The organism is Microcoleus sp. bin48.metabat.b7b8b9.023, assembly GCF_013299185.1.
In the GTDB taxonomy this organism is placed as follows: Bacteria; Cyanobacteriota; Cyanobacteriia; order Cyanobacteriales; family Microcoleaceae; genus Microcoleus.
The window spans coordinates 1-57,671 of record NZ_JAAFKG010000040.1; the positions used below are offsets into that span (position 1 = coordinate 1).

Sequence of the window (57,671 nt, forward strand, 5' to 3'; positions counted from 1 at the left end):
GGATTTGAGGTTTCTAGGATACTGACTCTCACCTACATGGTCATTCAGTTGTCAAGGTTCTACCTTGCGGCTAATCCCCCTAACCCTTTTTAGTATTGGTTTCTAGCCAACGATTCGCACACCGGGATTCATGTCGATACCAATGCAGCCGTGCATCCTCTCTTGAGAGACCGACGGCACGGGATTCGGAGCAAACTGCACAGCAGCAATCCATCTTCCATTTTTGCGATAAAAGTGCCAATTTTTAGCACCGCATGGGGGCAGTCTGTCAATGTTGCGATTAAAATCACCAATCTCAGAAGATACATTTTTGCCGAATCGTGACTCTAGGCATTTTGGGACTCGAAAAGTTATTTTCTTCCCATCCCACTGGCAGACTTGATTGCCAAAGGATTCATCCTTGGAACCGACGACCAAAATATCGCCTCCAGGAATAGAAACCTTAATTCGCTTAAACCTTAAGTGTTCGACGCTATTGATTAGCAATGTCAATTTACGCTTTTTTTGGTGAATTTGAAAGCGCAAATTCTGCCAGTTTGTGGATTTATACTGAAGCGAGCAGGCTATGGGAAAGTTGCAACCTGTTTTTGAATTATGCCATTTCCTTTTTGCGTAAAACTTTCGGGCTAATACTAACTTGCGTTCGGCTTTTTTGAGCCACATACCAATAGATTTAATCTTGCCTTCAAGAGTTTTTAAATGTAAAATTCTGTGTGATTTTGCACTGTCTACACGACCCTTGGTAGAGCTAATTACGCCGTTGGCATGGCGCTTATTGATGCCGTAGGTTTGTTGCAAGTGCGTGTTCCAATCAGATTTTTTAAACTCTGTGCCTGAAAGCAAGTGGTCAACTGTTTCAATACTTGCAGCCCAAAAAATTGGGGCGTAAGTATTGAGAAACATCTCGAAAGTTGTAAATCCTAGCTCGTTGAGTTCGTCAACTGGTGTGGGCAAGCCTTTGCAATAAGTCAGGGTAGCCATTGATTCTCGCTGTCAATATGGTTATACCTTTGTATGTTAACTGCTTTGCACAGAATCCGCAAGCTTTTGAATGAGCTTTTTGTTTTTGCTCGACCTCGCCCCGTACAGTCGAGCTGAAAATACGGTGATAATTTCTAAAACATCGCTCGCGAGGTCTTCCTCAAAGGTTGCATCTTCTTTTTTGTTGAGAATGACCACTTCTACTTCGTGGTACTCACAGAGTGAAAAAATCAGCTCTGAGCCGAATCTCAGCAACCTGTCCTTGTGGGTAATCACAAGTCGAGCCATTTCGCCATCTAAAATGGCAGAAATTAGCTTCATCAGCCCTTTTTTGCGGTAATTCATGCCACTACCTAAATCTCTGATCACTTCATATTCCCAGCCGAAAGATTGACAATAGCCTGATAAAACGGCATCCTGCCTGTCAAGATCGGCTTTTTGGTCGTGACTCGAAACCCTGGCGTAAGCTATTGTTTTTCCGGTTTTTTGCTCAACAAAGTCCGAAAGACGGTATCGTCTGTGTCCGCCATCTGTGCGGACTGATTCGAGCTTGCCTTCTTTTTCCCACCGCCGTATTGTGTCAACGCTTACGGCTTTAAGCTCTGCTAACTCGCCAATGCTAATCAGTCTATCCATTGATTTACCTAGAATCTAACTACTAAATCCTACGTAAATCTAGGTAAATCGTCAACAGTCGTCAACCCCGTTTAGCTTGGTTTTCGCGTAGGGGGATAATGGTCAAGTTTATGCAATTATACCAAAGAATTTGCTGGTTTCCTCATCCACCCCGACGCTGTTCCACGTTCCGAAGAGGAATTTGACTCGCAAGAGTGGAATCGTCAACTCGCACGCATTCATCCCGACGCGAGGCTACGCTCCTGGCGCGGGGATGAATGCTGCTGAAAGCTAAATATCAACTGCCTTTTCCCTTGCTGTGCGACTCAAACGCCGAAGTGGCAACCGCCTACGGTTGTTACGGACTCAAAAAATTTATGGGCAAAGAATTTATGGGCATTACTCGATCGACCTTCGCGATCGACCCTGATGGTAGGATTGAAACTGTTTGGCGCAAAGTCAAACCAGAATCTCACGCAGTGGAGATTTTAGGAGAATTGTCGGATATTTTGCCTGAAAGAAGAATATAATAATTCTGACCCCAAATCTGCGAGATAGCAGGTCTAAAATTACTTTCCCCTAAACAAACTTTTGAGTGTATGCGTAGATTGTGGCAATTTGTACAGACTGTGCTGGGTCTGATTTTTCGACATCCCGTGACTGGTACCGCCGTGATTCCTGTGTTACCTGACGGGAGAATAGTGTTAATTCGACGCCGCGACAACGGTCGCTGGGCCCTGCCGGGAGGTATGGTGGATTGGGGAGAGGATATTCCGACAACAGTGCGCCGAGAATTGGCGGAGGAAACAGGACTCGATTTAGTCAAAATTCGTCGCTTGGTGGGCGTTTATTCGGCTGCCGATAGAGACCCTCGCTTGCACTCGATTTGTATAGTGGTGGAAGCAGAGGTGCAGGGCAAGATGCAAGTTCAGGATTCGCTTGAAATCAGCGAGGTGGAAGCTTTTTTGCCGACAGCGCTGCCGGAAGACCAGCTTAGCCATGATAATGGCGAGCACTTGCATAACTATTTTCAAGGCCTGACAACTTTAGCGTAAATTCTCAGGGCATCTACATTTGAGCAACGTTGGGAATTACCTCACCTTAACAAGCTACCTTTTATTAGTAGGGAATTAATTTTTAATGTTTCCATGCTTTAATTTATGATATCTGAACATTAATTTAATAATCTTTTTATTGCTGAATATTAAACCGGATGTACTCACCGTTACGCAATTCTCGGGTCAAACTCTCTTTAGGACACATTTTCTGGCGCGAAGTCGGCAGAGGCCCAAATTTAGTATTTTTGCATGGTTCTTGGGGCGACGGCAGTCAGTGGCTGCGGACGATCGAGCTTTTGAGCCCGGACTTCCAATGCTTCGCACCAGATTTGCTGGGCTTTGGCGACTCGGAACACCCAAATGTTAATTATTCGATCGATCTGGAAGTAGAATGTCTCGCCCAATACCTCGATGCTTTGAACCTGCAACAGGTTTATTTAATTGGTGACTCTTTGGGCGGCTGGGTGGCTGCTAGCTACGCCATCAAATATCCCGATCGAGTTCAGGGTTTAGTGTTATTAGCCCCAGAAGGCGTCAAGGCTGGCAACCAGGGGGGGCGGTGGCAGACGGCTAGCTGGCTGATCGCTCAACCTCCGTTGGCATACTGGTTGTTGCGATCGATCTATCCAATTGCTAAGTTGCTGGGGGGTCAAAAGCAGATTGACAGACTGCTAAACTTGAGACAGCAGTTGATGCAGTCCCCAGTTGCCGTGCAGTTGCTGTTCGGGCGGCGGCGGCCTGAAATTATAGCAGATTTAGTTGATGAGAATTTGGCCTTGCTGAAAGCGCCTGTTTTGGTTTTGCAAGGTTCTGAAGATACCCCCGCAGCTTTGTCTCTGTGTCAATCCTATGCTGCTCTGGCTCCTAATGCCGAACTGCAATCTGTCAGTCCGGGAGACATCAATTTGCCGCAGGAAGTCCCGGATATTGTTGCTCGCTATATTCGCCAGTTTGCCAAATGAATTGATAATTGGTCATTAGTCATTAGTCATTGGTACACCTTTAAAAAAGGTATGTTGTTGCGCTTGAGCGCTCTTTATATGCAAGAGCGCTTAAGCGCAACAACGTGCCTAATATGCAAGAGCGCTTAAGCGCAACAACGTGCCTAATATGCAAGAGCGCTTAAGCGCAACAACGTGCCTAATAAACATTAACCTGCATAATAGAGCCAGTTGCTGCGTTCAAGACTGTGTTGATTGAGGCGGATTTTTTCTGTTCTTATTATTCCTATTCCGATTGATTGCAGAGAATTGGTCGCCGTCAACATTTAACAAACTCATATAAATTCAAAAAAAATACAACTGTATGCCCCTGTTTGAAACCTTTACGGAATCAATCATTACCAATTCTTCAACATCAAATCTCAATCAATTGGTCAATCCCCCAATCCCTCAATCTAAAATCTAAAATGCTATGATTCCCCAAAAAATAGCCTCTGGTGCGTCAATTACCGAGGAAGCCGTATTGGGAAATAGTGCGGTGAGGTATTTCAATAACAAAATGCGATCGCCCCCCGTGAGTGCAATTTTGCTATTCGGAAACAACCTCCGCCAATCTTCAATAAAATCCCTAACTCCTGCCACCGCCGCATATACAACCCCGCTTTGAATTGCCCCAGCAGTATCTGTAGCCCAGCGATGCGGAATGTTTTCTGGTAAGCGTACTGAGGGCAATGCAGCGGTCTTTTTTCCCAACGAGGATAACTGCAAACCCAAACCCGGTAAGATGGCACCCCCGACTAAATACCTATTGACATTAGCCCCAGTAAATGTTAAAGCTGTACCAGCATCTATAAGTAAAATTGGCCAACCAAATTGGTTGCCAGCACCCAGTAAAGCTAAAGCTCTGTCAATTCCCAGGGTAGGATAGAGTCCCCCGATCGGTAACTGGTCTAAAGTAATAATTCGGACTTCAGGATAACTCTGCCAAATTGCTGTTTGCTGGGGAACTACTGAGGCCAAAACTAAAGGTAGCGGCACTACAGAAAGCGTGTGAGGACTAGACACAGCAGGAGTAGCAGGAAGACCGAGCAGATTTTGAGCCGATATTTGCTCGATCGACCTCATCACCGTTTCCACCAAATATTCCGCTTTTTCTGCCTCACAGAGCCGGGAAACAGCATCAGCTTTGAGATGCTCAGTATCCCATGTTCTCTCCAAAGTTCTGCCCGTAAATAATCCCCAGTGCAATCGCGAATTGCCGATCGCCAAAGCTATTTTAACCAGGCTTTTACCTGCCAATCCAGCGATCGGGTTGTCGGTGCCACTTCCCGGGCAAAAATTGTCGGCAATTGAATTTTCCATGTTCATCGATCGATCGCGCGCAAACATTATCACTATAGATAGATTTTAGATTAATTTTATTCGCTTAGGGGGACGGTTAACTCTAATTGACATCTGACGAAAAAGATGGCGCGTGCCTCATTAGTATTGTCGGCTGCTGAGCCATAATTATTATTGATAAATATTTGTAAAGCAAATAATTGCAATGCTCGGGATATATCATTTATAATGTTTTAATATCGTTCTAAATTTGTGGTAGCGACGATCGGCTGGTGGCGGGGTAAGCAAATGTGTAAAAAACCAGAGTCTATCAAAATACTGTACAAGTGCTGAGTAAATATGTCTTTAAAAATACAACAACCAGAAACCCCCTGGCAGAGACTGACTGCGCGGTTGCCTGAATCAGGTAACTGGAATCAAGAAGAAGGTCTTTTGCTGCCGGAAGTAGACCAACAAAAAGCCATCATCGTCCAGATGCAGCAGCAAGTTCAGCTATCAAACTTGCTCAACGAAATTAATAACGAAATTCGCAGCACCCTTGATATAGAACAGATTTTAACATCAGCCTGCCGATTGCTGGGGCAAGCGCTACAGTGCAGCCGCGCGAGTATTTTAGTCAAAGAATCCAATACAGAAAAAACGTTAGTCACGCGGGGAGAGTACAACGCGGGAGACTATCCCATACAACTGGGGATGAAAGTACCGATTACTAATAACCCGCACTTGGCCGCAGTCGTATCTGGGCAAGAGTCGCTAGCATTGACGAAGTTTCTGGATTTTCCGGGGTTGAACGCACAAACCCGAAAAATTGCCGAGGCTTTGGAAATTAAGTCAATGCTGGCAGTTGCTACTCGCTATCAAGGTGAAGTGAATGGCATAATTGGTTTGCATCAGTGCGATCGCGAACGGGAATGGACTGATTGGGAACGGCAACTGTTAGAAGGGGTAGCATCGCAATTGGCGATCGCGATCAATCAAGCCAAACTCTACAGCAAAACCCGCCGTCAAGCCGAACGAGAATCTCTGCTGCGACTGATTGGCAACCAAATTCGCAGTACCCTAGATCTGGGAACTATCCTGCAAACAGCGGTGAGAGAAGTCCGCCAATTGTTGCAGTGCGATCGGGTAATTATCTATCAGTTTCAAGACAACTGGCAGGGAACAGTTGTCGTTGAAGATATGACAGTTCCTTGGCCTTCAATTTTAGGAGATATGGGGGCAGATAAGTGTTTTAGGGGAAATTACGCCGATCTTTACCAGCAAGGGCGAGTCAAAGCAATTAATGATATTTTTCAGGCTGGTTTAGAGCCTTGTCACGTTGATTTTTTAGACAGCTTGCAGGTAAAAGCTAATCTGATCGTACCGATTGTTACATCCCAAAACGAAGACCATTCACTTTCTACAGACATAAATTCTCCTGTAAAATTTCCCGGTAAACTGTGGGGTTTGTTGATTGCTCACGAGTGTCACGATACCCGAAATTGGCAGCGCCAAGAAATGGAGTTGCTGTCGCAGCTAGCCGATCAAATGGCGATCGCGATTCAGCAAGCAGAACTTTACAGCCAAGTCCGAGAAGCGGCAGTCAAATCTCAAGCTCAAACCCAGCAATTGCAAGCAGCCCTCCAAGAATTGCGATCGACACAGCAGCAATTGATTCAAAGCGAAAAAATGTCTGGTTTGGGGCAAATGGTAGCGGGAATTGCTCACGAAATCAACAACGCTAACAATTTCATCCACGCTAACTTGTTTCACGCTCAAGAATATTTTAAAGTCTTAAACGAAGCTCTAGAATTGTGCGGGAATGCCTGCCCAGAAGCAGCGGAGGCACTTGTCAAAATCAATGAAGAACTAGAACTCGATTACGTTCGAGATGACTTTGGCAAAATGCTCAATTCGATGCGGGAAGGCAGTGGCAGGATTCGATCGATCGTGATGACGCTGCGAAATTTTTCTCGCTTAGATCACGCAGAATTTAAAGCTGTGGATTTGCATGAAGGTTTGGAAAGCAGTTTATTGATGCTGCAACATAAACTCAAATCAAATATCAAAATTGAAAAACAATACGGAAATCTGCCGCCAGTCAAATGTCATGCCGGTCAAATCAACCAAGTATTTTATAATTTGATGGACAATGCCTTAGATGCGATCGACTCAGCCGACAAACCCGGAGAATTAACAATCCGCAGTTGGCTAAGCGAGCCGGACTGGGTAACAATCTCTGTGCGCGATACGGGAAGTGGCATTCCGGCGCAGATTCAAGACAAGATTTTCGATCCGTTTTTTACGACTAAACCTGTGGGGAAAGGTACGGGCTTAGGACTTTCGGTGTGCTATCAGGTAATTGTACAAGCTCACGGCGGCCGGATTCGGTGCGTCAGTCAGGTGGGCGAAGGAACTGAGTTGATAGTGGAGTTACCGCTGACAAATCGGAAGAATTGAATAGCAAGAAATATAGGAAGAAACCGGGTTTCTGAGTTCTGGGTGCGTCCAATTTATTTTAGGGCTTGCTGAATATAAAGTATAAAGCTTGCCAGAGCAGGCGTTCAAGATTTCTTGGCTCTATCTAAGTGCAAGTTATAGGATTATAGAGGCTCAAAACCCTTCCAATGAAAGTTGTTAGTTTCTGGATAAATTTGGGATTTTAGCAATAAACCTATTATTTTTTAACCTGAGTTCGGGTTAATTTTTGGACGCTTGGCGGTTAGAAACCGCAGCTATACAGACAAAGTGTGCCTCCACACACTCTTCTGCAGGCCTCAAAATCTAGTCTGCTCCCGTCAGATCGAGTCTGTGTAGCCACGAATTCCATTCGCCAAGGCACATTCAATGATTTCTTATCCCGAACTCAGGTTTTTTAAGGTGTGTAGCCTCGTTTTTCCACTACGCATACTTTTTCAGCAATCCCTAAAATAAATCAGATTTGGTGAAATGGGGATTTTGTCAAGACCTAATTTGTGGATTTTTCTCAAAATGGTCGTGAAGCGAAGCTATCGGGAGCCTCAATCGCCCTACTCACACATTAATAACTTTGAAGTTACTTAACAGCGTCATAAGAAATTTTATGAAGATTTACAAAAGAAACGTGTCAGAATGGAAACAATAAGGTAATGGATAACAGACAAGGAGGCAGAGTATGGTAGCCCTGACTGAACGAGTCCAACGCAGATTGACGGTGGAAAAGGTCGAAATTGCCTCTGATACAACGGCAATTCGATGCCTGGACTGGGATAGAGACCGTTTTGACATCGAATTCGGGCTCAAAAACGGTACAACTTACAACTCTTTCATCATTCGTGGCGAAAAAACTGCCCTCGTGGATACCTCGCACGAGAAGTTTCGCCAGCAATATATGGAAACTCTGACGGGGGAAATTGACCCGAAAGAGATTGATTATCTAATTATCAGCCACACTGAACCAGACCACAGCGGTTTGGTGAAAGATGTGCTGGCTTTGGCGCCCCAGGCGATTGTGGTAGGGGCGAAAGTAGCAATTCAATTTTTAGAAAACCTGATACATCAGCCTTTTGAGCGACTTGTCGTGAAAAATGGGGACAAACTAGATTTAGGAAATGGCCACGTTATCGAATTTGTGTCGGCGCCGAATTTGCACTGGCCCGATACTATTTTCAGCTATGACAGCAAAACTCAGGTGATGTTCACCTGCGATGCTTTCGGGATGCACTACTGTTCTGATAGTACCTATGATGACGATTTAGCGGCGGTTGAGGAGGATTATCACTTTTATTATGAGTGTTTGATGGCTCCAAATGCTCGATCGGTACTCAGTGCAATGAAGCGGATGGCCGAGTTGGGAGAAATCGGTACGGTGGCAACCGGTCACGGGCCGCTGCTCAGGTACAATGTGGTGGAACTTACCGGACGTTACAAAAAGTGGAGCCAAGAACAAGCTAAGGCAGAAACCACTGTAGCGGTATTTTACACTTCCGATTACGGATTTAGCGATCGCCTGGCCCAGGCGATCGCCCACGGGATTACCAAAACCGGTGTCGCCGTAGAAATGATGGACTTGAGAATCGCCGACTTGCAAGAAGTTCGGGAACTTGTCGGTACAGCCGCCGGGATCGTAATTTGTTCGCCACCGAGTAATGGCGCTGCTGCGGAAAATGCCGAAGCTGCTATTAACACAATTTTAGTTGCAGCTAACAACAAACAATCCTTCGGTTTGTGCGAATCCGGCGGTGGCGATGACGCATCGATTTATCCGCTGCGAAACAAGTTCAAAGAGTTGGGTTTGAAAGAAGCATTTCCCAACATTTTGATTAAAGAAGCGCCGACGGAAGCGATTTATCAAGTTTGCGACGAAGCCGGTACCGACTTGGGACAGTGGCTGTCGCGGGACAAGGCTGTCAAACAGATGAAATCCCTGGATAGCGATGTTGATAAAGCTTTGGGACGTATCAGCGGCGGATTGTACATTATTACGGCTCAAAAAGGCGAGGTTAGCAGTGCGATGTTGGCTTCTTGGGTGACGCAGGCCAGCTTTAAACCGTTGGGTTTAACTATAGCAGTTGCCAAGGATCGGGCGATCGAATCGATGATGCACGCGGGTGATAAATTTGTACTCAACGTGCTGGAAGAAGGCAATTATCAAAGCTTGATGAAGCACTTTTTGAAGCGTTTTGCCCCAGGTGCCGATCGATTTGCCGGAGTTAAAACTCAACCAGCTACCAACGGTTCTCCGATTTTGACCGATGCTTTGGCCTACATGGAATGCGAAGTGGTTAGCCGGATGGAACTTTCGGATCATCATATCGTATATGCGACGGTAGATAGCGGTCGCGTATCCAATCCCGAAGCACTGCCGGCAGTTCACCACCGCAAAGTTGGAAATCACTATTAGTCAGTTGACTGTTGACTGTTGACTGTTGTCAGTTGTCAGTTGTCAGTTGTCAGTTGATAGTTAACAAGTTGTAGGGGCGGTGGATGGTGCGGGCCCGCCCTCTTATACCAATTTAATGGGTCGTTGCATATATCCCGATCCCCCTAAATCCCCCTTAAGAAGGGGGACTTTGAGCGGAATCTTGTTCCCCCCTTATTAAGGGGGGTTAGGGGGGATCGGATTTCGGAATTCGGGAGCAGCCTCATAAATTAGTAAGGTGCGTCAGCCGAAGTTTTATTCGAGTTAATCATCAACTATCTGCTGACGCACCCTACATTTAAACACAGGACGATGCTACTGTATTTCTTCCTTTCTCCCTCTGCGTCCTCTGCGTCCTCTGCGGTTAATAAAAAAAATCTCATTCACAAAATCAACAGTTTCCCCCTAGCAAACTTAATATAGATAGGTGCAATTAATGACTAACACTTTGACTCCCAGACTCGGATCTAATACCAAACCCCGCGACGTGCAGTTTGTCCCAATTGCCACCGATACCGCAGCAGTGCGATCGCGCACTTGGGACAGACTAAAATTTGAAGTAGAATATTCCCTGCAAAGGGGGACAACAGCCAACAGCTATCTCATTCAAGCTGACCAAACTGCTTTGTTCGACCCGCCAGGAGAATCTTTCACCCAAAATTATCTGGAATCTTTGCAGAAACGGGTGGACTTGAAAACGCTGGATTACATAATTTTGGGGCATTTCAATGCTAACAGATCCGTCACGATCAAAGCTTTGTTAGAATTGGCTCCGCAAGTAGCTTTTGTTTGCACGAATCCGGCGGCTATTGGTTTGCGATCGGCTTTTCCCGAACAAGAGTTAAATATTATGATCGTTCGGGGAGAAGAAACTCTCGATTTAGGTAAAGGTCACAAATTAAAATTCCTGGCGACTCCGACTCCGCGCTGGCCTGATGAACTTTGCACCTACGATCCGCAAACTCGAATCGTGTTCACTGACAAATTTTTTGGTTCTCACGTTTGCAGCGATCAAGTATTTGATGAAGGCTGGAGCGTTTACAGCGAAGATCGGCGCTATTATTACGATTCCCTGCACGCATCTCAGGCGAAACAAGTGCTGACAGCAATGGATAAATTAGCCGATTTGCCAACAGCATTTTATGCTCCCGGTCACGGCCCGATCGTCCGTTACGGCCTCCACGAATTGAGCAATTTGTATCGGGAATGGAGCCAACAACAAAATTCAAAGGACTTGACAGTTGCTTTGATTTATGCTTCGGCTTATGGCAATACTGCTACTTTGGCGCAGGCGATCGCCAAAGGGATTACGAAGGCCGGTGTTGCTGTAGAAAGCATCAATTGCGAATTTGCCGAACCGGGAGAAATTCAAGAGGCGATCGAGAAATGCGCCGGATTTATCATCGGTACTCCGACGCTAGCCGGACACGCGCCGACGCAAATTCAAACGGCTTTGGGCATTGTGTTGTCTACAGCAACTAAGAGCAAATTAGCGGGGGTTTTCGGTTCTTTTGGCTGGAGCGGCGAGGCGATCGACTTAGTGGAAGGAAAATTAAAAGATGCTGGCTATCGGATTGGATTTGAGCCGATTCGAGCCAAGTTTAAGCCGACGGCGGCGACGATTCACGAGTGCAAAGAAGCGGGAACGGATTTTGCTCAAGCTTTGATTAAGTCGCAAAAATTGCGGGCGCCGAAACCGCAGTTGACTGGTGGGAGCGATCGCACGGAACAAGCTGTAGGAAGATTGGTAGGTTCCCTGTGCGTACTGTCGGCGCGGCGCGGGGATGTCACGAGTGCGATGTTGGCTTCGTGGGTGTCGCAAGCCACGTTTAGCCCTCCGGGTTTGACGATTGCGGTGGCTAAAGATCGATCGATCGAAGCTTTGATGTACGCCGGAGATAAATTTGTGCTCAATATCTTAGCAGAAGGGCGACAGTTGCGGAAGTATTTCATGAAAAACTTTGCTCCGGGAGAAGACAGATTTGCCGGAGTTGAAACAACAGAAGCTAGCAACGGCTGTCCGGTTTTGACTGATGCTTTAGCTTATCTCGAATGCGAAGTGATCGGTCGGATGGAATGTGGCGATCACTGGGTGGTTTATGCGGCGGTTGAAAGCGGTCATTTGTTGAAAAATGACGGGGTGACAGCCGTACACTACCGGAAATCTGGGAGTCATTATTAAGTTGCATTAGGTACGTTGTTGGGCTTTAGCCCTCTTTCATAAGACTAGCAAAGAGGGCTAAAGCCCAACAACGTACCTTGGCCAGCCTTTTGGTAGTTTTATATATGCTATCCTGACAATTAAACCGCACCTTACAGCTTTTTACTTCTTTCTTCTACTAAGCCATTTTATTTAGTTCTGCTGCGGTTTGGTTGAGCAGTTCCGTACTGACTTTAACTTGAGCAAGGCTAGTAGCAGTTTCTGTTGCTCCTAAGTTAACATGGTTCATTGCTGCGAGCACTTGTTCAATTGCGATCGCCTGTTGGTTAGCATTCAGAGCAATTTGTTGATTGTTCAAAAATACCTTGTCTATCGCCTCTGCTACACCGGCAAAAATTTCTGTTGTCCCCCTAGCTTGTGTAATTCCTTGTGCTGCGGTTTTTGAACCTTCATCCGTTACCATCACCGTGTAGCCGATCGCAACTTGAATTTCTTTAGCTAGAGCATTAATTTTATCCGCTGATTGTTTGCTTTCATCAGCTAGCCGCCTAATTTCTGTCGCGACTACAGCAAAACCCTTGCCATTTTCCCCAGCACGCACTGCTTCCACAGCGGCATTAAGAGCTAGCATATTTGTTTGGTTAGCGAGATCGGCTACCAGGTCAGAAATCCCACTAATTTTAACAGTATTTTCGTTCAAGTATGTAATCTGTTTGGCGATCGCGTCTACTTTTTCTTGCAGAGTTACTATTCCCTTCATCGTCTTTTCTACAGATTGATTTCCAGACTCAGCTAGGGTTAGTGCTTGATGGGACGAGACTGCTGATGCTTCTGCTTGCTTGGCTGACATGGACGATGCAACACTTAACTCGTTCATCGTCGCAGTCGTTTGATTCACAGCATTGGCTTGCTGAGATATCGTGTATTCTTGTCGCTCGACTGCGGCAGTAATTTGCATGGAAGAAGAAACAATCTTTTTGACAGATTGCACTATCGGGTTAACAATATCGCGGCTGACGATCGCAGTCAAGATTGCTGCGGACAACAAAGCAAAACTCAGAGTACAGACTAGCAAAACTGTCAAACCCTGAATATTGGCTTCAATTTCCTGATGTTTTGTTTCGCCAACTTTTCGCTGGAGTTGGATTAGTTCTGAAAAAGCCTCAACTGTTTCGGCACCAAAAGGAGTTGTCGTAGCTGCGCGATACTCTGCTGCTTCCTTAAGTTTACCTGTTTGCTGCAACTCAAACCACTTAGGTCTGGCCGCAATATACCTGTGATAAGCATCTTGCAGCTTATGGAAAGCAACTTGCTCTTCTGCGGTGAGTTCCCCTTTGGCATATTCTCGCAGGTTATCGTCAATTATTTTGTATAATTGTGGCTCTTCGGTCAAAATGTCCGATCGCTTGGATGGTAAAACGATAAACTGTGGGAAGCCGTAACGCAGCTTCCATAAAGCTGACTCTGAGTTGGCTAGAGCCACCGTCCCCTTAACTTGATATGCGTACAATTTCTCCGCATCTTGTGCTAATTCAACAGTATTCCGCCAACCCACAAATCCGACAACTGCGAGTAAAGCAGTCAAAGCTCCAAAGCTAGCCAACAATTTAGCCCGAATTCCTAAGTTCATTGTTTTTGCTAATTTGCAATAGAGTGTTTCCTAGCAGGGCTATTAATAGCAGTTATGGACGCACCAACATTCAATAGACTTGCATGGCATTCATTAGCTCGCTTTTCTTTGAATTATCTGCGTTCATCTGCGTCGATCTGCCTTACATCTGCGGTTGACTGATATGTTAACCGCAGATACAATTCCAGTCTAGTCAACTACTGTTTCAATTGTGGCGATCGCAATCCAGGATATTTTTGGGTCAATTATGGACGCAAGAACGCCACAGATTGGCTCTTCCCACATTGGGCGCCCTCGGTTTTTACTTGTTTTTATAGAGCTATTAAGCTATAAATTATACTTTTATACCGCGTGTTAAGTAATGAAAATTTTTTTAAAAGGCATAATTTATTACTGTAAGGATGGATTATTCTCAGTAATTATACTCTGTGAGCCTATTCCTAAGCGGGTGCGGAATGTGCGATCTCAAGCATGGCAATTTGCCATACCACAAAGTGCTTGTATAGCAGATTAGTGCATCCAGAATTCTTCGTCAAAAACGTTTTTGTGTACATTCCAGCAAAGTTCGATCGCCCGTTGCGACCTTAGCTAGCTAGAATGTCCAATTTGGATTCAAACAAATAACTGGCTTATCCTTACTTTTCCTCAGCAGTCTGGGACGGCCAGAGATAGATAGCGCCAGAAATTAAAGTTAAACCCACAGAAACCCAAAACGCAATTAATGCCGGAACGTTCCAGTCTTCGGAGAGGGGAGCGATTAAAAGTGCGATCGCCACAATCTGACTCACCGTCTTCAACTTGCCCCAAATATTAGCTCCCGAAATCGTAGTTTTATTAACACGCCACCCCGCAATTGTCAACTCCCGCCCCAAAATTAAAAACACTGCCCAAGCCGGGACTTTACCCAACTCAATCAATACTAAAAGCGGCGCGAGTACCAACAATTTATCCACCAAAGGGTCGAGAAATTTGCCCAAATCGGTAATTTGGTTCAGCTTTCTAGCCAAATACCCGTCCAGCCAATCAGTAGCTGCGGCTACCACAAAAATCGCGGTACAAATCCAACGGCTTTGCGCGCTTGGGTCGTACAAACCGTAGAGCAGAAACGGCACTCCCAGCAAGCGAGAAAAAGTAATCAAATTAGGCAAATTCATAAGACAGTTAATAGTTGACAGCGTTAATCAGTTGACAGTTGACAGTTGACAGTTGACAGCGTTAATCAGTTGACAGTTGACAGTTGAGCGCAGTCGAAGGGTTGACAGCTTGCCCCCCGATCGCACTTGAAGAGTTAACAGTTGACAGTTGACCAAAAGAAGAAAGATAAAGGAATAGAAAACAATTAAGGGCAAGCTTGTAAAAAGCTTGCCCTTAATTTAGCATTTTTTGGTAGCTGTTTAACTTTGAGCAAAACAGCTTTTAACTTAATATTCATCTAATCGAAGCTCACAAAAAACAACCCAAAACAACCGATCGACTAAATCGATTAACACGCACCCTGTTTATTCAATACAACCCAAATAGTTTTGCAAATCAGGCTGATGTCGTAGACAACAGACCACTTGCGCTGATAGTCTAGATCCATGCGTACAATATCGTCAAAGTCTTTAACTCCAGAGCGTCCGTTGACTTGCCACTCCCCAGTCAGACCGGGTTTGACATTTAAACGCTGCCAGTGAAAATCGCCGTAGCCTGCGACCTCATCGGGAGTTGGTGGTCGAGTTCCCACCAAACTCATGTCCCCGACTAGCACGTTCCAGAATTGAGGCAACTCGTCCAAACTTGTGCACCGCAAAAAGCTGCCGATGGGGGTAATTCGCGGGTCATTGTCATTCTTGAAAATGTGACCCTTGGCTTGGTTGGTAACTAGGTGTTTGAGATTTTCTGCACCTACAACCATCGATCGAAATTTCCAGATTCTGAAATGCCGTCCTTTGAAGCCACAGCGAACCTGACTGTAGAGGAGCGGGCCCCGACTGTTCAAAAGCATCACTACCGCTACCGGCACGGCCACCGCCACAGCAATTGCCAATCCTAGCAACGAGCCCAAAATATCGATCGACCGCTTGACCTTACTTGTTACGGATCGGTGAAGTGGCTGTTTTGATACACAAACTCTGTAAGTAGGTTTCGGAATAAATAACGAAAGCATTTCTGATAACACTGATAATTTAGAAGCACCCATCACAAATTTCATCTGATTAGTCTCAAGATTTAACACGATCTCACGTCTATCTTATGAAACTCTCCCGATCGCGAGAAGAGGAACTCCAGGGCTTTGCACAATCTTTAAAAAGCTGCTACTCTTTTATAAAGTTTCTGTATATTTATTTTAAAAATGTATAAATTTTAGGTAAAATTAACTAGATTCAACAAAAAAAGTGAGTTTTTGAGCGCCACAAACCCGGTTTTTATAAGCAATATTCGGGAAGAAAAGGAGAATTCGCCTCAGAAAACCGGTTTTTTGCAGTTTACCAGAAAGAATCGGTTGAAAGCCCCAAGCAAGCCTTCGAGGGAGAAAATAAAATCAGACTATTCATTACTCCAATCCTCGGACTTCTAGGTAGAGGTCGCTCTCCTTCGGTCAAGCTGTCAACTGTCAACTGTCAACTGTCAACTGTCAACTGTTTACCGATCGATATCCGTGGGAATATCCCAAGCAATTGTTAGTGGCTCCAACAATTTTTGCTGGCTGCTAGAGGCAAGTTTGCCTAAATATTCGCGAACAACAGAGGCGTGTTCCACATTCAAACGATAACCCCGCGAAACATCTTCAAAGAAAAGCGGCTCCGCCAAAATTGCTTGCCAATCCGGATTTTGCCTCGACTCCTCGGCTAGCAGCATAAAATCTTCCTCCTCTGGCAAAAGCCCCGCCGGCAATCTTCCTTCCAAAATCCCCAGAATTCGGGGCTCGCAGGTGCGGGTGTTCACGCCCTGGCGTTCGAGCAACTGCAAAATTTCCTCAAAGCTCAGAGTTTTTGGGCCCAAAATCTGCATTAATTCCCACAGCAGAAAAAAGTCGCTGTACTGTTGCTGTCGCACATCCAAAATTTGAGGATAGAGAGCTAAACTTGCCAACCCGCAGGCAACTTGACCGCTTTTTTTTGAAGAGTTTGTGCTTTGAAATACGGAATTTGAGGCGAAATTGTAAATTTCCGAAATATCTCGATCGCTCTCCAATTCGCGATCTTGAACCACGATCGCATTCGGCAGCTTTTGCCGCAACCAGCGGGCGATCGCAGGCCAACCACCCATGCCCCCAGTACAAATCGCCTGATTGATTCCCGCCGGCGACATTCCCGCACGGCTGAGTAAAGCATTCAATTCACGATTCAACTGCTGTACAAAAGGCACTAAAACCAAACTTTCTAAATCTCGACGCTTCACTTCCCAATGCTGCTGGTCAATATCAAAAGCAAAAGTTTCTTGATGTTGCAAAATAACTTTCAAATGCCTTGCCACCTCTAACAATTGCAGGCCAAAATCTGAAGCTTGCAACCGCTGCTGCAATTGATAGCGACTCGGTAAATCTGGATGACCAGGACGCGGCAAATCGATCGACATTCCCCAAGTTTCATTCTTAGCCAACAACTGACAAATAATATCCTGATCGAAAGCATTGCCAGCCGCATCAAAACTTTGGCAAGTAAAATCAGCACGAGTTAAATTTTGAAGATTTTCCGGCAACTCAACTACAGCTAATTCCACCGTGGCAGCCCCCGCATTCACAATCAAAGTTCCCCCACTAAAAGAGGAAGCATTGACAGTTAGCGGTGCAGCTTCTGCAAGGGAGCTTTCAATAGTATCCACCGCCGCAGATTGCTCTCCTGTGGCATTTTTCATAGGAGTTACAGCAGCAACCAAAGTGGCGATCGCATCGGGAACCACAAAAATTTGCGCCCCCGAAGCCACCAGATCCGCGCCCAAAACAGCCTCCCGCAGGTTAAACCCATAGGCCTGAGACCAGCTCGCTGGAGTCCCCAAAATCACACCCTGCAAGTCTTGCAGCGCCGCATCCAGAGTTTCTGGCGTCAGTCCCGAAGCTTTACAGATTAAATGGGAAATTGGCAATAGAGCAGAATTCGCCTCCGGGCTGGCAAAATCCACAACTTCCGGCGATGTGCGAAATTTTTGCCCCTGGTGCTTTCGATTCAAAGTAGCCAGCAGCGCCCGCACAGCGTGCAGCGGTAGGGCGATCGACACAGCCAGATCGGATGACCACTGCAACAGCGGTTCGTACATCCCACCAGCTTCCCGCTGATAAGGAATGCCCACCTTTAAAGGCAATTTAAAATTTTGCAATAAAAATTCTCCCGCACGCAAATCCAACTGCGGGGATCCCACCGACTTGACTGTCACCTGCGGGCCACTGGTGGCGGTTGGGGCTGTTTCCTCGATCGCCGCGACTGAGGGAATCCGAAAGCTGGCGCTGGCTGCGGAAACCTCAGCCTGGGCTGTTTCCCAGTAAATTGGGTGCAACTGGCCGCTGGCGCGATCGAGCAAAGCCGCCGACAGCCCGCTGGAACCAAAATCAAGGCCCAAATACCAGCGAGAATTCGGGCGTTTTTGGGATGGAGAGGATGAAGGGGCGATCGCACCTGGAACAGAATGCAGCGCTGACTCTTGCTGCTGCCCAACACCAAATTCCCTAGATTCGGTTATCTCCTCAACAACCCCGGCTTTACTCTGTCTGGAAATTAGGTTTTTTTTTTGACTTTTTGGAGGATTTGACGGCAGTTCCTCGGTTTCCGGAGTTTGGGCCACTTCTGGATCGGTATCCTTCAAACTCGCCAAAATCTCGTCTAGCGTCAAATTCGATTCATCTTCACCAGCAAACAAATCATCCTCAAGTTCATCCTCCAAAACAAAGGGTTCATCTTCAGATGAAAGTTCCAACTCATCGGAGAACAAATCCTCCAGCGATCCGAGTTCTTCCTCCGCCACTTCCGCAAAGGGATTGTCTGCACCGTCGTCGGGGGAACTCGCCAATAAATCCAAGTTGTTAGAAGCACTTGAAGTCGATCGCCTTGGAGCATTACGATCCGAACCCTCGAGATTGTAGAGGTCTGCCTCCAACAGTTCCATCGTACTCACATCCAACTTGAGAGCTCGATCGAGGTCATCTTCTAATGCCTCAACCGGCAGCAAATCCTCCTCCGGCGAAGCTTGGATGTAAACATCGTTGAGCCCTTGGGACGAGCTTCCAAAATCTCCAGTTTGAACATCACGGGCACTGGGTACGCGGGGGTTCCTGGGTTGGTTCGAGCTAATTCGATCGCCCGCGCTCGCAGTCGGGGGATGAGGCTCAGGATGTGGCCCCGGCACAGCAGCAGTGTCGAAATGCTCGCCTAGGTTTTGAGCCATTTCTAGATTTTCTCGATCGTCCAAATCAAGTTGCGGCTCGATCGAACTTAAGGCTGACGGTGCTGAAACTTCAGCTACTGTTGTAACTTGCGGTTCAAATAAATCTTCAGTATCTAAAGTTAGAGTCTCTACAGAATTACCGATTGCAAATTCTGAATCTTCATCTGCTAGAACATCTTCCAGCGATTCGCCTTCATCCAGTAGATTTGCAAACAAATCTTCCGCAGAATTTAGGGGTTCTGTAGTTTCACGCTCTGCCACTGGTGGAGATGGTACCGCTTCTGTGGCGGCAGAACTTTCCGTATTTTCGATCGTAAAATCTTCCAGTTCTAATTCTAGTTCTGCGACTGTTTCTCCCGCGAACAAACTAGCGTACAAATCCTCAATATTTTCGTCATTTTCTGCTAATAAATTTTCCGAATCAGCACCCGAAAAGCGAGTTACCTGTGGAGGGATTTCCGGTGAAGAACCGAACAAATTATCTTCCAAATCCGGGAGCGAGAGAGGGGTTTCAATGCGATCGCGATCGCGCCTCAACTTTCCGAATTGCGAAGAAATTTCTGTCCCGGCGTAGGGCAATCTGTCTTGTTCTCCGAGTTCGCCACTGTGCTCTTCACTTTCGGCATCGGCTGATGAGTGAATCTTGGTATTTGAGAAGCCACCAGTAGCAACAGAGCGATCGGATGCGGTTGGGGATCCTGTTTCGACATTTGCCAGGGCGATCGGCTGCTGCACGTAGGAAGAGGCTTCTCGTCCCAACTGTGCGACCAAGTGATTGACAAAAGTCGCGAACATTGCCTCGCTCTGCTGGCTCAAACCATGCATATTTTCAAGTCCTTGGGACAAGGAAGCTTGATAGCTTTGCAGATTTGCTTCCAAAGCCTCGAACACAATACCCATCGTAGAATCGAGCCTCATCAGCAGACTGTCAGCACTAGCTTGGAACCGTTGCATTTGCTCCAATCTCTGAGCCGGTGTTAGCAGCGGGAGTTCTTCTGAGGTTTGTGCGGTTAAAGCCGATTGCTGCGATTGTGCGCCAGTGCTTGGTAATAATTGATTTTCTAGGCCGCCCAAAATTTGGGATAAATCGCGATCCAAAGTTTCTTCCAAGCGCCCCGTCAGTACCTGCAAGAATTCAGAAATGATTTGCTGTTGGTTTGCTTGTTGCTGAGCTAGGGATTGTTGTTGCTGCCGTTTTGCTTCTAGCTGTTTGATTTCTTGAATGAGGGCTTGTTGCTCTTGTCGCAGAGCTACTATTTCTTCTTGGAGCGGCCCCGTCAAACCCGATCGCAGGTTGGTGATTTCCTCGGTGACGGCAAGCATAATTTGCTCTGTTGCTGAGGGGCGATCGATCCTCGGGGGCATTTTGGGTACTGGAACTGGTTCCGGGCGGACAGTTGGGCTGGCGGGCCCCTTGCGGGCAGTTACCTTTGACTCCGAGGAAACCAGATAAGTGCGAACTCGCTCTAAAAGCTGGCGCTGGTGGACAGTATCGATCGAACCCGTCCAAGGCAAGCGGGGTGCGGGCTTGCTGAGTACCTCATCAATCTCAGCAATCAGTGCTTGAATTTTGTACTTCTGAGAATTCAAGGGCGGAACCTCTGGGAATGCGGCTAGAGAGAAATTTTAATTGAAAAAAGATTGAAATCAGGCGGCAGCTATGCCAATAGATAGAATCATCTGAATGCGAGTCGGTCAATAATTGACTAATATTTGCTGACAACTTTGAATTAACCGATACTTTTTTGCTAATATTTACTAACAAACACACAAGCTAAACAGCCAAAAAGCTGTGTAACCAAGGCGTATCAACCAATGCCCGAAGGAAGATCCCACGAGCACCATTTAGATCCCGGTTCATCTGATTCCCATCAGAATCTTTAATCGTTCTGCTACCACCAATCTTTTTGACCTCTCCAGTCCATGAAACAGTCTTTGAAGTGTAGGCTTCATTAATAGAAGTTAAAGCAACTTTGCCCTGCTCCCAAGCTTTCCACTCTAGATGCTTTTTGAACTGATAATGACTCAAAGTCAGCATTTGACGAACAGTTTTAGAGCGAATCTTGCGACGTGACTTGCTCACCATCTGAGAAGACTCAAATGATGGAAGTAAGATCGCGTCAAAATTATCAACTAAAAACTTAGCAATCTTCTGATGCAACTCTTTGACAAGATGTTGAATCCTAGACTTCAATCTGTCCGCTGCTTTCTTGAATTTTTTGCGTTGTCTGCTAGAGGCTTGACTCATTCTTGAACTCAACTTATCGACGCGGAAACACAACTTTTGAATCCAAAGATTAGAATCATTTCCCAGCCATCCATAGGAAGACTCAGAAAAGAAAGTCATGAACGTTCTAACACCGGGGTCTAAGGCAACCACGCGACCTTGGTTGTCGGTCTGACGTGGTTGCACTTCTTCAGATACAACAATGTAATACTCGCCATAGGCAAGGGTTAATTGTCCGTCGCTGAAGTCTTTGGGTAATGCCTCTTTCAGCTTTGACTGACCCAATTTTGTGTAATAAATTCCTTGCGTCCCAATGGCGGACTTCGGAATACAAATAGACTGTTTTGTATTTTTTCGACTGCGAAATTTGCAACTACAAATCTTTCCAGTTTTCTTGAAATCTGCTTTGGCTTTTTTGACAGCCACACAAGCATCTTTAATGGCAATAGATTTTATTTGAAACGGTACTGGTTTTGCCCAATCAGGCAGCCCATTGAGTATTTGCGTTTTAATTGACATCCAATTGGCTTTGGTGCCTGGTTGCTGCAAGTATTTGATAGTTGTGTTGTAGACATAACGACTAACTCCCAACCATTGCTTGAGTATTGCCTTTTGTTCAGGGCTTAGGAATAGTCGGATCTTCTTTGATTTTCTGGCTGTAGATTCTGAGGCCGTGCATTCGGCAACTAAAGACGTGAAGGATGGCAAGAAGATCGGCTGTAAGTTCGGATTCGCTCGCGTGAACAGGATTTGAGAGAACCACGATTTCTCCACCGTTTTGTTTTGCCATGAACTCGAAAAGTTCAAATCCGAATCTGCACAATCTGTCTCGACAGGTAACAACAACCGTGAGCTTATCCCCGCGCATAAATCTGACCAGTAAGGCTTGCAGTCCTTTTCTTTTGAAGTTAAGTCCAGAGCCAATGTCTTGGATGATTTCCGAGTCTGGGTATCGCTGTCGCATGAATTCGACTTGTCTAGCAAGGTCATCTTTTTGCTTGGCACTACTGACTCGACAGTAGCAGATGACTGAACAGATTTTTCCATTGGATTGGTAAGACTCAACGTCGTAGAGGCGCTGCCCTGCTCCATTTTTGATTGATTTAATCTGTCCTTCATCTGCGTACTTCCTCAAGGTGTTTGGATGCAAGCCTAGGAATTCGACTGCTTTTCTAAGTGGTATGTATGCCATTCACCAAAGATACTGCATCTGGCAGCATATGTGAATGATTGTTAGAAAATCAACTACTGTATGTCAACCTTTTGCTTTTGCCTTCGGTTGACTTCTATTGCCATGATAGGTTAGGCGGTACTTCCGCATCAAATGCCCGCTTCTGTTGACTGCAAGTCCTCTCAAATTCTGCGACTGCTTTCCTGGTTTCCGGACACACACAGGCTATACCCGAAGACGGATAGTCGCGCGCGAACTGCCAGTGCCTCACCCATAACCCGGAGTTGGCGTCGGTGGCTGGGTGCCAGTCTCTCCTCAGGTAATGGGGTAAATTTTTGTTTCCATCTTTCACAGACTTGTGAAAAACCTCAAACAATCTGCGATTTGGGATTCTCGGATTCAGGCTTGTCCCCATGCAGTCGATTTGAGCAACCTTTCATGATAGCTTTCGATCTGTGTTCATGGCTAGAGATTAATGGTACAATAATCTCGGGGTAGCATAAAAAATTGCTCGAAACTGCGTCGGTTTCGGTTGCCAAGAGTGCCAACCTTTAGACTGGGAATTGGTGTGGATTTTCTTGGTAGTGCTGACATTTGACTGGTTCCAGAGAGTTGCAATCGGATGTGGTCGCTGTCTGTCCCGTTGGCGGACTTGTGCTTCCGCTAGCCGATCGACTGTCGGGCCTGCTGACAACAAATCTCTCAGCAGTGTTAAGCTTGTCATCGCGAAGTCATTGTCTTCGCTAACTCGATCGCTCAGTCCCTTGCTGCGCTGCTAAAATTTTGTTAATAAAATTTACTCGGCGGTATGTATCTAAACAATTATGGTATAGTCTTTAGTTTCTAGCTCCCAATCAGAGCTTGAGGCTATAAAAAATATGCTGAGAACCCCGTCCTTTCAAGACGGACATGAAAGCTAACAGGAGGCTAAGGCAATGCCAGTGACAAGAGTGAGATTTCGTTATTGTCATAGTATCTACAAAATGATATAATATTTTGTAGAGCTAGTCAAGAATCATGCTAAATCTCAGTTACGAGTACAAACTAAAGCCGACACAGAAGCAAATTTCTCAAATCGAAATAACTCTGGTAATTTGTCGTAAGGTTTGGAACTACGCATTGAGAGAACGTAAAGACTGGATTAACTCTCGTAAATGTCCGATTAATGCTTGCTCGATCGCTCGCGAGTACATTATTCCGGCTGATGCTCCCTACCCAAATTATTACAATCAGGCAGCGGAGCTAACCAAAGCTAAAGAGTTGTTTCCCGAACTTAAAACGGTTAACGCAAAAAGATGCTTCAACAGGTGTTAAGAAAGCTGGAAACAGCCTTCCTAGACATGAAACGTAAGGGAATGGGATTCCCAAGATTTAAGAATAAATACCGAATGCGGTCGTTTGTATTTCCCCAAATGCTCAAAAATTGCCTCCAAGGAAATACTATTAAACTCCCACAGTTAGGCATTGTTGAATTCATTAAATCAAGAGAGATTCCTAATGGGTTTGCGATCGAGCAAGCTCAAATTGTCCGGAAGGCTAGTGGATATTTCGTCATACTTTTCTTAGAATGTGATGTTAATGTTCCTCAACCCGTTGCACAGGGATTCCCCGTTGGCATAGATCTAGGTTTAGACCAATTTTTAGCAACTTCTGAAGGCAAATTAGTTAAACGTCCTAAGTTTCTCAAGATCGAACACCGCAAGCTTAAATTGCTGCAACGTCGGCTCAAGAACAAGAAGAAAGGCTCTAACAACCGTCATAAGTTGAATAGAAAAATTGCTAGGCTGCATCAGCGTGTTACTGATACCAGAAAAGATTGGCAGTTTAAATTAGCTCATGACCTAGCTCTAGATGCGGGAATGATATTTGTTGAAGATATCGATTTTCGAGTCTGGGCAAAAGGTAGGTTTGGCAAACACACCTTAGATGCTGGTTTCGGTCAATTCATCGCGATTCTGTCGTGGGTGTGCTGGAAACGGGGAGTACATTTTGAGAAGGTAAACAAGGATTACACTTCTCAGGTTTGTCCGAATTGCGATCGTCACACTGGCAAGAAAGCACTTAACGAACGAGTGCATAATTGCCCTGAGTGTGGGTATACAACACATCGAGATGTAGCAGCCGCTCAAGTTATTCGGTTTTCAAGGATTGTCGGCGGAGGGACGCTTCGTAGACATTAAAGAAATTGCCTGTGGAGGCGGTCTGACGGGGACCGGAAACGGTCTAGTTAAGAGCCTAAGAGACAGGAAGAAGAAAGCGTGAAGGTGTGGATGCGATCGCACCGGAATGCAACCTTTGAGAATTCCCGCGCATTTATGCCGGGGATCGCGTCAATAATTCCCATATTCGACCTTTGACCGCAAAACTTTAGAGGAAAAATTGCCGATTTTTAGATCCTTGTTCCTCAAATGCTTGAATCTCAAATCGCTCGAATGACTCGGCTGCAAGCTATTTCTAACTGCCCAGCGCAGCTCAAGCGCATAAATTAAGATGATGGCCTCATGGAAGACCGCTTTAACGCCCGAGATCCGCAGTCAAATATAAATCAATTGATAGTTTCTACTCCTTTTTTTGCAGGTTTGCCTGACCCTGTAATCGAGAGAGCAACTGTCCACATCGTTACCCGCAGTCATCCGTCGAATCAAGTGATTTTACTAGAAAATGACTGGGGAACATCAGTGTATTTTATATTGGATGGTTGGGTGAAAATTCGCACCTACAATCTAGACGGAAAAGAAGTAACGCTGAATATTTTAGGGAAAGGAGAACTGTTCGGGGAAATGGCAGCGATCGAAGAAGCACCGCGATCGACAGATGTCATCACCCTAGCCCCGACACTGATCGGCAATATGCCAGCTCAAGATTTTGTGCAACTCATTCATACCGAGCCCCTCGCAGGCATTCGGCTAGCTCAACTGATGGCCCGCCGCCTGCGACAAGTCAACCGCCGCCTGCGTTTGCGAGAGTCTGACAGTACCTCGCGAGTAGCAGATATTCTATTATTTTTGGCAGAGGGGCAAGGGAAAAAAATGTCCAGTGGAGGTACAGAAATTCCCAACCTGCCGCACAGAGAATTAAGTAGCCTCAGCGGGCTGGCTCGGGAAACGGTAACGCGAGTGCTGAGCAAGCTGGAAAAAAAAGGAACTATTCAGCGCGAACGTGACGTTTTGTGCATTCCCGACCTACACGCCTTGGAACGTCTGTTAGTCTAGAAGTATCAGAGATTGTTAATTTGAATCTCATTCAACAGCACTCTCTGTTAACTAACGGATATTGATGATTTCCCGCCAGAGGTAAAGCTGTGAGTTTTAAGAAAATTTTCGCCGCCGTCGATGATTCTGAACTTGGCCGTCGCGTCTTCAGTCAAGCCTTAGAATTAGCCTCGATCGATCGAGCTAAGATGATGCTATTTCACTGCGTTACTGTCAACTCGCTGGGCGAGACGGCAGTGCCAATTCCGGTAGATTTGGGCTTGAATGCCGAGTTAATGGATCAAGCTTATCAAGCTCAACGTTTGCGGCTGGAAAGGGAGGTAAAACAGTCTGAGGGTTTGCTGAAAAATTATAGCGAGGTCGCAGCCAAACAAGGATTGGAGGTGGAATTTGACTGCCAAATGGATGGCGATCCGGGGCATTGTGTCTGCGAACACGCCCAAACTTGGGGTGCAGATTTAATAGTAGTGGGGAGGCGCGGCCGCACGGGGCTTACAGAAGCTTTCCTCGGGAGTGTGAGCAATTATGTCGTTCACCACGCATCTTGTTCGGTATTTGTAATTCAGGAAGTCAAAGCTGAAAAATGATGCTGCTGAAAATTTTCCTGAGAAAATCAATCTAAAATAAGACTGGCGTTCCTACCTAAACCTGGTTTGTGCGAAAAATATTAAATTGGGTGGCGAGGCCTCCAAATAGTGAAACCGGAAATTAATCTTATGGCCCGCCAGTGTCGTAAAATATCAAACTTTATTCAGTTGACAATTGACAGTTGACCGCTTGAGGGCGACCTCTACCTAGAAGGAAGAAGATTGGATTCAACAGTTGACAGTTGACAGTTGACAGTTGACAGTTGACAGTTGACAGTTGACAGTTGACAGTAAAAAAGCGACCTCTATCTTTAAGTCTGAGGATTCGAGTAATTAATCGTCTGATTTTAATTTCTCCCTCGAAGAGTTGCGGCTTTAAACCTATTCTTTCTGGTAAAATCTTAAATCGGAAAATCGGGAATTCAGATTTGTAGCACGCAAGTCCTGTAAAATCTACAATCTAAAATCGGAAAATTTCAAATCAGGAATCAGACTTGTAGCACGTAAGTCCTGTAAAATCTAAAATCGGAAAATTTCAAATCAGGAATCAGACGTGTAGCACGTAAGTCCTGTAAAATCTAAAATCTAAAATCTAAAATCTAAAATCTAAAATCTAAAATCGGATGAGTGATTTTTTGTCAGCAGATGCCGCGTCTAATTCAGGCAGTTCACCCAGTACCAATAATGAGCCACAAACCGCCACTTTTTCAGCAATGGCTGGCGATCGCAAAAATTCCGAGCCGGGAACGCCCCCCTCTGGAGAAGCGCCTTTGAGGCTCGTAGAAACGGCATTTTTGGCAAGTACCGCTAGCTTGATTTGGCTGATAAATTATTACTTTCCGCTGGGCCCGTTGCTGCGGGTTTTTTTCCCGGTGCCCATAGCCCTGGTTTACCTGCGCTGGGGGAGTAGAGCCGCTTGGATGTCAGCTTTGGTTTCCGGTTTGCTGCTGTCGGTACTCATGGGCCCAACGCGGAGCATTTTATACGTGATTCCTTTTGGAATTATGGGAGTTGCACTGGGAGGACTTTGGCGGCGCAAAGCGAGTTGGTCTGTCTCTATTAGTGTGGGGGCGGTAATTGGTGCTGTTGGGTTCTTTTTTAAGTTTTGGCTGCTGTCAGCTTTGGTGGGTCAAGATCTCTGGGTTTATGTAACCGCCCAGGTAACAGAGATTGTGGAATGGGTATTTGTGAAGCTGGGCTGGCTGAGCGTGCCGAGTTTGAGTACAATTGGGGCGATCGCCGCTGGGATGATTTTGATTAACAATATTGTCTATTTATTTGTAGTGCATTTAGTAGCTTTGTTGCTGTTAGATCGTTTGGGAAATCCGATTCCGCGGCCGCCGCGCTGGGTGCAAGTTTTAATCGATTATGAGGAGTAGTTATAGGGCATGGGGCATGGGGCATGGGGCATGGGGCATGGGCGAAGCGGAGGGATGGGGCATGGGAAGCAACAAATAACAACAAATATAAGAAAAATCAAAAATAAGCTGTTGTGCATTTAAGTTGAATGTCAACAAACAATTCGCCGTCTCGTAGGGTGGGCGTCTCGCCCTGAATATGCAATTTAAATGCGTGACAAATAACAAATAACAAATAACAAATAACAAATAACAAATAACAAATAACTAATAACTAATAACTAATAACTAATAACTAATTTTATGATTCATGTTTATACAGAAATTGAACGGGGCAAACGGTGGCTCGATCGCCATCGGGGACAAAAACCGATATTTGCCTGCGTGTTAGGATTCACCGCAACTGGCTTAATTCCGGGGATTTCGGCAGCAGGAGCAACCCCGCGCGATCGACAATTTACTTGTTTGGCCGATGCAGAATTTTTGTATAACGGCCCCCAACCCTCGCCGCAGTATCCCTTGCCGCCCCTAGAAGCGGGTGCCTCACCGGTACTAATATCTCGCGCCGCAGTTGAAGCTTTGGAAATACCCCTTTACCTGTTTAATGCAGGTTTACCCCTCCCACCTCCCGTACCTGCAATTGATTTGGGCGGTACTGCGGCAAAGTGTCTTACTTCTGGGAATGCTTTGGAACTAGAAACAGTCAAACATTTGCTGGAAGAAGGATTAATTTGGGGTGCTAAATTGGCCGCCGAAACTAATGGCAGTTATTTAATTTTAGGGGAGTGCGTAGTTGGCGGGACGACTACTGCTTTGGGCGTGTTAATGGGTTTGGGTTTTGCAGCAGCGGGCAAGGTTAATAGTTCTCACCCTACCTGCAATCACGCTCAAAAATTAGCTGCGGTGACAGCGGGACTCAATAATGCTGGGTGGGAAATCGGCAGAAAAAATAACACTCCCCTGGATTTGGTAGCGGCGGTGGGCGATCCGATGCAGATAGCGACGGCTGCAATGGCGATCGCCGCGAGTCGGACTTGCGGGGTACTCTTGGCTGGTGGCACGCAAATGCTGGCAGTGTATGCTTTGATGCAAGCCTTAGCCACGGAATATGAGTTGTTATGGCGTCCCGAACAAGTCGCGGTGGGGACTACGCGCTGGGTAGCCGAAGACCCCACAGGGGACACTGTAGGACTCGCCTCGGATATCGGCGGTGTCCCTCTGTTGGCTGCACAGCTAAGTTTTGCGAGTTCTCGCTACCCGCAATTGCAAGCTTACGATCGCGGGTATGTGAAGGAAGGTGTGGGTGCGGGCGCGTGTGCGATCGCCAGCGGTTTAGCTGTAAATTGGACTCCAACCCAACTCCTGCAAGCTGTGGAGGCCCTAGCCTCCCGCTGTGAAATTACATATTAAAACCGGGTTTTTCGTTTTCCGTGCGTGTCGGAATCTCAGGCATTAAATATGAAAAATTCAGATGTGCGATCGAGCTGCAAACCTCGTTGTGCTGCTCAACTATAGCAATCCTCGCATCATTTGGATAATTCTTGTAGGGAATCTTTAAGAGCCCGGTTGCCCCGATAGATAAGGGGTAGGCACGGGGGCACTACCCCTACAACTCTTCATGAATCATTTAGGATTGCTATACATTAGTTTGGGCTGAATAATTATATCATTTTCTGTAGCATTTTTGCTTTGAAATTTACAGAATATTCTACACAATATCTCGCTTTGATGCAGTATTCATACTGTGAATTGTGCGAGACAAAAACACTCTATTCAATGACTCTATAAGTAGACGAGGATAAATCAACCCAAGTTGTATTTTCTCTCTCGATCGATGCCGATCGCCAGCAGCAATATTTAATTAGACCCGCCTACGTGTGAGTGCATTCTTTTGGCGACCAACTGTTCTTCTAAGGCAGCAATTCGATTGTAAGCCGCTGTTAGCTGAGCTGTTAGGCGCTGGATTTGAATTTCGGAAGTCAGCTCTTTTTCCAGACTTTGAGAATTCTTGTCGAAGTAGCTGTCATCTAACAGTATGTCCTTGTGACCGAGGATGCCGTCGAGATTGCTGTAGCTTTGATAGGGAGAGGTTTTGTGATTTCCTGCTGTCAGGGAGCGATCGTCCATATGCTGCTGGGCCAGCTTCGTCTCCTTGGCGGACTCCAATAACTTTTCATTGAGGTTTTCTACGAGTTTGTAGAGAGCATCGACTTGTTGGGTCAATGCTGTAACTTGCTGGCGTAGCGCTTCCATACAGTCATCCTCGGGATAGTAACTTATATCTTTACATTTTAGGGAAATCTTTACATAACTGGGATTTATCACTAAATTATTTAATTTTTGACGTAATTGTTGTGTTCCCAATCCTGACGCTAGATTTAGAGACTCAGGTTGAGGATTTTAGATTTTAGATTTTAGATTTTCTTGGATTCTGAAACGAGGTTTGTTAACTCCTATACTTTGTTCAAACCTTCAATCATAGTTAAAAAAAACAAAAAAACTCGGCTTCTGAGAGTGGGAGTCCCTCCAGGAGTGTGAGATTGACTCGGCAGTCAATTTGCCATTTTTCGATTTGGGACTTGAGATTGTTATGGAGACAGCAACCGGGTTTTGTAGTTATTAAACTGTTGCGGATTTAAAAGAAATTTTTCACTTCGGTTGTGGAAAAAGCGTCATCCAACGGCAGAGTGTGGGGCTTTCGCGGTTTCCTGATATTAAGGAATGTAACACAGATACAGGCGATCGCCCGGAAAGACCGGCGTTTAACAGTTGACAGTTGACAGTTGACAGTTGACTCTTGAGGGCAACCTCTACCCTTAAGTCAGAGTAGGGGAGTCATGAACAGTCTGATTTTAATTTCTCCCTCGAAGGCGGGGGGCTTTCAACCAATTCTTTCTGGTAAGTTGACGGCAAGAGTAGCACCGACTCCGATCGCAACAGAAGCGAGTACAATGGCTGTGTGTTGGAAAAAGAAATAAGACAAATCGGTGCGGGCTACCGGACTCGACAAACAATTATTTCCCGGGTCGCAGAACACAAAACATCGGTCAATATTTAGAAAAGCGGATTCACAGGTGAAACGAAGGTCTTTGCTCTTGGGCGCAGCTACCCTAACTTTAAGTCAACTGGTGGCAGGTTGCGACTCGAAACCCACTCTCAAAATTCGATCGCTCAAAAACGGTATTCCCGCCCAACTCGCAAGCAAATTTAGTCGCGATTTACAACCGTCTCCGCAGTTGCAGGTAACGCAGGAAGGGCAATTAAAAGAATTATTCGCCCTGTTACAGGAGTGGAAACGGACACCGGAAGCCAAAAATCAAGCTGACTTGGTGATGTTGGGAGATTATTGGCTGACTTTGGCAATTCGGCAAAAATTGATTCAGCCGATCGATCCTGCTAAAGTTGCTAATTGGTCGCAATTGCCCGAAAGATGGCAAAAACTCGTCCGACGTAACGCTGACGGCCAATTAGACGCCAAAGGTCAAGTTTGGGCTGCACCTTACCGCTGGGGAAGTACGGTAATTGCCTATCGAACCGACAAATTTAAGGCTTTGGGGTGGACTCCGACTGATTGGAGTGACTTGTGGCGAGTCGAATTGCGCGATCGAATTTCGCTACCGGATAGCGCGAGAGAAGTTATAGGTTTAACATTAAAAAAACTCGGAAAATCCTACAACACGCAGCAATTAGATAAAGTTCCCAACCTCAAAAAAGAACTCGCCAACCTGCACGCGCAAGCTAAGCTTTACAGTTCCGATTCTTACTTGCAACCGTTAATTTTAGGTGATACTTGGTTGGCAGTAGGTTCATCTGGCGACGTGCTGCCGCTGCTGCAAACTCAAAGCGATATTGCTGTAGTAATTCCCACTTCTGGAACTGCACTTTGGACGGATTTGTGGGTACAACCAGCATCAAAAAAGCCTGTTTCGTTAGCGGAAAAATGGATTAATTTTTGCTTGCAGCCTCAGATTGCACCTCAATTATCTTTGCTGGCCAAGGCTAGTTCGCCGATAATTGTCGGCATGAAACCCGAGACTTTGCCCGCAGATGTACGCAGCAATCCCGTGTTGCTGCCGGAGGCTAAAATTCTTGCCGCCAGCGACTTTCTGCTGCCTTTCGGGGATGCGGGGATTGCACAATATCGAGCTCTTTGGCAAGAAATTCGACAAGTAGTAAAAAGTTAAGTACGTGTTGAGGTACGTAGTTGCGCTTCAGCGCTCTTTCATAAATCTCAGGAGCAAGTAGTAAGAAGTTAAGTACGTATTGAGGTACGTAGTTGCGCTTCAGCGCTCTTCATAGATCTAAAAAGCAAGCAGTAAAAAGTTAAGTACGTTTTGAGGTACGTTGTTGCGCTTCAGCGCTCTTTCATAAATCTCAGGAGCAAGCAGTAAAAAATTAAGTACGTATTGAGGTACGTAGTTGCGCTTCAGCGCTCTTTCATAAATCTCAGGAGCAAGCAGTAAAAAATTAAGTACGTATTGAGGTACGTAGTTGCGCTTCAGCGCTCTTTCATAAATCTCAGGAGCAAGCAGTAAAAAATTAAGTACGTATTGAGGTACGTAGTTGCGCTTCAGCGCTCTTTCATAAATCTAAAAAACAAGCAGTAAAAAGTTAAGTACGTATTGAGGTACGTAGTTGCGCTTCAGCGCTCTTTCATAAATCTCAGGAGCAAATAGTAAGAAGTTAAGTATAGCCTTTCTCAAAAAGATGAGGTATGACTGACAGCTTACATAACTTCCCAGACAAAGAGGGCTCGCATCCCAACAACGTCCGCGAATCTTTCTGAGAAGCGCTATATAAGAAAGAGCGCTGAAGCGCAACTACATACCTTAGCTCTTGATTTATCGATCGCCCAAAACACAACTCGCTACTGGCGCACCCTACTAAAAAGCTTTGATTTTGCCTCGAAGACCGGGATTTGAGAGAGATTCTAAGTCTATTTTACAGCTCGATCGATCGCCCTTGCACGCATAAACCGCCAAAGCAGTCCCCTGACGGTTGCAAACTCGCAGGTTGTAACCGTACTCACTAGAAGCTGCGCCGAAGCGGTAGACAAACTGATAGCGTTCCATATAATCCAGCAAACTCCACAGTTGGCGGTTGACGATGACGATCACCCAAGTGTTGCTGCGATCGACAAACCAGCGATCGAGCAATTTGCCGCCAAACTGTTTTTGAGCCAACCACAGACTCGGCGTACTCTTTTCGGTTTGCGAAAGCGGCGGCGACGGGAAATTGGCAGCATCTCCACTCGGGCAGACTGGTTGCTGGGAAAACGCCGCAGATTGTCCCCACAGCAAGGTTGTGATGCACGTAGAACTGGCAACTAAGAACAAAAATAAACTTTTTGTCAAAATGCTAGGTCTGCGGCGGAAAACTTGATTTTTGTGGCTAAATTTGTGGTGATTCATCATAATTTATTGCGACAAAATTATTGAAATTCCGATCGCCTAAACAAGGAAGCAGGCAGAAAAGCCGTAAAAGTAGAACCACAATCTAACTCGCTGGTAACTTCAATATCACCGCCCATCATCTGACAAAAACGCTGGCTGATAGTCAATCCCAAACCTGTACCGCCGTACTTGCGAGTAGTTGAATTGTCCGCTTGGGTGAAAGGTTGGAACAGTCGCTCTTGCTGTTCTTGTGTCATGCCGATGCCCGTATCTGTCACTCGGAAAACTAAATATTCAGCATCCAAAATTAACATTTGAACAACTCGCGGTTGATATTTATTTTTAAATTCTTCACTGGTAATTCTTTCGACAGTAAGTACGATCGCCCCATTCTCAGAAAATTTAGCAGCATTGCTCAGCAAATTCAGGATTACCTGCCGCACTTTCATCAAATCGCCGTGCATGGCGCCGATATTCTCGGCACTCAATACTTGCAAGGTATTGCCGTTTTTCTCAATTAACGGTTTGATGGTTGTCGCCACCTCCTCGATGAGGCCGCCAACATCGAAGCTTTCGAGATAAATCTCCATCTTGTCAGCTTCAATTTTGGAAATGTCGAGAATGTCGTCAATCAGTTGCAGCAAGTGTTTCCCAGCAGTCCGAATTTTGTCTAAATCCGAAACTACCTCTAAGTTGCCCACCTCCTCGGCATCTTCCACCAGCATATCGCTGTAGCCGATAATTGCGTTTAGGGGAGTCCGCAACTCGTGGCTCATGTTTGCCAGAAAAGCACTCTTGGCGCGGTTGGCAAGTTCGGCGGCTTCTTTTGCCAACTGCCACGCTTCCTCGGCGTCTTTGCGCTCTGTGATATCCCGCAGCGTGGCTACCACCGCTTCCACGCTACCGTCTGTCGCACACACCGGGCTGAGAATGTACTCGTAGTCGCGGGTTCCCCAGGCTGCGGTGGGGACGATTACTTCGCCTTTGGCGGGTTCGGCTGTGACAAATATGCGATCGCACTGTTGGTGAACCCGCTCCATAATGTTTGGAGGCCAGCCTAATTCCTGCCAGGTTTTGCGAATCATTTCTCTGGGGTTCATGCCGGCAGCTTGGGCGGCGGTGCGACTGACGTAAGTGTACCTTCCCGACTGATCCACTAGAAAAATTAGGTCGAGGGATGCGCCGAGAATGCCGTCAACTGTTCTGGCGTGTCGGGCTACTTGAGCCGTCATTTGTCTGACGGTAATGGCGCCGCGGGCTCGGGCAGCGAGTTCAAACTGCAAGAGTTGGTTGGCTTGTTTGAGGAATGCCGTGCGCTGTTCGACTTCTATTTCTAGTTCTACTTTGGCTTTTTCTAGGGTGAGTTCGGCTTTTTTGCGATCGCTCACATCTGTAGAAATTGTACCGACTGCATAAGCTGTACCTTCGGAGTTGCAGAGGGGAAATTTGAGAGACAGATAAGTGTGCGGGCCATCGTCTTGAGGGATGACTTCTTCGATACTTAGCGGCGAACAGGTTTCGAGCACTTTTAGGTCGTTTTCTCGCAAGACTGCTGCTTTGTCTTGAGGAAAAATATCGCCGTCGGTTTTACCAGTTATTTGTTCTTTTGCCATGTGGAACAAATTGTCAAAATGGCTGTTTGTAAGCAGGTATTTTCCGTCAGCATCTTTGATGTGAATCATTGCTGTGGAGTTGTCTAAAATCGCTTGCAGCAGTTCTTCGCTCTTCCGCAGGGCTGTTTGAACCTTTTGACGTTCGAGTATTTCTCGCTGCAATTCCAAGTTGAGGCGATTTAAGTCTTGCCAAGCTTCTTGGACTTGATTTAAGGCGATCGAGCTTTTTGCTGGTTCTGTATTTGTCGGCTGTGGGTGGTTTGAGCCTGAGTTGGCTGCCAATACTGGGGTTGGGACAGTTAGCGAGATTTCGGGATTTGTGATTTGCGCGCGATCGCCCGCACAATTTCCATACTCAAAATCCATCGCTAATTGACTGTCTAAATTCGGTTGTTTCGGGAATAAACCGGGGAGTTCGCCCAAATTTAAATTGTCAGATAAATTGTCAGAAGTGCGATCCTTTTCTAGGGTTTCGCTAACGCACTTCGCCGATTGTGGCTGCGCTTCGGCGGTGGAGTTAGATCGTGAATTGCCGTCTGCTGTTAATAAATCTGAGTTAGCTGGTTTGGCCAGGAGGCGGGTGACTCCTACTGCCAAGGCCAGGGGTGCGGCGGCAGCCACAGACAGTGCTAGCAGCCAATTATTGACCCACCAGGATGCGAGATCAGTTTGTGGAATTCCCCGCACTAAAATTGCTGCGGGTTTTCCGGCTAAATTGTCCAGGGATTGAGCAGCTACTGTATAAGTTTTACTGCCTGTTCGCATTTCCTGAGCGACAGGCTTGCCGGCGGCTGCGAGTGCCGATTTCAGCAGCGATTTGTCTGCCAGCAAATCTGGCAACTTTTGATTTTTGGTAAATGTTTGCGAACTTGCCAACACAAATTTGCCGTCAGTTGGGACGGAGTAGATAGCGCGATATCCGCCACTTTGTAAATTGATGGTTTCGCTGCTAGCAACTGCCGTCGTTTGGCTCAAAATTTTTTCTAACACTAAGACACCAATCACCGTCTTAGTTTTGGGATCTTTTACAGGAGTTGCTGTGTAGCGGACGAGAACGCTACCGTCTCCCGCAGCGCGCGGCAAAGATACCAATTGTTTCTGAAGTTCCGATTTGGCAATAATTTTGCTGGCGGTTATTGGCTTTTTGGCAGCGAATACTCGATCGACTATTTTTTGGAGGTTAACACTTTTTTCCTTGATGTTGGGGGTGACGCTAACTACAATCTGCCCGTTTTTTCCCACTAAGACAGCACTGTCTATTTCCCCTGTTTTAACTTGGGTTTCCAAAATATCCTTGACAGATTGTCGCAAATTTGATATGTTTTTACCGCTGTTATAAGCTGAGGCTATTTGGGCGATCGTTTTGCTGTCAGAGGAGTTTTGCAAACTGAATGCAGCGCGATCGAGTTTAAGATTGTAGTTACCTTCACTAAGGCTCAGTTCAGATTTAGCTTGATTTTGCAGTTCGCTGCTTCCAACAGTTGATGTTAGCCAAAGTGCTGCTCCCGTTAATCCGACTGGCAAGATGGTTTGTAAAGCCAGCAATCCAATTAATTGTTTTCTGGTGACAGACAAGTTGTAGGTAGAAGGTCTGAAAACTGCTTTCAATCTTCTTTCGGAAGTCCCAAAATTAGTAAGCTCCGAACAGTTTTGCTGGCTGTCGTTTAACTGAGTTTGAGCCATAGTAGTAAATGCTGAATCGTTTGTAGATGACACGGGATATTAATCTGGAAGTATCAAGTTGAGATTGGGAAGTTGAGATTTTAGAGAGAGTTCCGTTAATCACCCATCAGAAAAATGTTGGCTCTCGCTGGCTCGAAGAAAGTAATAAAATAACTGGGGTATTGTCATAGAAATAAAGTTTCTGGCTCTTCAACCAGATTTTGTTATTTAGTTTTTTTACCAGAAAGAATTGGTTGAAAGCCCCAAGCCCGATCGGAAGAAATTAAAAGAAGATGATTCATTACTCCAATCCTCTTCCTTCCAGCTAAAGGTTGCTGTCAACTATGAACTTTGAACTATGAACTAAGAGGGCGGGCACTCTTGGCACCGCCCCTACCACAGGTCAACAGTCAACTGTCAACTGTCAACTGTCAACTGGTGTTCAATCCCACAACCGCCTGCCCGCTTTGCCATTCAGTCGCTGGTGAGTGTCTTTGAGCAAAGTTGGGATGTCCAACTCTTCGGGACACCTGGGCAAACATTCGCCGCAATCGGTGCAGCGGTTGCCTTTGCTTCCAGGAAACCAATGTCCGGCATTTTCAAACATAGCATAACGGTATTTGCCAAACTCAGTCATGTCGCACCCGACAGCGAGATTCCGCAGCCGCAATACTTCGGGAATGTTGATGTTTTCCGGGCAAGGCAAACAGGCGTAGCACTGGCTGCATTTGTCAGTTTTCAAACGATCGGCAATCAGCGATTCCAGCCTCACAAACGCAGCAATTTCGGCCTGGGTGAGGGGAAAGTCGCGATCGGCATATTTTAGAGGTTGCTCTAATTCTGTCGGATTTGCAGGCCCCACACTCAGAGTTCCAATTCTAGTATCGCTCAGTAAAAACCGATAGTTCAACTCCAAAGGCGAGAAAGGCGAACACAATTTTGCGAGAGTTTCTGGGGGCGTGTAGAGTTGCCCTCCTTTGTCTGCCGGAGAAATAATGAAAACGCCCATATCTTTGTGCTTGGCGAGTTCAACTGCCGGGGCGTTGCGCTGAAAAAAATAGTAATAATGCAGATTGACAAATTCAAATAAATCTGTATTTATAGCAGCCAAAATCAGATCCAGAGGCCCGTGAGTCGAGAAACCGACGTGCCGAATTCGGCCATCAGCCAAGGCTTTGCGTACAGCTTCCATGCAGCCTGTGGGCGATCGCACCCAAGCCAAATGTTCCCAAGCATTCAAACCGTGAATTGCCAGACAATCGATATAGTCTAAATTCAAGCGTTTGAGAGACGAGTCGATGCAGCGTTCCGTGGCAGCAGCATCGTCCCCAGGAGGGATTTTCGTGGTGACGTGGAAGCGCGATCGACCGACAGACAAACCAGATGCGAGGGCCGCGCCCAGATATTCCTCGCTACAACCGTAACCCGCCGCCGTTTCCAGGTGATTGATTCCCTGAGATACCGCCTGCCGTACAGTCTGGCAGGCAATTTCCTCAGAAGCCAGATAGCGCATGGTTCCTAAGGAAAAAACAGACAGGTGTAACTCCGTTTTGCCAAACCGTCGATAGCGCATAAATATTACTACGACGAAGTTTCGCCCTGGCCCAAGCCGCTTCTCTTGATCAAATCCTCTGGACGGAGGTTTGAAATAAATTCTCGGAAAGCTCGGCGTTCGGCCTCATCAGCATCTCGATCGACCGGTATAGAAGCATCGGCGACGACTTCTTCCATCACCCAGATGGGGCTATTCGTCCGCAGAGCTATGGCGATCGCGTCGCTGGGACGGGCATCGATCTCTTTTTTCACTTCACCCTGACGGACAATCAGCACGGCATAGAACGTGTTATCTTGCAGCGAGTGAATCACTATGCGCTCCAAGGTAAGACTCCAGGCCTCTAGGAAATTGACTATCAAATCGTGAGTTAAAGGTCGAGGAGGCTTGTGACCTTCTAGAGCGCTAATAATAGCCTTTGCCTGCTCCTGACCGATATAAATAGGCAAAGCGCGACGCTCTGTAGCGTCTCTCAATAGGACAATAGGGCTGCGCGTGGCTGCATCTAAGGCAATTCCAGCGACTTTCATTTCAATCATTCGATCGGCCTCATAGAATTAAGACACTGCAAGGCGTTGACACTCCCCAGCCTAAAGGCGTGGGGATTCTTGCTTCGCAGGGATTCCAATGAATTTACCCTCAGCAAGCATCTTGACCGTATATCCTACGGCTGCAAGTCCTCGTTGGAGAACTATTTGTGCGGCTGCAACATCTCTGTCAGTTGTATATCCGCAATTTGAACAATTATGAGTGCGTTCTGATAGTTCTTTTTTACCTGTTTCTGTACCGCAATTCGGACAAATTTGACTGGTTTTCCTAGCGTCTACTTTCTGGAAATAAACCCCGCGCTTAAAGCAGGCTTGCTCCAAAATCTTGAGAAATTGACCAAAACTAGCATCTAAACAATGCTTGCCCAACATTCCTCTCGACAATCCTATCAGATTTAAATCTTCGACAAACACCATTCCTGCATCATTGCATATCTGATGTGATAGTTTGCGATGCCAGTCTTTACGGCAGTTAGCCACGTACTCGTGCAGCAATGCTACTTTTTCATGAGCTTTTTTCCAATTATTTGAGCCTATACGCTTTCTACTGACACGTTTTTGCAGCAATTTAAGCTTGCGTTCTGCATCAATAAAAAACCTATGGCGCTTGATTAAAAGCCCGTTAGAAGTTGCAATAAAATTACTTAATCCGACATCTATTCCTACTGGATTCCCGTGAGGAATAATATCAGGAATATAGACATCCCATTGAATGGTTAGCATTACATACCAGCCCGATACACGCCTAACTACACGCGCCTGTTTGACAATTCCGCCATCTGGAATTGGGCGAGATAGACGGAACCTTACCCAACCAATTACAGGTAATTTAATACAGTTACTTACAACAGGCATCACTCCCATTTGGGGGAATACAAATGACCTCATTGCTCCCTTTTTTTTAAACCGAGGGAACCCGTGATTTTGCTCCCACATACTAACAAATGCTTTTTCAAGTCGGCGCAATATTTGTTGTAATACTTGAGCATTAATTTGTTGCAGTGACGTGCTGGTTTTTCTGTATGCAGTTAGTCCCTTACACTGGCTAGCGTATGTTGGTCTAAGTTTGTCTGCCGGGATAATATACTCAGAGCGAATAGAGCAAGCGTTAATTTGACAGCTACGAGACTTGAACCAATCTTTGCGCTCTGACAAGGCATAATTATACACTCGACGGCATTGTTCTAGCCAATCTTCAAAAATTGCCACTTGCGCTGTTGTTGGTTTTAATTTGTACTCGAATGTTAAATTAAACACGTGCTGGCCTCCTCGCTACATGATTGCAAAGGTTCTACAAAACGTCAAGGCTTTAGTAGGACTAATGAAAGTCGTCCTAAAAGGCGATTTGCTGAGCGGAGTCAAAGTAACAAGGCCCTAACCCCAAAATTTCCGGTAGACAACTTGGACATAAAGATCGCCTAAATCCAGTATGACTCGATCTGCGCCTGAATCTGCAACCGATCGGGTATTGTCGATTTTCGATTGTCGATTTTCGATTGACAAAAGGGTTAGAGGGGACGGCAAAAGCTCCTGCGTCTGGTTTGTGACTGTGGTTTGATGTAAGTAAGCGATCGACTGCGAAAAAATAACTATGTTTACAGGACTAATTCAATCTCTCGGAAAGCTGAAATCGTTAGGCAACGATTACTTCCAAATTTCCTGCACCTCAAGCAACTCCTACCAGATTTTACAAGATTTAGCCGTTGGCGACAGCGTAGCAGTAGATGGAGTTTGTTTGACAGTAGTAGAAGTTCTGCCTCAAGGTTTTGTTGCCATCGCTTCCCCGGAAACCCTGCGCCGCACTACTTTGGGAGCATTACCCGATGCTTGGGTAAACCTAGAAAGTTCCCTGCGCGCCGGTAGCAAATTGGGCGGACATTTTGTGACGGGGCACGTAGATGCGATCGGCACCTTAGCGACATCCACCCAAACCGCCAACGCTTGGGAGATGAAGTTTACAGCCCCACCAACAGCCAATTCAGGATGGCAGCGTCAAATTGCACCATACATCGTTTCCAAAGGCAGCATCGCCGTCAACGGCATCAGCCTCACCGTAGCAGATTGCGATGCTGACGGAAATTGGTTTGAAGTTGCCGTAATTCCGCACAGTTTTTCCGAGACAAACCTCAGCTATTTGCAGGCGGGAAGTTTAGTTAATTTAGAAGCAGACATACTAGGCAAATATGTAGCCAAATTTCTCCGCAGCGGCCGGCAAGCCCATCCCGAACCCTGGGAAGAAACTCCCGCCATCAACAGTTTAGGAACAATTACACCGGAATTCTTAGCAGAACACGGATTTGTGTAATCATAAATTGGTTCGTAGTAAGGACTTCAGTCCTCTCTTTTCCCAAAAAATGTTTGTAGCAAGGACTTCAGTCCTCTCTTTTTTTGCGAACTAAAGTCCTCATTACGAAAAGGTTCGTAGCAAGGACTTCAGTCCTCTCTTTTTTTGCGGACTAAAGTCCTTATTACGAACCTGTATTGAGGAGTTGATTCCTATTTTTTTTGCGGACTAAAGTCCTCACTACGAACCGATAATGGTTATTTTAATGAACTTCATGTTATTTCTCAATAAAAACATTTTTCCCAAAAAAAAACTGTCGCACTTCCCACCTGAGAAACCAAAAACAAAGCAGACAATAGTTCGTACTTCTCTGGTGAGTCAGCCACGAATTATATAAAATCCGGTAGCATCGTCTTGGATTAATCTCTCTATTTTCTCTCTGTGTCCTCTGCGCTCTCTGTGGTTAAATCATTCCGATCCTATTAAAACTGAAGCTCCCCATCCACAAACTCTATTCCTCAAAAAAAACATTTTTCTCCCAAAACAACCCCGCCGCAATTCCCGCCTGAGAAACCAAAAACAAAGCAGCAATTAATAGCTTTTGAATACCCGATCCCTGGGAAAATGGATAAATTAGCAAATTCAGATAAAATGACGGATGTTGCCGTTTCCCCTTAGCCCCACTTTTCGAGATAATTTCCCCAAACAAAAAAGCACCTCTACCGTAATTGAATTGCTGCCGCCAAAATTTCCGCAGAGTTAGTGCGTGGGAATGATAGACTGTCACTTCGGGAGCATATACCGCGCGGCCTCCCAAATTGAGCCACCGAAAGCAAAATTCCCTATCTTCTCCAGCCGCCAGCGAAAAACTCATATCAAACCCGCCGATTTTCTCGAAAGCCTCAGCGGGAAGGGCAAAATTGTTAGAAGTGAAAAATTGTGCGCGATCGCCAATAGCATTGTAATAACTGTAAAGGTAATCGATCAGTTGCTGGCTGGCAGTAGAATAGATATTATCCGGCAGCGCGTTGACAGTTCGACCTCCGATTAAACAGTCTGGTGTTTCCCGAAATCGCTTTTCTAGATTTTGCAGCCAATCTGCCGCCACAGTACAGTCATCGTCTGTAAACACTAAAAATTTACCCTCGGCTGCAAAAGCCCCAGTATTTCGCGCCGTTGCGGGGCCTGAGTTGGGTTGTGTCAGAAGTGTGAGATTTAACCCATTTTGAAAAGGGGAAATTGTAGTTTCTACAGATATTTCGGTGCTGTCGTTGACGACAATCACTTGAAACTGATCGCGCGGATATTCTAGTTCAACAAAAGACTGAAGACACTGCGCTAATTGCTCGGGGCGATTGTAAGTCGGAACTATAATTGAAAATAGAGTTTTAGTTGGGTTCATGAGAGTTCAGAAACATGAGGTACGTTGTTGGGCTTTAGCCCTTCTTGGTAATGAAAAATAAATAATGTTACTAATTCAGGAATACTTTAGCTAGCATCAAGGCTTCTGGAGTTTAATTGTGCAAGTTATAGGTTCTCAGAAAGATGAGGTACGTTGTTGGGCTTTAGCCCTCTAGTTTTAAGCGGTTATACAAGCTGTCAGGCATACCTCATCTTTTTAAGAAAGGCTATATTTTTCATTCCTTAGTTTAGTGCTTATATAGGATGTCATTCATACCTCATCTTTTTCAGAAAGGCTATATGACTGTAAATAGATTTTTTGATGAGACGGCGCTTACTATATAATAAATATAAGGAGGCTCAAGCCCAACAACGTACCTGTATATATTTTAATATTTTAAGCGATACAGAACCGACTCAGTATTAAAATCTTTGCCGAAAACAGGTTGCAACGGGCCCTCGGGACTTGTCAGCCAAGATAAAGCTAGTTTGGTGTATTCGTCTGTATCAGTTAATGGCCCGAATCCTACCATCTTAATGTTATTTTTGTGGAGGTTGTCCATCCATTGCGGAAGTCGATCGGCTCTAAACGGCACATACAAAACTTGTCTGTCCAAATTTCTCCCGTAAAACAGGTAGCTGCGGTAACTTAGAAAGAAGCCAATTTTATCGTTTGGTACTGTATTTTTGTCAATATATTCGTAAATTCCGCGATACAGTTCGGCGCGAGCAACGTCTCGCTTTTCCCTCGCCACCCAACTAGCACTTACCATCAATGCTATGCAGACACAAATTATCATTATGTAACTCGACTTTTTTAAGCTGGCGAGTAGATTTTTCAAGCCAATCAAGCTAGCATTGCGCTTAAATATAATCCCAGCTAGCAGCAGTAATCCAACATAAATTAATGGGTAGATTCCTAAATCCGGCCAACTGGGCGCTAATATTTTTACCACCAGATTGATGGCTTCCGCGAAATTAGATTTAAATCTGTCAATTAACCAGCTTCCCCAAACAATACTCTTGCCGGTGAAAGAAGCATTTTTAATCAGGTCAAAAATTGTGTTGCTAATAATTCCGGAAATACTGCTAATTAAAACAACTGCTACAATTACTTGCTTGCGAGTTTTGAGCAGAGTTGCGGTTGCTGCTGCTGCGATCGCCAGTAAGCTCAAAAAGGGAAAGCCGTATCTGAGATTAAAACCGAGTAAAGGACTGAGTTGACCGATCGCCTCTCCGGCAGTCCCGGAGGTGTAAGGTGTAATGACGTAGAGAATTCCGGTGCTGGCGAGAACTACGGTTAAAATGATATTGTTTTGATTGATTCTGGTTTTACCTTGGGTCAAAGCCAGAGGTGCTGCTAAGGCCTGAAGTGCGATCGCCAGAAATGGCAGTTGCAATCTAATCAGCACTTGCAAGCCGAATATTTGCCAGTGGGAAATATTGCTGGGATTAAATTGAGCGGCTAAAGTGCTTTGCCAAATCTTCAACAGCGGCGAAGCAGAAGGCGCAGGTATGCTAGGTGTTGGCTGCTGTACGGGAGGTTTTGGTGACGGCGTTACGCTTGGTTTTGGTGACGCTACGGGAGGTTTTGGTGACGGCGTTACGCTTGGTTTTGGCGATGCTACGGGAGGTTTTGGTGACGTTACGGGAGGTTTTGGCCCAGCTACGGGAGACGGTGGGGCAACAGGCTGTAAGGGAATGTTAATCTGGCGGGAATCACCAACAGGATAATTGATGTGCAGCAAGTTTCTCGCATACCAAAAACCTCCTAAAAACAAGCAGCAAAGTATGCCGCACACCAAGACTGGCTTGATGTGGCGAATTCTAAAATTAGTCCCTGTAGAATTTTTATTAACGATGAATTTTTTAATTTCTAATATTGCTAATCCTCCTAAAAGTGAGGCTGCATAGACTAGGGCAGTGATTTTAATTCCGGCTATCATTCCTACAGATGCCAAAAATAGGGATAGCTCGGATTGCGATCGGCTGCTGTGATAGGATAAACCTAAATATAAAGCGACTGTAAATATCGCAGCTAGCGGTAAGTCTGGGTGAATGGTGTTAACTTGGTTGAGCATCATCGGTACTGTTAATACTAAAGATGCTGCTGCCATGCCATAAAATCTCGTTGCTCCAAATTTTATACTTAATAGATAGACGGCAATTCCTTCAAGTACCCAGGCAATTAGCATGGGAAAAGCTGTGAGAAAGTCTTCTTTGAAGGGGAGTACGCACAAAGCAGACAAGACGTGCCAATTGTAGGGATATACTCGGGCTTGCTCGTGTTCAAAAATCCAATTTCCGGCGGCATCTAAGAATGTAAATGAGTGGGTTTGATACCATCTGGCAATTACAGGTAGGTGAAACCACAATGAGTCATAATTTGTTGTGGGTTTAGTTGCTAGGGTTTCCCACAACACAAATCCTGCAAATGCGGTGGCACCAATGATTAGGAGTTCGGATGGGTTGAGAGGTTGCTTGAGTTGGGGAATCTGCCACTGCGAGAAGCTAAAAGATTTCTGGTTTTTGGCATAAATCAGAATTAAGCCGATCGCACAAATCAACATTTCTGCTAGAATGACCGCAGCCAGATTTAGGCGATCGGCACTTCCTAAAATCAAACCTATACAAATTTGTGCAATACTCCATCCCGTCAAAAGTACGAGAATAAAATGAGGAAATGAATAGTTACTGTTTTCCTTTTGATTCTCGAAGGTCAGAGACAAGCTTAGGGGAATTGGGCAGACTATAATAATCAGAAATAAAATTAATTCCCACAAATACTGCGCTATTAGCATAAGCTACAATTTACCAATTATTATGGGAGGCTTTTGTTGATTGTTTGTAGTGAGGACTTTAGTCCTTCTATGGATGCGGACTAAAGTCCTCACTACGAACCTATTTGATTGTTTGTAGTGAGGACTTTAGTCCTTCTATGATGCGGACTAAAGTCCTCACTACGAACCTATTTGATTGTTTGTAGTGAGGACTTTAGTCCTTCTATGATGCGGACTAAAGTCCTCACTACGAACCTATTTGATTGTTTGTAGTGAGGACTTTAGTCCTTCTATGATGCGGACTAAAGTCCTCACTACGAACCTATTTGATTGTTTGTACTAAGGACTTTAGTCCTTCTATGGATGCGGACTAAAGTCCTCACTACGAACCTATTTGATTGTTTGTACTAAGGACTTTAGTCCTTCTATGGATGCGGACTAAAGTCCTCACTACGAACCTATTTGATTGTTTGTACTAAGGACTTTAGTCCTTCTATGGATGCGGACTAAAGTCCTCACTACGAACCTATTTGATTGTTTGTACTAAGGACTTTAGTCCTTCTATGGATGCGGACTAAAGTCCTCACTACGAACCTATTTGATTGTTTGTAGTGAGGACTTTAGTCCTTCTATGGATGCGGACTAAAGTCCTCACTACGAACCTGTTTGATTGTTTGTAGTGAGGACTTTAGTCCTTCTATGGATGCGGACTAAAGTCCTCACTACGAACCTGTTTGATTGTTTGTAGTGAGGACTTTAGTCCTCATAAAAAACCTATCTGCTAGCTTGCTTCTGAATTTTGGGTTTGGAGGTTTCCTTATCCTTCGGCGCAGAAGTGTCAGCTTTTAACAGTTCTGGGAATGGTGGCTGGAGGTTGTGAACTTCGATGTCCATTCCCACCGGCAGAGGTGGAAGCTGGGGCAGATCGTTTTCCAAATCCTTGAGTGCACTAGCGCTTTGTGTTTCCACAAATTTTGGCATTTGGGGTATTTTGGCGGTTTCCAAAGTGCCGATCATTTTTGCTACAGCGAATTCTAGCTGAGCACCGGGGTCGATCGCCACCCAACCCTGAGCGGTCATTTGCCGAATCTCGAAGTGGAGGTGAGGCCCTGTAGACATTCCCGTACTGCCGACGCGCCCGATCGTATCACCCTGTTTCACAAACTCTCCTGGTTTGACAAACAGTTCAGAAAGGTGTCCGTAGAGAGTCTCCTGAGACTGTTTGCTGTGGCTGAGAACCACTGTCAAACCGTAACCGCCCAACCAATCGGCGATCGCCACTTGACCCGCATAAGCGGCCAGTACGGGCGTTCCCATCGGGGCTCCCAAGTCCGTTCCGGTGTGAAACTTACCGTAGCCCATAACCGGATGAGTCCGCCACCCAAATGGTGAAGTAATTTCCGCAGCAATCGATAGCGGAAACAGCAGGCTGGTGTTGCCATTTCCAGGCCGGCCTAAGGGACGCGGGGTGAGATTGTAGTAAGCAAAACCTGTATTGCTGCCACTGCTGACACTAATCGCGCCGACTTGCACTGGCCCTAGTCCCATGCTGGGTTCGGGTGGGCCAGCGGCGTAGGCTGCCGTGTTAATGGAGTATCCACCATCTGCTGAGTATCCGGGGTTAGCTGGGTATCCGCTGTCTGCTGAGTAGCCCGAGGGTGTGTAAGCAGATTCCGACTGGTTGCCCTGTCCCCAAAGCTGGTTGCCTATTTGTTGAGCGGCCTGACCTACTTTACTGATAGGATTTCCGCTATTATTTCCGGCGACAGTTCCCCGAACATTGCCCGGAAGGTTCGGAAGAGTCCCGGGGCTTTGTGGCAGATTTCGAGGAGGAGGGGTGGCAATATAAGGGCCGCCTGCGCTGGGAGTTTGCGGATTGTAGCTGGGCTGTTCGGCGATCGACCTTTCTGGGCTGTAGCTGGGAGGGGCTGCTTCTGCTGTCACGGGTTCGGGAACAGCAGCAGGCCCGCACAAACCGCCAACTCCTTGTCCTCCTGACACGGAACCTTCGCAGCCTGTCGATCTTTCTGCAAACTCAATCCTTGTGGGCGCTTCGTATTCGCTGGTAGCGCCAACGCTGTAGTCTGTTTGGTCGGTGGCAGCGCGGGCTTCTGGGTTAACTGGTGCTTCAAAAGGAGGTTCCTGGGCCGTCGCTTCTGGCAGGGGAATCAGCGCGGGTTCCGGTAGATAATATTGGGCCGGAGGTTGTTCGGTGATGTAATCTGGCGATGGGGCCCGAACTTCTGCCTGGGGTTCGGGATCTGGTTCTCGCTGCACTTGGGCTTCGGGTTCCGGGGGCGCCAGAGGTGCTTCAAATAGTGGCTGAAGTTCTGCTGCGCCGGGGAGGGCTTGTTCTGCTGGCGGAGTTTCAGTTTGGGCCCAAACTAGGCCTTTGCTGAGCAGCCCCAGACTGGCAAGGCAACCTAGTCCCACCAGCATTGAGCGTTCGGACAAAAGGCGCGATCGAGTCCGGGCGCCTGTGGGGTGATTTTTTTGCTGTTTGGTGTTCAAATGGGCTGTTATTTGCTTGTCTGGAACTGGTTTCACGATTTTTTTTCCCAACTCAACAGGGGGGGCGCAAGAAGATTAGTCAATTTTAGATTTTAGATTTTAGATTTTAGATTTACTCGCAGCTTGGAATCTGGGAGGAGGAATCTTAGTCTAAAGTTTTGGGCTGCTGGCGACTGGAGTCGGAAAGCAAGTATCTGTTTTTTGGCGGGGGCTGGATTGAATGTATGTATGGCAATCCTTATCTTTATACAGACTTAACTGATTTTACCGGGCTTAAGGCAATTTTTTTTCGCGTCGAACAGCTCGAATGCTGCGTAGATTCGCGATCGACACCCTGGTTTTTCCGCTCCCAATCAACGGACTGCCAACTCGCCTGTAACGGCCACATTGATAATAGCGCTTTGGTGTTCGTGTCTGTTGAGAAAGCTCCTCTTCCCACCATCTCCCCCTCTCCCCATCTCCCCATCTCCCCATCTCCCCCTCTCCCCATCTCCCCCTCTCGATCGATCGCCAATTTAAACTTGGCTGGCAAAATTGTTGATTGTTTACAATACAAGCTAACTAATTGATGCGCTTGGGGAAGGATAAGTTTCATGACAGTAGCTGGCGATCGCTTGACAAATTTTCCTGACTCTGAACCTACCGGACAACCTGACGGTATTAGCTGGAAGTGGCAGCAGAGTGCCGAAGGCTTGCCCTATCTGACTTGCAGCTTGCTAGACCGATGGTCTCACGGCTTTTTTACTCGCGATTTCTCGCCGCGCGGCCCGATCGAACTCACAGAAGTTTTAGCACCAGGATCTCCCGTTTACCGTCTCCAACAGGTACACGGCAATGTCGTACTCAAAACCGATCGATTGCCCCCTGTTGTGGCTCTAGATCCGGAAACAGCTATCCCCACCTATGCCCAGGCCGATGGCTTGGTAGCATCGCGAGATTTTGAGGCGCTGTGGGTTTGCTCGGCTGACTGCGTACCGGCGCTAATTGCTGATAGCGGCACGGGACTCGCGGCCGCCGTTCACGCTGGTTGGCGCGGGACTGCTGCTAAGATATTACCAGAGGCGATCGCTCAACTTGTGGCACAAGGCAGTCAATTAGAAAATCTGAGGATTGCTCTCGGGCCGGCGATCGGTGGAGAGGTTTACCAGGTATCTGTGGAAGTGGCAGCGGAATTGGGAGCCACGATTGCTCCTGGGAATGCAGTTGGTGCAACAGCCGACGGCATTCTGGAATTTTTACACCAACTACCCGAATCACCTGTGTTGACCGATCCAGAACCGGGAAAAGTACGGTTGGATGTTCGCCTCTGCAATGCTCTGCAATTGCAGCAGTTGGGAATTAATTCTTCTCAGGTGGCGATCGCTCCTTTCTGTACTTATTCTGACTCAGCTCGCTTTTTTTCCTACCGCCGCGATCGACTAAAAAAAATCCAGTGGTCGGGAATTGTCAGCACATCTAACACAAGTTCCTGCTAAAAGCATTCGGCACAAGGTAAAATTTAAGATTGCCGGCTTTAAAAATCACAATCTAAATAACAATCTTTGGATTGACAAATTTTTATTTCCGAATGCCGAATGCCTTCTACCTTCTAGCCTCGTTTCGTTGCAGCCCTCTCAGGTCTCAAGACGCTGAGTTTTCCGCATACCAAAAATTTTTATGAGTGAGCAAACTCCCTATCAACTGCTTGAAGTCGATGAAGATGCTTCCTTTGATGAAGTGCAAGAGGCCCGCACCCGTCTAGCCGAGCAGCACAGCGGCGACAAGAAACGTTTGGAATCGATCGAAGTTGCTTACGACGCGATCCTCATGGATCGCCTCCGCCAGCGACAGGAAGGGAAAATAAAAGTACCAGAACGCATCCGCTTTCCCGAACGAGTGGCTCCCCCACCCGCCAGCTTTACTCCGTCTGCTCCGTCGGGCAGCCCAGCTTGGTTGCAGCGCCTGATCGATACTCCTAGTCGAGCCGACATTTTGTGGCCCGCTGGAGTTTATGTGGGGTTGGGCGGACTGAGTATTTATCCGGCGGCTAACGATTCTTTACTACAGTTGACTCTGGCTCTTGGGGTCGGCTCTTGTCTTTATTTTCTTAATCGCAAGGAACAAAAATTTGGTCGGGCCGTGCTGCTGACTGTGGCTGGCTTGGTTATAGGCTTGGTGCTGGGAGGTCTTTTGGGCCCTTTGCTCACTACGGCATTTATCACAACAGAGAAATTTATCGCTTTGTTTACGTTTTTAATTCTGTGGCTGGTCAGCAGTTTTCTGCGATAGTCATTGGTTAGTGGTTATTTGTTATCAGTTATTTGCGATGCCCTGAGCGTAGTCGAAGCGTCGAAGGTTTATTTGTTGGTTCGCAGTTGTTGGATGTTATTTGTTGATTGTTAATAACAACTAACAACAATAATAATTAAGAGCCAATAACTAACAACCAATAACTAACAACCAATAACCAATAACCAATAACCAATAACCAATAACTAATGACTACCTAAAATAATCTCAACAGCTTCGCTCAAATTATTAGCAATTAAATCCGGTTGGTGCATTTCTAGTTGGGTGCGATCGCGAATGCCGCACAAAACACCAATTACCTTGACACCGTGAGTTTTTGCTGCTATAATATCCGCCTCCGTATCCCCCACCATCCAAAGCTCAGAAGCAGGCGGCAGTTCGGCGAGAGCTTTTGCCATCAGCAGGGGCTTATCTTTGACATCCCCGGTTTTGACGTAATCGTTGGGGAGACAATAGCGACGGTTTTCTGGGAAAAAATGCCCTAAATTGCAGCGGTTGAAAGCCTCGTCTAGTTCCCTGACGCGACGCATAGTCATCACCGCCAAGTCTATTCCAGCGCGCTGCACCTTTTCCAGGGTTTCCACGGCTCCAGGGGCTGGTTTATCGTAAATCAGGAACGGCAGCGTGTGGACAGTTTGACGCCGTTTCTGGGCAAATTCCAGGGCTTGGGCTGCGTCTAATCCTGAGAGAATGCCGATTTCGGTTTCGGGAACCCGCGCCCGCTTCATGTCCCAAAACTCGGCTTTTGGGAGTTCGTGCACTGTTTGGCCCTCACGCTGAGTCTCGGCCAGACACTGCTGGTAAACTCCGTAATAGCGATCGGACACGTCCATAATCGGGCCGTCAAAGTCGGTGATAAGTCTCAGCATTGAGCAGAGTATTTTCAAAATTTTATACAAATTGTTAGAGATTATATCACTTTAATGTCACAGTTTATTTACAAAACTTGACACAAATACCCAGGGGAGGTAAGGTCTATAGGAATGGTGCTAATTAAAGGCAACAGTTTAATTCAACTGTGCCAATCATTAACTGTAGCGGTTGCAACAAATATTATCAGGGAATCTAGAATTTAAAATTTGGTGCACAAATACGGCCAACCGCTACGTATTGTTAATAAATCCAAACCTCAATCGAGGCTAATTTTGGCTGCGGTTGCTCACAAAAAAAAGTGGGTCTAAGTAATGATTTTACCTTTCTAAAATATAAAAAGCTGCTTAGAGAATCCAAAATTTATTGTGTCGATGAATTAGCCATCGGTAATAGCTCCTGGCATCCAGCAGTATCAAAATTTCCATGAGAAATAGCAGCAAAACAACAACTAATTTTATCTGCTAACCCTTGAGTCTGATGCTCTACAATAACGAGATGCTTCCCAAATTAAGTTTACAGATTAGCTCCCAAAACATTAACAATCTGCTTGACAAATTGTTATCCTTGCGTCGCATTGAATACCTTGCAGTCGATCGGGAACTGAAGATTCAAGAAACATCCTTGAACGTACAAGATTTTGCCCAAATTCCTGATGAATTGAAACAAGGCAAAGATGTGCGCGATAGTTTTCCCGAACTGATCGGAATTGAAGAACTGCTAGACGACATTCTAGAACAACGACAGCCAAGTTTCCAATTAAAATCTGTTACCAGAGTTTTAAATGATGGCTCTTATTTTTATCTAGATTTGTATATCTTTGGTCAGAAAGAGCAGCTTAATCCTGAGAGATTAATTATTTTCTGCGAAGATGTAACAGACACTGCTGCTCTTCAGCAAAGTATGGTTCAAGCAGCCAACGAAAACAGTATTAAAGTCGATTACTTGGCTAACGCTCGCGACTATATTGATAAAATTCTTAACTCCATAAATGATATTTTATTGGTGACAACGCAAGCGGGAGAAATCAAAAAGGTCAATCAATCCACCCAACTATTGTTTGGATATACCGAATCACAATTAATCGGTCAACCAATCTCGATGATTACGGCGGACGAGGAATTATTGCGTCAAGTTAGTCAGCTACCTCTTGAACTAAAAAATGAATCTTGGCATCAAGTAAAAGTAGCTTGTACAACTAAAAAAGGTTCAAAGCTGACAGTTGCATTTTCCTGCTCTACTATTGAGACAAGTATAGAAAGCAAGCACTCAGACAACAAAACTATACAAGATTTTGTCTATGTGGGCAGAGATATCACCGAGCAACAACGGACAAAAAAGCGTCAAGCAGCACAATATGCAGTAGCTCGCATCATGTCAGAATCTGGTTCTTTAGAGAGCGCCACTCCGAAAATTATGCAAGCTATTTGTGAAAGTTTGGGGTGGGATATCGGTGAACTTTGGACGCCTGTTGATGAAAAACATACTAAGTCTGATGCCGAAGATACGCACGATCGAATACCATTTTTGTTTGCTGCACCAGATAGTAACGTTGAAGATATTCTCCCTTTTTTGCTCCGAGTGGGAGTTTGGCGGCGGGGAAGTGAAGTTGGGGAGTTTGTGGAAAATTGCCAGCAGATTACCCTAGAGCCTGGTACGGGTTTACCGGGAATAGTGTGGAACACCGGTTATCCGCAATGGATTACGGATCTTCTTAAGGATGGCAATTTTGTACGATCGCACTTAGCATCTAAAGCAGGATTGCGATCGGCCTTCGGTTTCCCAATTCGTGCTAGCGGTCAAGTTGTAGGGGTAATGACTTTTTTCTGCCGGGAAAACCAGCCGTCGGATGAAGACTTACTGCAAATGATGGCGGCGATAGGTTCCCAATTAGGGCAGTTTGTCAAGCGCAAATATGCTGAGAAAGAATTGCAAGAAGCTGAATCTTCCATCCGGTTTTTGTACGAACAAGAAAAACAGCAAAGTGAAAAATTGGCTCAGCAAAATTTAGCATTAGAACAGGCTAAATTAGAATTAGAATCTGCTAATCAGGCATTGCACAGACTCGCATCTGTGGACGGCTTGACTCAGATTGCTAACCGTCGCCGTTTTGACCAAGCATTGCAATCAGAATGGCAGCGCATGGGTAGAGAGAAAAAGCCCCTGTCTTTAATTTTGGTAGATTTAGATTTTTTTAAGCTTTACAACGATTGTTACGGGCATCAAGGAGGCGATGAATGTCTCAAAAAAGTTGCTGAAATTTTAGACAGAAACGCTCACCGGGGAGGTGATTTAGCGGCTCGCTACGGTGGGGAAGAATTTGCGGTAATTTTGCCAGAGACTGATGCTAAGGGAGCAATGCGGGTAGCTGAATCAATTCGCAGCGATTTGAAAGCTATGGCAATTCCCCACGAAGCTTCCAAGATAAGTGAGTCTGTGACAGCGAGTATCGGCACAGCTAGTGCTGTGCCCGCTGCTGAATTATCTGTGGAGTGGTTAATTGGGGAAGCCGATCGCGCGCTGTATCGAGCTAAACTAGAAGGGCGCGATCGTATTGTTTGCGTAGATTCTCAAATACGATGCCAGGGCGAGAAAGGAGTTTTTTGTGATGATTGTGAGAGAAGCTAAAATCGCTGATGCACCTGCAATTGCACAGGTTAATGTAGATACTTGGCGGACAGCTTACCGAAACATCGTACCGGCAGATTACCTCGCCAAGCTGTCCTATGAAAAACCAGAAAACAATTGGCAAGAAATCCTGTCAAACGTCAAAAATACTGGCGATTATGTCTGCGTTGCTGAAAATAACTCGGGACAAATTGTAGGTTTTGCTGCGGGTGGTTCCGAGCGCACGGGCAAATATGTTTATCGAGGAGAATTATTTGCCATCTATATTTTGGAGGAATATCAGCGTCAAGGAATTGGGCAGCAACTCGTGCGCTCGGTTGCCAAAAAATTGGCAGAATTAAGTTTGAACTCGATGCTGGCTTGGGTACTGGGAGACAATTCTGCTTGCAGGTTTTATGAATTTTTAGGAGGCAAAAAAGTGGAAGAACAACAGACAAGCAGAGCTGGTGTTTTAGTCAAAGAAATTGCTTACGGGTGGACGGATATCGCAGTGCTGCTCGACAAGACTGCATGAACTAAAAAGTGGAAGTTTTATCAATCATCGATCAAGCTTCCCCGCTTCATTTGTTCCCGTTCAATTGCCTCAAACAAAGCTCTGAAATTACCCGCCCCAAAACCTCCAGCTTGCACCAGTTTGTCATTAACTAAAGTAACTCGACGCTCAATAATCTCGAAAAAGAAAGTCGGTTCGGCAAAAATTGGCTGGGTAAAGATTTGCAGCAGCATCGCAGCGGGAGTATCTTCTTGCCAATCTGCCAAAACTTCGGAAGCTGCAATTGCTTGCCAATCTGCGGGCAAATAGTTTTGCCGCCGCCGCAATTGCGAGTAATATGTTGGAGGAACTGGCAAAAAAGGCAAACCGCGCGATCGCAAATCGGAAACAACCTGCACAATGCGATCCGTTTGCAAAGCCATGTGCTGAATTCCCGGCCCTCGATTTGCACTCAAAAACTCTTGAATTTGAGAATTAGATGATGCCGGTTCATTAATCGGGAATTGCACCCCACCTTCAGCGTGCACCATAACTTGGCTTCGCAAAGCAGACTTCTCAGTCTGAATCTCAAAATTTTGCTGCGGCTCAAAACCTAATATTTTTTGATACCAACTAACCGCACCTAACAAATCGCCAGATTCAACATTTAACACTACATGATCGATCAGAGTCAACAGCGGCGGCCCAGAAGAACCACCCAGCAGTGAATTCTCGCCAATTCGCTCAACAAGCGTGTGGCTTAAATCTCCCCAGCCAGCGATTTGTGCGAGTTTAAAACCGCCTCCTGCCTTTAGATCTTCTTGAATCGGTTTCAGGATTTTAGCACCTGCCACCTGCGCTCTAGCGATCGCTAATTCGATATTTTTAACCCGAAAGCCCACATCGGCAATCCCCGGAGGATGAAACTCCAACCAAGTAGCAGCGGGACTAGCGGGTGTCAGAGGCGAAGATAAAACAAAACATATATTGCCACTGCTGACAACCTCAGTGCAAGTGTGGCTGTTGACATAACCTGTTATTGATTGAAAGCCTAAGTGGCTGACAAACCAGTCGCGGGATACTCGAGCATTTTCAACGTAAAACTGAATGCGGTCGAACTCCATAATCAATAATTGAAAATGGAACGTGAAAAGTTGAAAATCGGCTGATTTTCACGGTTAAATGGCAAGGGAGAGACTGAGAAATGGAGATTTTTCATTGTTTTTTTGTCTAATCGCTTAATAATAACCCAAAAATTGAATATCTTAGCTCCCTCTGAAGGCAGAAATACATCGGCACTTAAAAGAAAGGCGGTGTTTGGGATGACTTTGACAGTTGACAGTTGACAGTTGACAGTTGACAGTACGAGCGATCGCTTGCGATATTGTAGGGTGCGTCAGCGATTAGTCTAATTTTCAGGTGGGGAACCAGAAGTGACTGACGCACCCTACTACTTCATTCAGTTGACAGTTGACAGTTGACAGTTGACAGCCAGAGGGCAACCTCTACCTAAAAGTCTGAAGATTGGAGTAATGAATCCTCTGATTTTAATTTCTACGCCAAACAAGCGAGGCTTTCAACCAATTATTTCTGGTAAATCGTCTGTGGGATACTAGAAGGAATCAGCCATGAGATTTACTCCACAGATAAATCTGGAAGATTGAACTTTTTTCTAAAATCTGGGAAGTATCGAGTTGGGTAAATCAGTGCTATGAAAGCACCATACAAACTCATTTTTTGCGTGTGGAACACCAAACAAATTACTAAAAGAACAAATGACTTTCTGGCTGAATATTAATTTCTAGTGGCACAGCTTGCGGGTCAGAAGCAAGAGCAAACATAATTGCATTGGCAGCGGTTTCGGTACTCAGCATTTTTGACCTATCTACCTTCAAACTCACATTATCCCAAAACGGAGAATCCACCCCACCAAAATAGAATAGCGTAAACTTAATGCCGTAGCGTCGCAGTTCATCTGCCATGCACTTGCTAAAACCAACTACCCCAAACTTTGAAGCACAATAGGCCGTTCCCATCGCCATCGAATGCTTGCCCAAAATCCCGATGACATTGCAGATGTGACCGGATTTGCGGTCTTTCATCACATTTGCGGCTGCTTGAGATGTGTAAAAACTGCCTTTCAAGTTCAAGTCAAGCATTGCATCTAAATCAGCGGGTTCTAACTTGTTCCACTGCTTGAGAATTCCCGCACCGGCAGCGTTTACGAGGGCATCAATTTGCCCGAAATGCCCCGCAGCTTTCTGCATCAGCGTCTCAACTTGCGACAAATCGGTGATATCTGTCGGTACGCACAGTACCTCTGTTGTCGAAAGTTCGCTGGCTAAAGCGTCTAATTTAGTGCTGTCTCTGGAGGCGAGCACTAGCGTCGCACCCTCAGAGGCGAGTTTCCGGGCTACTGCTGAACCGATGCCGCCAGTCGCACCCACCACAACTACAACTTTGTCCTGCATATCCCTTTACATTTCTTTACGTCCAGATTGTATGATAACTCAAGTTATGGGGAATGGGGAATGGGGCATGGGGCATGGGGCATGGGGCATGGGGCATGGGGCATGGGGCATTGGGAATTAGGAATTAGGAATTAGGAATTGCGAGGGATAGCGTTAGTGAAGCATAGCCGTTCTCAACTTTCGTGAGGTACTCGCTAGCCGATTACCTGTTACCCATTACCAATTTATAATTGCTGTTTGATAATTAATTTAGGGAAACCTGCCAACCTTTTTCGGTTTTTTTAAGTTCGAGAGAAGTGCAGGATTGTAAAAATTTAGGAAATTTTCGACCGAGATTAAACTCTTTAATTATTTGGGTGATTTGTTTGCCGTATTGTTTGTGAAATTCACTGCCAACATTGGAGAGAAATACAGAATTGTGAGGAGAGTTGTCGGTTAAGTCGCCAACTATTTTGACCAGAGCTTTTTCCAAATCTTCCAAGGAATTGATATCTGTCAAACTCGCTGATGCTGCTTGGTTGTGATTGAGATTTTCTTTGTTGAGTATTGGGGGTGGGGGCGACAATTTAACTTCAAAAAGAGTGACATAAGTTTGAGATGTTTCTGAGGGTTTGTGGACAACGAAATCTGTGGGATGTTTGAGAAATATCTCCCTAGTTTTAGTACCTAAGGAATAATTTGCAAGAACTTGATTGAGGGCTAAACCGTAATTCTCCCTAAATAAAGCTGAAAGTGTAGAAATTTTTATCCACTGAGATGAGGTACGTTGTTGTTCTTTTTTAATTAATTCTTTTAGCTGAATAACTAATTGTTCTACAGGTGTAATTTCCGGTACTGTTACGAGGGAATAGGTTTCCACTTGTCCGGTTTTGCTGTTTAAAACTATGATTTTATCTATTTGCTTGCGGACTTGAAAGACGGTTAAGCCGTGGGCTTGCAGTGTGTTGCTGAGGTGGGTGAGGGCGCGATCGGACGAACAGACAAAAATCTCCTTGGCTGTGGGATAATGTACGAAAATTGAGGCGCCTACTGTTGCCATTTTCAAGTCGGCGCTGTCTTTGCCGGGGGGAACGTGAATCAGTTGATAGCCGCGCTGGTGAAATTCGGCATCTTTTTTGCCCATGCTGCGCCAGTTGGCAAAGGCTACTCTGATTTGGATGGGATAGTGAGAAATTCCTTCTAGGAATTTTTCGGTTTCGATGTTGAGTTGCAAGTTTTCGACATCTAGCAGCAAGATAGCAATGCCGACAGGAAGCGAATTTGTTTGGTGGGCGGTGGGAGTTGGAGGTTTTGCCGAAACTGAGTTTTGCGATTGGGCTGGTGGTGTTTGGGGTATGGCTAGCTGCTGAATTTTGGCAAATAATTTGCTGAATTGAGGTGAATTGATGAATTCGGGAACCAGCAGAATTTGGAGATATTTTTTTGCCGTCAGCAGCAGCAAATCTGTATCGCTGGCTACTTTGAAATTTTTGGTTAATTTTCCAATCAAAACTGACTGAAAAGCAGGTTTGGCCCAGGGGGTTTTCCTGTATTTTTCAGCTATCCATTCGGGATGCTTTTCCTGAATGGAGATTAGTGTTTGAGCGATATAACGACTGATGGCGCTGACTGCGACTGATTCTTGAGTCGCCAGCAAGGGAGTTCGATCGGGCATGGCCCTCTACAATGCGGAATG

At 45.8% G+C, this 57,671-nt stretch carries 45 protein-coding genes; 19 read left to right on the top strand and 26 right to left on the bottom strand.

Annotated features, from left to right (window positions below; genetic code table 11):
- Window positions 1-102: 102 nt before the first annotated feature.
- On the bottom strand, window positions 103-981 hold the full coding sequence (locus QZW82_RS21005) for a hypothetical protein (RefSeq protein WP_293152250.1): 879 nt from the start codon (window positions 979-981) through the stop codon (window positions 103-105).
- A gap of 36 nt (window positions 982-1,017) precedes the next feature.
- A complete protein-coding gene (locus QZW82_RS21010) occupies window positions 1,018-1,617 on the bottom strand; it encodes an IS607 family transposase (protein WP_293152253.1) in 600 nt (199 codons plus the stop codon).
- Window positions 1,618-1,874: 257 nt separating this feature from the next.
- Between QZW82_RS21010 and QZW82_RS21015 the strand changes: the two genes are divergently transcribed.
- The 3 genes from QZW82_RS21015 to QZW82_RS21025 all read left to right on the top strand — a co-directional run bounded on the left by QZW82_RS21015 (window position 1,875) and on the right by QZW82_RS21025 (window position 3,616).
- Entirely contained in the window at window positions 1,875-2,126 is a 252-nt protein-coding gene (locus QZW82_RS21015) for a redoxin domain-containing protein (protein WP_363318764.1), read from the top strand.
- 69 nt (window positions 2,127-2,195) lie between these two features.
- Window positions 2,196-2,651 (top strand): NUDIX hydrolase, encoded by a 456-nt coding sequence (locus tag QZW82_RS21020; RefSeq protein WP_293152256.1) that lies wholly within the window; start codon window positions 2,196-2,198, stop codon window positions 2,649-2,651.
- Between the two features lie 158 nt (window positions 2,652-2,809).
- Entirely contained in the window at window positions 2,810-3,616 is an 807-nt protein-coding gene (locus tag QZW82_RS21025) for an alpha/beta hydrolase (RefSeq protein ID WP_293152259.1), read from the top strand.
- A 441-nt stretch (window positions 3,617-4,057) separates the two neighbouring features.
- Here the strand turns inward: QZW82_RS21025 and QZW82_RS21030 are convergent, their stop codons facing one another.
- A complete protein-coding gene (locus QZW82_RS21030; protein WP_293152424.1) occupies window positions 4,058-4,957 on the bottom strand; it encodes a pantothenate kinase in 900 nt (299 codons plus the stop codon).
- A gap of 318 nt (window positions 4,958-5,275) precedes the next feature.
- On the opposite strand from QZW82_RS21030, the gene QZW82_RS21035 reads away from it, so the two are divergent.
- The 3 genes from QZW82_RS21035 (at window position 5,276) to QZW82_RS21045 (ending at window position 11,997) form a co-directional block, all read left to right on the top strand.
- Entirely contained in the window at window positions 5,276-7,375 is a 2,100-nt protein-coding gene (locus tag QZW82_RS21035; RefSeq protein WP_293152262.1) for a GAF domain-containing protein, read from the top strand.
- 694 nt (window positions 7,376-8,069) lie between these two features.
- Complete coding sequence (locus QZW82_RS21040) at window positions 8,070-9,797, top strand: diflavin flavoprotein (RefSeq protein WP_293152265.1); 1,728 nt, start codon at window positions 8,070-8,072, stop codon at window positions 9,795-9,797.
- A gap of 454 nt (window positions 9,798-10,251) precedes the next feature.
- Complete coding sequence (locus QZW82_RS21045) at window positions 10,252-11,997, top strand: diflavin flavoprotein (RefSeq protein WP_293152268.1); 1,746 nt, start codon at window positions 10,252-10,254, stop codon at window positions 11,995-11,997.
- Window positions 11,998-12,154: 157 nt separating this feature from the next.
- Here the strand turns inward: QZW82_RS21045 and QZW82_RS21050 are convergent, their stop codons facing one another.
- The 8 genes from QZW82_RS21050 to QZW82_RS21085 all read right to left on the bottom strand — a co-directional run bounded on the left by QZW82_RS21050 (window position 12,155) and on the right by QZW82_RS21085 (window position 23,089).
- Window positions 12,155-13,606 (bottom strand): methyl-accepting chemotaxis protein, encoded by a 1,452-nt coding sequence (locus tag QZW82_RS21050; protein ID WP_293152272.1) that lies wholly within the window; start codon window positions 13,604-13,606, stop codon window positions 12,155-12,157.
- Between the two features lie 635 nt (window positions 13,607-14,241).
- A complete protein-coding gene (gene pgsA, locus QZW82_RS21055; protein WP_293152275.1) occupies window positions 14,242-14,760 on the bottom strand; it encodes a CDP-diacylglycerol--glycerol-3-phosphate 3-phosphatidyltransferase in 519 nt (172 codons plus the stop codon).
- A 27-nt stretch (window positions 14,761-14,787) separates the two neighbouring features.
- Complete coding sequence (locus QZW82_RS21060) at window positions 14,788-14,955, bottom strand: hypothetical protein (protein WP_293152278.1); 168 nt, start codon at window positions 14,953-14,955, stop codon at window positions 14,788-14,790.
- A 134-nt stretch (window positions 14,956-15,089) separates the two neighbouring features.
- Window positions 15,090-15,800 carry a sugar transferase gene (locus QZW82_RS21065; protein ID WP_293152281.1) on the bottom strand — a complete coding sequence of 237 codons (711 nt, stop codon included), beginning with the start codon at window positions 15,798-15,800 and terminating at the stop codon, window positions 15,090-15,092.
- A gap of 431 nt (window positions 15,801-16,231) precedes the next feature.
- Window positions 16,232-20,557: a hypothetical protein gene (locus tag QZW82_RS21070; RefSeq protein ID WP_293152284.1), complete on the bottom strand. Its 4,326-nt coding sequence runs from the start codon at window positions 20,555-20,557 to the stop codon at window positions 16,232-16,234.
- Window positions 20,558-20,741: 184 nt separating this feature from the next.
- Window positions 20,742-21,902, bottom strand: coding sequence for a transposase (locus QZW82_RS21075; RefSeq protein ID WP_293152427.1), 1,161 nt, complete (start codon window positions 21,900-21,902; stop codon window positions 20,742-20,744).
- On the bottom strand, window positions 21,811-22,386 hold the full coding sequence (locus QZW82_RS21080) for an IS607 family transposase (RefSeq protein ID WP_293152287.1): 576 nt from the start codon (window positions 22,384-22,386) through the stop codon (window positions 21,811-21,813). The genes QZW82_RS21075 and QZW82_RS21080 overlap by 92 nt, the downstream gene beginning before the upstream one ends.
- 451 nt (window positions 22,387-22,837) lie before the next feature.
- Window positions 22,838-23,089, bottom strand: coding sequence for a hypothetical protein (locus QZW82_RS21085; protein WP_293152291.1), 252 nt, complete (start codon window positions 23,087-23,089; stop codon window positions 22,838-22,840).
- A 293-nt stretch (window positions 23,090-23,382) separates the two neighbouring features.
- Between QZW82_RS21085 and QZW82_RS32295 the strand changes: the two genes are divergently transcribed.
- From QZW82_RS32295 to cobT, 6 genes are all read left to right on the top strand, one after another.
- Window positions 23,383-23,679 (top strand): helix-turn-helix domain-containing protein, encoded by a 297-nt coding sequence (locus QZW82_RS32295; protein WP_363318765.1) that lies wholly within the window; start codon window positions 23,383-23,385, stop codon window positions 23,677-23,679.
- A complete protein-coding gene (locus QZW82_RS21090; RefSeq protein ID WP_366665065.1) occupies window positions 23,661-24,545 on the top strand; it encodes a transposase in 885 nt (294 codons plus the stop codon). Before QZW82_RS32295 ends, QZW82_RS21090 begins: the two co-directional genes overlap by 19 nt.
- A gap of 321 nt (window positions 24,546-24,866) precedes the next feature.
- The gene (locus QZW82_RS21095; protein ID WP_293152297.1) at window positions 24,867-25,577 is read left to right on the top strand and encodes a Crp/Fnr family transcriptional regulator; all 711 of its coding nucleotides are present in this window, start codon (window positions 24,867-24,869) and stop codon (window positions 25,575-25,577) included.
- An 89-nt stretch (window positions 25,578-25,666) separates the two neighbouring features.
- Entirely contained in the window at window positions 25,667-26,164 is a 498-nt protein-coding gene (locus QZW82_RS21100) for a universal stress protein (protein ID WP_293152300.1), read from the top strand.
- Between the two features lie 623 nt (window positions 26,165-26,787).
- Window positions 26,788-27,543: a DUF2232 domain-containing protein gene (locus QZW82_RS21105; protein WP_293152303.1), complete on the top strand. Its 756-nt coding sequence runs from the start codon at window positions 26,788-26,790 to the stop codon at window positions 27,541-27,543.
- Between the two features lie 282 nt (window positions 27,544-27,825).
- Entirely contained in the window at window positions 27,826-28,932 is a 1,107-nt protein-coding gene (cobT, locus tag QZW82_RS21110; RefSeq protein ID WP_293152306.1) for a nicotinate mononucleotide-dependent phosphoribosyltransferase CobT, read from the top strand.
- Between the two features lie 447 nt (window positions 28,933-29,379).
- Here cobT and QZW82_RS21115 read toward each other — a convergent pair whose 3' ends face one another.
- A complete protein-coding gene (locus tag QZW82_RS21115; RefSeq protein WP_293152309.1) occupies window positions 29,380-29,775 on the bottom strand; it encodes a hypothetical protein in 396 nt (131 codons plus the stop codon).
- Window positions 29,776-30,359: 584 nt separating this feature from the next.
- On the opposite strand from QZW82_RS21115, the gene QZW82_RS21120 reads away from it, so the two are divergent.
- Both QZW82_RS21120 and QZW82_RS21125 read left to right on the top strand, forming a co-directional pair.
- On the top strand, window positions 30,360-30,500 hold the full coding sequence (locus QZW82_RS21120) for a hypothetical protein (RefSeq protein ID WP_293152312.1): 141 nt from the start codon (window positions 30,360-30,362) through the stop codon (window positions 30,498-30,500).
- A 96-nt stretch (window positions 30,501-30,596) separates the two neighbouring features.
- Window positions 30,597-31,706 (top strand): extracellular solute-binding protein, encoded by a 1,110-nt coding sequence (locus QZW82_RS21125; protein ID WP_293152315.1) that lies wholly within the window; start codon window positions 30,597-30,599, stop codon window positions 31,704-31,706.
- 699 nt (window positions 31,707-32,405) lie between these two features.
- Here QZW82_RS21125 and QZW82_RS21130 read toward each other — a convergent pair.
- The 5 genes from QZW82_RS21130 to QZW82_RS21150 all read right to left on the bottom strand — a co-directional run bounded on the left by QZW82_RS21130 (window position 32,406) and on the right by QZW82_RS21150 (window position 39,547).
- Window positions 32,406-32,936, bottom strand: coding sequence for a hypothetical protein (locus QZW82_RS21130; protein WP_293152318.1), 531 nt, complete (start codon window positions 32,934-32,936; stop codon window positions 32,406-32,408).
- A gap of 17 nt (window positions 32,937-32,953) precedes the next feature.
- A complete protein-coding gene (locus tag QZW82_RS21135) occupies window positions 32,954-36,244 on the bottom strand; it encodes a PAS domain-containing protein (RefSeq protein WP_293152321.1) in 3,291 nt (1,096 codons plus the stop codon).
- Window positions 36,245-36,632: 388 nt separating this feature from the next.
- On the bottom strand, window positions 36,633-37,763 hold the full coding sequence (locus tag QZW82_RS21140) for an aldo/keto reductase (protein ID WP_293152324.1): 1,131 nt from the start codon (window positions 37,761-37,763) through the stop codon (window positions 36,633-36,635).
- A gap of 8 nt (window positions 37,764-37,771) precedes the next feature.
- Complete coding sequence (locus QZW82_RS21145; protein ID WP_293152327.1) at window positions 37,772-38,281, bottom strand: bifunctional nuclease family protein; 510 nt, start codon at window positions 38,279-38,281, stop codon at window positions 37,772-37,774.
- Window positions 38,282-38,332: 51 nt separating this feature from the next.
- Window positions 38,333-39,547 (bottom strand): transposase, encoded by a 1,215-nt coding sequence (locus QZW82_RS21150; protein ID WP_293152329.1) that lies wholly within the window; start codon window positions 39,545-39,547, stop codon window positions 38,333-38,335.
- Between the two features lie 334 nt (window positions 39,548-39,881).
- Between QZW82_RS21150 and ribE the strand changes: the two genes are divergently transcribed.
- On the top strand, window positions 39,882-40,595 hold the full coding sequence (gene ribE, locus QZW82_RS21155; RefSeq protein ID WP_293152332.1) for a riboflavin synthase: 714 nt from the start codon (window positions 39,882-39,884) through the stop codon (window positions 40,593-40,595).
- A 490-nt stretch (window positions 40,596-41,085) separates the two neighbouring features.
- Here the strand turns inward: ribE and QZW82_RS21160 are convergent, their stop codons facing one another.
- The 4 genes from QZW82_RS21160 to QZW82_RS21175 form a co-directional block, all read right to left on the bottom strand.
- The gene (locus QZW82_RS21160; RefSeq protein ID WP_293152335.1) at window positions 41,086-41,976 is read right to left on the bottom strand and encodes a glycosyltransferase; all 891 of its coding nucleotides are present in this window, start codon (window positions 41,974-41,976) and stop codon (window positions 41,086-41,088) included.
- A gap of 388 nt (window positions 41,977-42,364) precedes the next feature.
- The gene (locus QZW82_RS21165) at window positions 42,365-44,776 is read right to left on the bottom strand and encodes a hypothetical protein (RefSeq protein ID WP_293152338.1); all 2,412 of its coding nucleotides are present in this window, start codon (window positions 44,774-44,776) and stop codon (window positions 42,365-42,367) included.
- Window positions 44,777-45,529: 753 nt separating this feature from the next.
- Window positions 45,530-47,302 carry a peptidoglycan DD-metalloendopeptidase family protein gene (locus QZW82_RS21170; protein WP_293152341.1) on the bottom strand — a complete coding sequence of 591 codons (1,773 nt, stop codon included), beginning with the start codon at window positions 47,300-47,302 and terminating at the stop codon, window positions 45,530-45,532.
- Between the two features lie 208 nt (window positions 47,303-47,510).
- Complete coding sequence (locus tag QZW82_RS21175) at window positions 47,511-47,861, bottom strand: hypothetical protein (RefSeq protein ID WP_293152344.1); 351 nt, start codon at window positions 47,859-47,861, stop codon at window positions 47,511-47,513.
- Here QZW82_RS21175 and pgeF point away from each other — a divergent pair.
- Window positions 47,860-48,741 carry a peptidoglycan editing factor PgeF gene (pgeF, locus tag QZW82_RS21180; RefSeq protein ID WP_293152347.1) on the top strand — a complete coding sequence of 294 codons (882 nt, stop codon included), beginning with the start codon at window positions 47,860-47,862 and terminating at the stop codon, window positions 48,739-48,741. The genes QZW82_RS21175 and pgeF overlap by 2 nt on opposite strands.
- 181 nt (window positions 48,742-48,922) lie before the next feature.
- A complete protein-coding gene (locus QZW82_RS21185) occupies window positions 48,923-49,534 on the top strand; it encodes a CPP1-like family protein (protein WP_293152350.1) in 612 nt (203 codons plus the stop codon).
- Between the two features lie 206 nt (window positions 49,535-49,740).
- On the opposite strand, the gene QZW82_RS21190 is transcribed toward QZW82_RS21185, so the two are convergent.
- The gene (locus QZW82_RS21190) at window positions 49,741-50,424 is read right to left on the bottom strand and encodes an HAD family hydrolase (protein ID WP_293152353.1); all 684 of its coding nucleotides are present in this window, start codon (window positions 50,422-50,424) and stop codon (window positions 49,741-49,743) included.
- 499 nt (window positions 50,425-50,923) lie between these two features.
- On the opposite strand from QZW82_RS21190, the gene QZW82_RS21195 reads away from it, so the two are divergent.
- Together QZW82_RS21195 and QZW82_RS21200 are read left to right on the top strand one after the other, a co-directional pair.
- The gene (locus QZW82_RS21195; RefSeq protein ID WP_293152356.1) at window positions 50,924-53,053 is read left to right on the top strand and encodes a diguanylate cyclase; all 2,130 of its coding nucleotides are present in this window, start codon (window positions 50,924-50,926) and stop codon (window positions 53,051-53,053) included.
- Window positions 53,034-53,567 carry a GNAT family N-acetyltransferase gene (locus tag QZW82_RS21200; protein WP_293152430.1) on the top strand — a complete coding sequence of 178 codons (534 nt, stop codon included), beginning with the start codon at window positions 53,034-53,036 and terminating at the stop codon, window positions 53,565-53,567. The genes QZW82_RS21195 and QZW82_RS21200 overlap by 20 nt, the downstream gene beginning before the upstream one ends.
- A 20-nt stretch (window positions 53,568-53,587) precedes the next feature.
- Here QZW82_RS21200 and hppD read toward each other — a convergent pair whose 3' ends face one another.
- From hppD to QZW82_RS21220, 4 genes are all read right to left on the bottom strand, one after another.
- The gene (hppD, locus tag QZW82_RS21205; protein WP_293152359.1) at window positions 53,588-54,649 is read right to left on the bottom strand and encodes a 4-hydroxyphenylpyruvate dioxygenase; all 1,062 of its coding nucleotides are present in this window, start codon (window positions 54,647-54,649) and stop codon (window positions 53,588-53,590) included.
- A gap of 175 nt (window positions 54,650-54,824) precedes the next feature.
- Window positions 54,825-54,971: a hypothetical protein gene (locus QZW82_RS21210; protein WP_293152362.1), complete on the bottom strand. Its 147-nt coding sequence runs from the start codon at window positions 54,969-54,971 to the stop codon at window positions 54,825-54,827.
- Window positions 54,972-55,288: 317 nt separating this feature from the next.
- Window positions 55,289-55,996: an SDR family oxidoreductase gene (locus QZW82_RS21215; protein WP_293152366.1), complete on the bottom strand. Its 708-nt coding sequence runs from the start codon at window positions 55,994-55,996 to the stop codon at window positions 55,289-55,291.
- A 244-nt stretch (window positions 55,997-56,240) separates the two neighbouring features.
- A complete protein-coding gene (locus QZW82_RS21220; protein ID WP_293152369.1) occupies window positions 56,241-57,650 on the bottom strand; it encodes an NYN domain-containing protein in 1,410 nt (469 codons plus the stop codon).
- Window positions 57,651-57,671 lie beyond the last annotated feature (21 nt).

Coding starts and splice junctions, on each gene's coding strand:
- cobT (WP_293152306.1), top strand. CDS start 27,826: ATGATTCATGTTTATACAGAAATTGAACGGGGCAAACGGTGGCTCGAT.
- QZW82_RS21105 (WP_293152303.1), top strand. CDS start 26,788: ATGAGTGATTTTTTGTCAGCAGATGCCGCGTCTAATTCAGGCAGTTCA.
- QZW82_RS21040 (WP_293152265.1), top strand. CDS start 8,070: ATGGTAGCCCTGACTGAACGAGTCCAACGCAGATTGACGGTGGAAAAG.
- QZW82_RS21010 (WP_293152253.1), bottom strand. CDS start 1,617: ATGGATAGACTGATTAGCATTGGCGAGTTAGCAGAGCTTAAAGCCGTA.
- QZW82_RS21160 (WP_293152335.1), bottom strand. CDS start 41,976: ATGAACCCAACTAAAACTCTATTTTCAATTATAGTTCCGACTTACAAT.
- QZW82_RS21130 (WP_293152318.1), bottom strand. CDS start 32,936: ATGATGAATCACCACAAATTTAGCCACAAAAATCAAGTTTTCCGCCGC.
- QZW82_RS21025 (WP_293152259.1), top strand. CDS start 2,810: ATGTACTCACCGTTACGCAATTCTCGGGTCAAACTCTCTTTAGGACAC.
- QZW82_RS21095 (WP_293152297.1), top strand. CDS start 24,867: ATGGAAGACCGCTTTAACGCCCGAGATCCGCAGTCAAATATAAATCAA.
- QZW82_RS21030 (WP_293152424.1), bottom strand. CDS start 4,957: ATGGAAAATTCAATTGCCGACAATTTTTGCCCGGGAAGTGGCACCGAC.
- QZW82_RS21195 (WP_293152356.1), top strand. CDS start 50,924: ATGCTTCCCAAATTAAGTTTACAGATTAGCTCCCAAAACATTAACAAT.
- QZW82_RS21190 (WP_293152353.1), bottom strand. CDS start 50,424: ATGCTGAGACTTATCACCGACTTTGACGGCCCGATTATGGACGTGTCC.
- hppD (WP_293152359.1), bottom strand. CDS start 54,649: ATGGAGTTCGACCGCATTCAGTTTTACGTTGAAAATGCTCGAGTATCC.
- QZW82_RS21020 (WP_293152256.1), top strand. CDS start 2,196: ATGCGTAGATTGTGGCAATTTGTACAGACTGTGCTGGGTCTGATTTTT.
- pgeF (WP_293152347.1), top strand. CDS start 47,860: ATGACAGTAGCTGGCGATCGCTTGACAAATTTTCCTGACTCTGAACCT.
- QZW82_RS21085 (WP_293152291.1), bottom strand. CDS start 23,089: ATGACAAGCTTAACACTGCTGAGAGATTTGTTGTCAGCAGGCCCGACA.
- QZW82_RS21185 (WP_293152350.1), top strand. CDS start 48,923: ATGAGTGAGCAAACTCCCTATCAACTGCTTGAAGTCGATGAAGATGCT.
- QZW82_RS21140 (WP_293152324.1), bottom strand. CDS start 37,763: ATGCGCTATCGACGGTTTGGCAAAACGGAGTTACACCTGTCTGTTTTT.
- QZW82_RS21200 (WP_293152430.1), top strand. CDS start 53,034: ATGATTGTGAGAGAAGCTAAAATCGCTGATGCACCTGCAATTGCACAG.
- QZW82_RS21120 (WP_293152312.1), top strand. CDS start 30,360: ATGAACAGTCTGATTTTAATTTCTCCCTCGAAGGCGGGGGGCTTTCAA.
- QZW82_RS21165 (WP_293152338.1), bottom strand. CDS start 44,776: ATGCTAATAGCGCAGTATTTGTGGGAATTAATTTTATTTCTGATTATT.
- QZW82_RS21065 (WP_293152281.1), bottom strand. CDS start 15,800: ATGAAATTTGTGATGGGTGCTTCTAAATTATCAGTGTTATCAGAAATG.
- QZW82_RS21045 (WP_293152268.1), top strand. CDS start 10,252: ATGACTAACACTTTGACTCCCAGACTCGGATCTAATACCAAACCCCGC.
- QZW82_RS21035 (WP_293152262.1), top strand. CDS start 5,276: ATGTCTTTAAAAATACAACAACCAGAAACCCCCTGGCAGAGACTGACT.
- QZW82_RS21080 (WP_293152287.1), bottom strand. CDS start 22,386: ATGGCATACATACCACTTAGAAAAGCAGTCGAATTCCTAGGCTTGCAT.
- ribE (WP_293152332.1), top strand. CDS start 39,882: ATGTTTACAGGACTAATTCAATCTCTCGGAAAGCTGAAATCGTTAGGC.
- QZW82_RS21215 (WP_293152366.1), bottom strand. CDS start 55,996: ATGCAGGACAAAGTTGTAGTTGTGGTGGGTGCGACTGGCGGCATCGGT.
- QZW82_RS21005 (WP_293152250.1), bottom strand. CDS start 981: ATGGCTACCCTGACTTATTGCAAAGGCTTGCCCACACCAGTTGACGAA.
- QZW82_RS21090 (WP_366665065.1), top strand. CDS start 23,661: ATGCTTCAACAGGTGTTAAGAAAGCTGGAAACAGCCTTCCTAGACATG.
- pgsA (WP_293152275.1), bottom strand. CDS start 14,760: ATGAATTTGCCTAATTTGATTACTTTTTCTCGCTTGCTGGGAGTGCCG.
- QZW82_RS21145 (WP_293152327.1), bottom strand. CDS start 38,281: ATGATTGAAATGAAAGTCGCTGGAATTGCCTTAGATGCAGCCACGCGC.
- QZW82_RS21175 (WP_293152344.1), bottom strand. CDS start 47,861: ATGAAACTTATCCTTCCCCAAGCGCATCAATTAGTTAGCTTGTATTGT.
- QZW82_RS21050 (WP_293152272.1), bottom strand. CDS start 13,606: ATGAACTTAGGAATTCGGGCTAAATTGTTGGCTAGCTTTGGAGCTTTG.
- QZW82_RS21015 (WP_363318764.1), top strand. CDS start 1,875: ATGCTGCTGAAAGCTAAATATCAACTGCCTTTTCCCTTGCTGTGCGAC.
- QZW82_RS21220 (WP_293152369.1), bottom strand. CDS start 57,650: ATGCCCGATCGAACTCCCTTGCTGGCGACTCAAGAATCAGTCGCAGTC.
- QZW82_RS21115 (WP_293152309.1), bottom strand. CDS start 29,775: ATGGAAGCGCTACGCCAGCAAGTTACAGCATTGACCCAACAAGTCGAT.
- QZW82_RS32295 (WP_363318765.1), top strand. CDS start 23,383: ATGCTAAATCTCAGTTACGAGTACAAACTAAAGCCGACACAGAAGCAA.